Genomic DNA, 57671 nt, shown 5'->3' with positions numbered 1-57671 from the left:
TGAGGTTCTTGACCCGTATTTGTTCACTCATGCCACCGTTGGACAGTGCCTCCCCCGGCATTTTTACGTTCAGCCCGCCACTGCTGGCGGAAATCACCACCTGATCGCCCTTGCGAATCACCTCTGCCTGTTCAAGATGCACCAGGGTGATGACTTGGTCTGTTACCACTGGTCGGGTTAATTTCTGTCCGACCGCTTGGTCGAGGGAGGTCAGGTAGCCCTGGCTGATCATGCTGATGTCGCGTTCGCGCAGTACCACATCTTCGAAACCAATGATGCCGGTGCGTTTCATTGGCCGGGCAACCACCACCACATCGCGGAACAGTTTGACCTGTGCCGGCACGAACACCGTCCAGGGCGAGGCGCCGTCGCAACGCACCTTCACCGTCACGCGGCCGATGGGTTGGGCGGGGCTTTCCAGCGTGGCTGTCAATTCCTTGTCGCACATTGGCATGCGTAAACGCGGGTCCAACTGGTTGACTTGGATTTCATAACGCCCCGGCGTCTGAGTGGTTGCCAGATAATCTTCTACAGTGAACTCAAGAAAGCCTTGAGTGACGCCGATAAGTAGATCAGGCAATGTGACGTTATCGGCACGGGCCGTGGTGCCCAGGCTAACAGCAAGCAATGCCATCGCGGCGCAGAGCAATCTGCGCAATCGTCGGGCACCAGGGCGTCGGGAAACTGTCGTTTTAATATCCATAAACCAATAAATAGCAAAGCTCGTGCCGTTTAGTGTTGGGTGCGCATCGCACCCCCAAAGGTTTTAGCGTAGGAGTCAAGGCATGGCAGGAGTAATGGATTCAGTAAACCAGCGCACACAGCTGGTAGGGCAGAATCGCCTGGAGTTGTTGCTTTTTCGCCTGGATGGCAAGCAGCTGTATGGCATCAATGTGTTCAAGGTGCGGGAAGTGCTGCAGTGCCCCAAGTTGACCATCATGCCCAAGTCCAGCCCTGTGGTCTGTGGCGTCGCTAACATCCGTGGCGCGACGATTCCGATTCTTGATTTGGCCCTGGCCACCGGTTCTGCTGGGTTGCAGGACCGCGAGAACCCGTTCGTGATCATTACCGAATACAACACCAAGACCCAGGGTTTCCTGGTGCGCTCGGTGGAGCGCATCGTCAACATGAACTGGGAGGAGATCCATCCGCCGCCCAAGGGCACCGGTCGCGATCACTACCTCACGGCGGTGACGCGGGTCGATAACCAGTTGGTGGAAATCATCGACGTGGAGAAGATCCTCGCCGAAGTCGCGCCCACGTCCGAATCGATTTCCGTCGGTGTGGTGGACGCCGAAACCGCGCACAAGGCTATTTCGCTGCGGGTACTGACGGTGGACGATTCCTCGGTGGCGCGTAAACAGGTGACCCGTTGCCTGCAAACCGTCGGCGTCGAAGTGGTGGCGCTCAACGATGGTCGCCAGGCGCTGGATTACCTGCGCAAGCTGGTGGATGAAGGCAAGAAGCCGGAGGAAGAGTTCTTGATGATGATCTCTGACATCGAGATGCCGGAAATGGACGGCTACACCCTCACGGCCGAGATACGCAACGATCCGCGCATGCAAAAATTGCATATCATCCTGCATACTTCGTTGTCGGGTGTATTCAACCAGGCGATGGTCAAGAAAGTCGGTGCCGATGACTTCCTGGCCAAATTCCGTCCTGATGACCTGGCATCCCGGGTAGTCGACCGGATCAAGGCAGCAGATCATAGCTAGGGGCCTTTTCCCTGGCGGTCTTACGATTTAAGAGGCGGTATCAGTGTCTACGGGTAATTTGGATTTTGAACAGTTCCGGGTCTTCCTGGAAAAAGCCTGTGGCATATTGCTCGGTGAAAACAAGCAGTACTTGGTATCCAGCCGTCTCAACAAAATGATGGAGCAGCAGGGCATCAAGTCTTTGGGTGAGCTGGTGCAGCGCATCCAGGGGCAGCCGCGCAGTGGGCTCAAGGAGATGGTGGTCGATGCCATGACCACCAACGAGACCCTTTGGTTTCGCGATACCTATCCGTTTGAAGTGCTCAAGAGCAAAGTGCTGCCGGAAGCTATCAAGGCCAGCCCGGGCCAGCGTCTGCGCATCTGGTCTGCTGCCTGTTCCTCCGGGCAGGAACCGTACTCGATTTCGATGTCCATCGATGAGTTCGAGCGAACCAACATGGGCCAGTTAAAGGCGGGCGCGCAAATTGTGGCCACCGACCTGTCCGGCACCATGCTCACCAACTGTAAGACCGGCGAGTACGACAGCCTGGCCCTGGGCCGTGGTTTGTCCCAGGAACGCCTGCAACGTTACTTTGACTCCAAAGGGGCCGGGCGTTGGGCGGTCAAGGCGCCGATCAAGAGCCGCGTGGAGTTTCGCTCGTTCAACCTGCTCGACAGCTACGCGAGCCTGGGCAAGTTCGACATGGTGTTTTGCCGCAACGTGCTGATCTACTTCTCGGCCGAAGTGAAGAAAGACATCCTGCTGCGCATTCACGGCACGCTCAAGCGCGGCGGCTATCTGTTCCTCGGGGCTTCCGAAGCGTTGAATGGCCTGCCGGACCATTACCAGATGGTGCAGTGCAGCCCTGGGATCATCTACCAGGCCAAGTAAGACGGTCTCACTTGATCAATGTGGGAGGGGGTTTGCCCCGATGGCGGTGGTTCAGTTGATATAGCTATCACTGATACACCGTCATCGGGAGCAAGCCCCCTCCCACATTTTTTTTGCGGCAAATTTCAAGAGAGCGGCAACTCTCCATTGCCGCTTTACTGGCGCCACGCGGAAATCGCTTGCCGCTTTTCTGGCATCGTCGCCGGCAACCGCCTCGCAAGCCCCTGATATACGGGCCTCCACCAGATTGGCATGCACCTTGCTATAACCCTGTTAACGAAAAGCAGGTCAGCCTAAAGGTTTCCGCCATGAGCATCAGCTTCGATAAAGCGCTCGGTATCCACGAACAAGCCCTGGGCTTCCGCGCCCAGCGTGCTGAAGTCCTGGCCAACAACATTGCCAACGCCGATACCCCGAACTACAAGGCTCGGGACCTGGACTTCTCTGCCGTGCTCGCCGCCCAGCAGGACAAGACCAAGAACGGCACCTTCGCCTTGAACATGACCAACAGCCGTCATATTGAAGCGCAAGGCCTGAGCAGTGGTGACGAGTCGTTGCTGTATCGCACGCCGATGCAGCCGTCGATCGACCAGAACACCGTCGACGCGCAGCTGGAGCAATCGGCCTACGCCGAGAATTCGGTGAACTTCCAAGCCAGCTTCACCCTGCTTAACAGCAAATTCAAAGGGCTGATGTCAGCCCTGCGCGGAGAGTAAGCCATGTCCCTGTCCAGTGTTTTCAATATTGCCGGCAGTGGCATGAGCGCGCAGACCACGCGCTTGAACACCGTCGCCAGTAACATCGCCAACGCCGAGACCGTGTCTTCGAGCATTGACCAGACCTACCGCGCCCGTCACCCGGTGTTCGCCACCATGTTCCAGGGTGGCCAGAGTGGCGGCAGCGACTCGCTGTTCCAGGACCAAGGTGCCGCAGGCTCCGGCGTGCAGGTACTCGGTGTGGTTGAAGACCAGAGCAATCTGGAGGCCCGCTACGAGCCTAACCACCCGGCGGCCAACGAAAAAGGCTACGTGTACTACCCGAACGTCAACGTGGTCGAGGAAATGGCGGACATGATTTCCGCCAGCCGCTCGTTCCAGACCAATGCGGAAATGATGAACACCGCCAAAACCATGATGCAAAAGGTCCTGACCCTGGGTCAGTGATAAGGGGCGCCAAATAATGGCCATCGTTGATACGAGTAACAACACGGCAGTCCAGGACCTTTTCAATTCCAAGGTCAAGACTGCAACGGACAACAGCAGCGTCGGCGACGCCGCCAAGTCGGCGACGGGCAACCAGTCGCTGGGCAAGGACGCGTTCCTGCAACTGCTCGTGACCCAGCTGAAAAACCAGAACCCGCTGTCGCCCCAGGACAACGGCGCGTTCGTGGCCCAGCTTGCACAGTTCAGTAGCCTGGAAGGCATCAACACCCTGAACGATTCGGTGAATAACATCTCCAGCAACTTCAGCTCCTCGCAAGCGCTGCAGGCGTCGTCGCTGGTAGGGCGGTCGATCATCATCCAGACCGACAAGGCCATGGTCGACACCAGCAAGAGCATGAACGGTTCCGTGGCGGTGACCTCGGCGGTGGGCAACGTCTCCGTCAAGATCACCGACAAAGATGGCACTGTGGTGCGCACCCTCGACATGGGGGCCCAGAGCGCCGGTACCCAAAGCTTCATCTGGGATGGCAAGAACGAAAATGGCGAGGTCGCCCCTGCCGGCACCTACACCTTCAATGCCACTACCAAGAACGACAAGGGCGAGGCTGTCGCCCTGGCCACTTCGTTGCCTGCGACGGTAACGAGCGTGACCTTGAGCAAGACCGGCGGCGAGATGCTGCTGAACCTTGCAGGTGGCATGGGCAGCGTCAAGCTGTCGCAAATTCAGACTATCGGTACATAGAGCCGGCTAAATACGGCAGAGGGAGAGAAACATGTCTTTTAATATCGGCCTTAGCGGCCTCTATGCGGCCAACAAACAACTGGACGTGACCGGCAACAACATCGCCAACGTCGCGACCACTGGCTTCAAGTCGTCCCGCGCGGAATTCTCGGACATCTACGCCGCGTCCAAACTGGGCACCGGCCAGAACAGCATCGGCAACGGTGTAAACCTAGCGGCCGTGTCCCAGCAGTTCACCCAGGGTGACGTCAACAACAGCGGCGGCGTGCTGGACATGGCGATCCAGGGCGGTGGCTTCTTCGTTCAGAAGGGCAGCGACGGCTCGCTGGAGTACACCCGCAGCGGTGCCTTCCGTGCCGACAAAGACGGCTATATCACCAACAATACCGGCACTTCGCGCTTGCAAGGCTACGCCGCGGACGCGGACGGCAACATCGTCAAGGGCGGCTTGACCGACCTGCAACTGAACCTGTCGTACCTGCCACCCAAGGCGTCCACCAAGGTGGATTCCACCAGTAACCTGAACTCGTCGTCGCCGGTGATCGACCAGACTACCAAGCTGTTTGATCCTACTGACACGAGCACCTTCACCACCCAGAACAGCACCACTTTGTATGACGCCCAGGGTAACTCCCACGAAATGGTGCAGTACATGGTGAAGTCGAACCCCAACGAGTGGAAGGCCTACACGTTGATCGACGGCCGTAACCTGGATGGCACTAAGCCTACAACCACCGGCGCCACCGCCCCCGTGCCAGCGACCTATACCTTTGACGGTGCCGGTAAGCTTCTGGGTGTCACCGGTACAGGCGTGGTCGGCACAACCTTGACGCTCACGGGTTGGGTGCCGGGTACGGTGACCAACGGTAATTGGGCGCCAAACAACGCGACAGCGCCGAATATTGCCGTCAACCTGGGTAACGTCACCCAGTACAACTCGGCCAGCTACCGCAACCCGCCGACCACCGATGGTTACGCGACCGGGCAGATCACCGGCCTGAAAATCGACGGCAGCGGCGTATTGTTCGCCACGTTCAGCAACCAGCAGAGCAAGGCCATCGGCCAGATCTCCCTGGCCAGCTTCAACAACGAACAAGGCTTGCAGCCTTCGGGCGGCACCACCTGGAGAGAGACCTTCGCCTCGGGCCAGCCAGGTTATGACACCCCGCAAGCCGGTACCCTGGGTTCGATCGTGGCCAACTCCCTGGAAAACTCCAACGTCAACCTGACCAACGAGCTGGTGGACCTGATCAAGGCCCAGAGCAACTACCAGGCGAACGCCAAGACCATCTCCACCCAGAGCACCATCATGCAGACCATCATTCAGATGACCTGATGCATCAGTGCTCTACAAGAAGCCCCTCGTAAGAGGGGCTTTTTTTTGCGTGTAGGAATATAGCCCGCGACACCTAGGGTTACGCGCTGAATTGCCCGGTAAGGAACGCCTATTACCCGTCTTGCCACTGATCGGATCAGAGCCCAGGAGGTTCACCAATCAAGGGGAACGGAATATGTGGAGTTCAGGCGTTTTTGGGCCAGGTGCTGGGCGGGCAGTTCCTTTACCGGGTGTCGTGCGAGGGGATGCCACACCGGTCACGCCCACTGCTGAGGTAACTGCGGTCAAAAAGCTGCTCAACGAAATGTTTGAGGCGCAGCAAACAGGCAAGACGCAGACGGTTCAAGACTCGCGGGATAAATTGAACAAGCTGCGCGAGCAACTGGGTGATGAAAAATTCAAGGAGATCCTTAAGAAGCTGATCGACGACGCTGATCAGCAGTTTCTTGAGTTTCTCAAACGATTGCTGAAAGAGTTGTTCCCTGAGGAGGATGAGGGCGTTACTCCGCCCCCGTCTCCGCCATCACCCGGTGGCGGTGGTGGTGGCGGTGGCGGCGTCAGGGTTAATCCGAACGATTTCGGCGGCAGTGAGCCGATGACCAACAAGCCCTTTACCGAGGGCGCGCGCCACTTTGATTACAAGCCTGACCCTAGCAACCCAGGTAAAAAACCCGGCATGGGCAGAGAAGCTGGCAATATCTGGAGTGGTTTCAAGCAGGGGCCGGACGGTAACTGTGTCACTGTTTCAGCCATAAAGTCGGCAATGATGAAGTTTGGCCAGAAACCTACCGATGTCTTTCAGGACGTAAAGCAGGCAGGCGATGGTTATGACGTGAAGATGCGGGATGGGTTTGATCTGCATTTGTCAAAAGCTGAATTGAAGCAAGCAGCGAGTTATGCGCAATTTCAAGGTGATGATCCGGCCATGATGACTGACGCTAACTTCATGTATGCGGCGAGTGCCAAGCGCGCACAGATGGAGGGTAATGGCGTTGATGACAACCCTAATGATGCAAAGCGTAGTTTTGCCCACGCGATGCAAAGCCTGAACAATGGCGAAATGGGCTGGGAGGCGCTGGATCGGCTTGGTTTGAAGGGGCTTTACAGACAGTCATCCAGCTCTGAACTCGCAAGCGGTAAGCTAGGGGTCGTGGATTATGGCGGGCATTCAATGGCGGTGATTGGTGGTCGCATTGAATTGTGGGGCCAGAAAGGCGGCAGGCCTCAGCAGGGCAATGCTTACGCTTTCATATAGTGGAAAAGAAAAACCCCCGGTAAACCCAATACATCCAGGGTTTATCAGGGGTTTTTTCAATCCCGGGCGTTCAAGCCCAAGACCGACTCAGCTTATTGGCAGGCTTCGCAATCCGGCTCGTCAATCGCGCAGGCCTTTGGCACTGGCGCCGGGCCGGCCGGAGCAGCGAGTACCGAATCGTCACCGTGGTTGCCGCTGGAAACAGCGTTCAACTTACCGGTGTTGATGGTCGACTTCTCGGTGCTGGTGGCGGCCAGGGCACGGAGGTAGTAAGTGGTTTTCAGGCCACGGTACCAAGCCATGCGGTAGGTCACGTCCAGCTTCTTGCCCGATGCGCCGGCGATGTACAGGTTCAGCGACTGGGCCTGGTCGATCCACTTCTGACGACGGCTGGCGGCGTCAACGATCCACTTGGTGTCCACTTCGAAAGCGGTCGCGTAGAGCTCTTTGAGCTCTTGCGGGATGCGCTCGATCTGCTGCACGGAACCGTCGTAGTACTTCAGGTCGTTGATCATGACCGAGTCCCACAGGCCGCGGGCTTTCAGGTCGCGAACCAGGTACGGGTTGATCACGGTGAATTCACCCGACAGGTTCGATTTCACATACAGGTTCTGATAGGTCGGTTCGATCGACTGCGATACGCCGGTGATGTTGGCGATGGTCGCGGTCGGCGCGATGGCCATGATGTTGGAGTTACGAATACCTTTTTGTACACGGGCACGTACCGGCGCCCAGTCCAGGGATTCGTTCAGGTCAACGTCGATGTACTTCTGGCCACGTTGCTCGATCAGGATCTGTTGCGAATCCAGCGGCAGGATGCCCTTGGACCACAGTGAACCCTGGAACGTCTCGTAGGCACCGCGCTCGTCGGCCAGGTCGCAGGAAGCCTGGATCGCGTAGTAGCTGACCGCTTCCATGGACTTGTCGGCGAACTCGACCGCAGCGTCCGAACCGTAAGGAATGTGCTGCAGGTACAGCGCGTCCTGGAAGCCCATGATGCCCAAGCCGACCGGACGGTGCTTGAAGTTGGAGTTCTGCGCCTGTGGCACCGAGTAGTAGTTGATGTCGATCACGTTATCGAGCATGCGAACGGCGGTGTTGACGGTGCGTTCCAGCTTGGCGGTGTCCAGCTTGCCGTTGACGATGTGGTTCGGCAGGTTGATCGAGCCCAGGTTGCAAACGGCGATCTCGTCCTTGTTGGTGTTCAAGGTGATCTCGGTGCACAGGTTCGAGCTGTGGACCACGCCCACGTGCTGCTGCGGGCTGCGCAGGTTGCACGGGTCTTTGAAGGTCAGCCATGGGTGGCCGGTTTCAAACAGCATGGACAGCATTTTGCGCCACAGGTCTTTGGCCTGGATGGTCTTGAACAGCTTGATCTTGCCTGGGTACTGGGACAGGGCTTCATAGTACTCGTAGCGTTCTTCGAAGGCCTTGCCGGTCAGGTCGTGCAGGTCCGGCACTTCGGAAGGCGAGAACAGGGTCCACGGGCCGTCATCGAAGACGCGCTTCATGAACAGGTCAGGGATCCAGTTGGCGGTGTTCATGTCGTGGGTACGACGACGGTCATCACCGGTGTTCTTGCGCAGCTCGATGAACTCTTCAATGTCCATGTGCCAGGTTTCCAGGTAGGCACAGACAGCGCCTTTGCGCTTGCCGCCCTGGTTGACCGCAACGGCGGTGTCGTTCACGACTTTCAGGAACGGTACAACGCCCTGGGACTTGCCGTTGGTGCCCTTGATGTACGAACCCAGCGCACGCACCGGCGTCCAGTCGTTGCCCAGGCCACCGGCAAATTTGGACAGCATGGCGTTGTCGTGGATCGCGTGGTAGATGCCCGACAGGTCATCCGGCACGGTGGTCAGGTAGCAGCTGGACAGCTGTGGACGCAGGGTGCCGGCGTTGAACAGGGTCGGGGTCGACGACATGTAGTCAAAGGACGACAGCAGGTTGTAGAACTCGATGGCGCGGTCTTCTTTGTGCTTCTCTTCGATCGCCAGGCCCATGGCCACGCGCATGAAGAACACTTGCGGCAGTTCGAAGCGGATACCGTCCTTGTGGATGAAGTAACGGTCGTACAGGGTTTGCAGGCCCAGGTAAGTGAACTGCTGGTCGCGCTCGTGGTTGATTGCCTTGCCGAGTTTTTCCAGGTCGAAGGTGGCCAGGATCGGGTTCAGCAATTCGAATTCGATACCCTTGGCGATGTACGCCGGCAGGGCCTTGGCGTACAGGTCAGCCATCTCGTGGTGGGTGGCGCTGTCGGCTACGCCGAGGAAGCCCAGGCCTTCGGCACGCAGGGTGTCCATCAGCAGGCGAGCGGTCACGAACGAGTAGTTCGGCTCACGCTCGACCAGGGTACGTGCGGTCATCACCAGCGCGGTGTTGACGTCGGTCAGGGCCACGCCGTCGTACAGGTTTTTCAGGGTTTCGCGCTGGATCAGGTCACCATCGACTTCTTCCAGGCCTTCGCAGGCCTCGGTGATGATGGTGTTCAGGCGGCCCAGGTCCAGCGGCGCAAACGTGCCGTCGGCCAGGGTGATGCGGATCGACGGGTGAGCCTGTACCGCGGCTTCTTCGGCTGGCGTGCGCACGGCACGTTCCTTGGCGCGCGAGTCACGGTAGATCACGTAGTCGCGGGCAACTTTCTGCTCGCCGGCACGCATCAGGGCCAGTTCGACCTGGTCCTGGATTTCTTCGATGTGGATAGTGCCGCCCGAGGGCATGCGACGCTTGAAGGTCGCGGTGACTTGTTCGGTCAGGCGGGCAACGGTGTCATGGATGCGCGACGAAGCGGCAGCGGTGCCGCCTTCAACTGCAAGAAACGCTTTGGTGATGGCGACGGTGATCTTGTCATCGGTGTAAGGAACGACAGTCCCGTTACGCTTGATCACGCGCAGTTGGCCAGGTGCGGTGGCGGACAGATCCAGGTTCGAATCAGCGGCCTGCGGCACGGAGCCCTGCGGGTTCTCGCGAGTTGTGTCGGTTTGCATGGGGGGTTGTCTCCACGTTCTATATTTATTTGGGCACCATCACGGTGCCCACCGTTCCGTCCTGAAGCATTTACAGCAGGCCTGGGCCTGGCATAACAACTTCGGGACAGGAGGAAGGGAGCTGTTCGCGCCGCTTCCATGCCGAAGTCTTCGGTTCGGGGCTCAAAAGCCCTTGGCCGTATTCCTGGTGGGTGACAGTTGCCAGGTTCAAGCACTGCAACACCCGTACCGTTTTGCGCTGTTGGAGCGTGAAAACGGCTGCCATCCGCGTGAGCGGTTTGGGCTTTCAAAAAATGCTTTGGTTCAACCAAACGAGAGCAAGAAAGGGCTTGAGTTTCTTGTCTGATCTGTGTTTGGTTTTTTCGCTCAAAACCCTACATGTAGGGTTTTTTTTGCGCCGAGCTACAAGATAATGCGTTTTGGGGGGCTTAGCAACGCACTACCTGTGGATAACGCTGTGGGTAAAATGTGTATGAAACGTGGAACACCCGTGTAGGCCGCATTGCTGCTGGATTCGGCCGTTTGTCACCGAATATTCCAAGGTAAAAACAGCTGATTGGATTTTTGAGGGCGCGAACCCTATCACAAAAAAATGCGATCACCGAATGCATTTCCGAGCTTGTGTTCCAGGGTTGCGGCATGGCTACAATCGGTCTTTGTTATGCCTTCCCAACATTACAAATAAGGTGTGGCTGGCGCAGATCAAAATGTGAGCGCAAGCCCCTCCGACAATATATCGCATGGTCAGGACGACCTTCTTTATAACAATGAGGATCACCCGTGGAGCAAGAAGCCTGGCAGGTATTGATCGTCGAGGATGACGAGCGGCTCGCCGAATTGACCCGCGAGTACCTGGAGAGCAACGGCCTGCAGGTGTCGGTGGAGGGCGATGGGGCCTTGGCGGCAGCGCGGATCATCGCCGAACAGCCGGACTTGGTGATCCTCGACCTGATGCTGCCCGGCGAAGACGGCCTGAGCATCTGCCGCACAGTGCGCGAGCGTTATGACGGCGTGATCCTGATGCTGACCGCGCGCACCGACGACATGGACCAGGTGCTGGGCCTGGACATGGGCGCCGACGACTACGTGTGCAAACCCGTACGCCCGCGCCTGTTGCTGGCGCGGATCCAGGCCTTGCTGCGGCGCAGCGAACCGGCGGAACCGACTGCCGTGGGAAGCCAGCGCCGCCTGCAGTTCGGCCCGTTGGTGGTGGACAACGCGCTGCGCGAGGCCTGGCTGAATAATGCCGGCATCGAGCTGACCAGCGCCGAATTCGACTTGCTGTGGCTGTTGGTGGCGAATGCCGGGCGCATCCTGTCCCGCGAAGAAATCTTCATCGCCCTGCGCGGCATCGGCTACGACGGCCAGGACCGTTCCATCGATGTGCGCATCTCGCGTATTCGCCCGAAAATCGGCGACGACCCGATCCACCCGCGCCTGATCAAGACCATCCGCAGCAAAGGCTACCTGTTCGTCCCCGAAGCCGCCGCCGACATGCCGCTGTGAACTCGATCTTCCTGCGCATCTACGGCGGTATGTGCGCGGCGCTGATCCTGGTGGCGCTGCTCGGCGTGCTGGCCCTGCACCTCCTCAACGAGGTGCGCAGCGGCCAATACCGCGAGCGCCTGGCCCACGGTACCTTCGCGTTGATGGGCGATAACCTGCAGCCCATGAGCCCCATCGAGCGCCAACGCGCCCTGGCGGTGTGGGAGCGTTTGCTGGGTATCCCGCTGCAATTGCGCGCCCTCGCGGATACGCAGCTGGACTCGAGCCAGCGCAACCGCCTGCAACGTGGGCAGGTGCTGGTGGAGCAGACCGGGCCGCATGCCGCGCGGGTGCTGCGATGGGTCAGTGATCAGGATCAACTGGTGCTGGAGGGAGAGGTGCAGCAGATCAGCGAGCAACTGGCCCGCGCGACCATCTACCTGCTCGCCGACGAACTGGTGCGCTTCCCGGTGGCGGAACAACCGCAACGCCTGGCGGATATAAAAGAAGCCAAGGGTTTTGGCTTTGACATGCACCTGATGACCCTCGACCAGACTGATATGGATGAAGACCAGCGCCGCCGTGTATCGGAAGGCGACACGGTGATGGCCTTGGGCAAGGGCGGCGATTCGATCCGCGTGTTTGCCGGCATGGTCGGCACGCCGTGGGTGCTGGAAATCGGCCCGTTGTATCAGATGAGTCCTTACCCGGCGCAATGGCTGGTGCTGATTGCCTTGATCGGCCTGACGCTGATCGGTCTGATCGTCTATCTATTAGTGCGTCAGCTTGAACGCCGGCTGCGCGGCCTGGAAGCCGCTGCCACGCGCATCGCCAAGGGCAACCTGGAAGTCCGCGTGCCGGCTCGCGGCGCTGACTCGGTGGGGCGCCTGGCCGCGGCGTTCAACGGCATGGCCGAGCACTTGCAACAGTTGCTGGCGATCCAGCGCGAACTGGTGCGCGCGGTGTCCCATGAGCTGCGCACGCCGGTGGCGCGCTTGCGCTTCGGCCTGGAGATGGTCGGCGATGCCACCACCCCCGAGGCGCGGCGCAAGTACCTGGAGGGCATGGACAGCGATATCCAGGACCTTGATGGCCTGGTGGACGAAATGCTGACGTATGCACGTCTGGAGCAAGGCTCGCCGGAGCTGAATTTCCAGCGGGTCGACCTCAATGCGCTGCTCGATCAGGTGATCGGCGAATTATCGCCACTGCGCCCGCAGGTCAACGTGACCCGGGGTATTTGCCTGTCTTCGGTACATTGGGATGACGCCTGGGTGGATGCCGAGCCGCGTTATCTGCATCGAGCGCTGCAGAACCTGGTGAGCAATGCCATGCGCCATGCCCAGGGGCAGGTGTTGATCAGTTATCAGGTCGGTCAGGTGCGCTGCCGCATCGACGTGGAGGACGACGGCCCCGGCGTGCCGGAAAGTGCCTGGGAGCGCATTTTCACGCCGTTCCTGCGCCTGGATGACAGCCGCACCCGTGCTTCGGGTGGGCATGGCCTGGGGTTGTCGATTGTGCGGCGAATCATTTACTGGCACGGCGGGCGGGCGTTGATCGGCAAGAGCAATAATTTGGGTGGGGCCTGCTTCAGCCTGAGTTGGCCACGGGATCAGGATAAATCCTGATGTCGCTATCGGGAGCAAGCCCCCTCCCACAGTCGATGGCATTCCAACGTTGGAACTCGGTCGAGTGTGGGAGGGGGGCTCAGGCGCTGATGGCCACCAGGCTCAACAACTGACCTTCATGCAGCGCAAATTGTGCGCTCAGCTCTTTGCCATGGGACCACTCGGCAGACAGGTCCGTCAGCAGGCGCAGGCGCACATGGCCTGCAGCTGACCACTCCACCACCTCGGCATGCTCAAAGTAGAAGCGCTTCTGCACGATCGGGTAGAGCGCCTTGAACAGGCTCTCCTTGGCCGAAAACGTCAGCGTTACCAGCAGGGCATGCTGTTCACGCGGCAGCGAGCCCATGCGGTGCAGCTCATCCGCCGTGAGGATTTCCCCCGCCAACCGCTCCGCCCGCTCCAGGCTCAGCACATTCTCCAGGTCCATCCCCAGCCCGCGCCATTGTGCCTTGTGCGCGACGATCGCGGCGGCATGCCCGGTGCTGTGGGTGATAGAGCCGCAGATATGTGCGGGCCACACCGGCGCGCGGTCTTCACCGATCGCGGGGATGTAGTTGAGGTGATCGAGTTGTTGCAGCGCCGCGCGGGCGCACAGCCGGCCGGCCAGGAACTCGGCCTGACGCTTGGCCACTGAGCGCTGGATACTGGCCGGCGGCGGTACGGCGCTGCGCTGGAAGTCGCCTGCCGTTAATAAGGCAGGGTCGAAGCGGGTGCTGAGCAATACCGTGCCCGGCAAGGGCTCAGGCAGGGGCCAGTGGGCGTCGAGTGGGGTGCAGCAAGCGGGTAGGGGATTCATGGGCCGGTATTTTGCCGAGTTCAAACGCTTGCGGATAGCCCGCTGCGGTTCAGGTGAGGTTCAGAGCCTGTTCAGGGGGAGTTCAGGGGCGCCTGCGTAGTCTGGGCTGCAACAGCCAAACGCGTAGAGGTAACACCATGACTGCGATCAAAAAGCTGATGTTGGCGTTAACCATGCTCAGTGCCACCGCCGGGGTCCAGGCCTCGGACGGCGCCTTTGCCGCATTCGGACGTGAGAAAACCAAGAAAGCCAGCGCGCTGATCCAGCGTGTCAGCTTCGAAGACGCCGGCAGCCAACCCACGCCTTGGGGCCAATCCCTGGGCCTTGCAACCCCGCAGCCGGACTACCGCGCCGGCTATGAACACCTGACCGGCCAGTTCAATGGTATTAAACTGCGCCCGCAAGACCTGCAGGGCCGCTATGATATCCCTCTGTCGGACAGTTGATTTGCCTTGGAGAGCCTTATGAAATTGCTGGTGGTGGAAGATGAGGCGCTGCTGCGTCATCACCTGTTGACCCGCCTGACCGACAGCGGGCATGTGGTCGAGGCCGTGGCCAATGCCGAAGAGGCCCTGTACCAGACCGGCCAGTTCAACCATGACTTGGCGATCATCGACCTGGGCCTGCCCGGCATGGGCGGCCTGGACCTGATCCGCCAGTTGCGTACCCAGGCCAAGACCTTCCCGATCCTGATCCTCACCGCGCGCGGCAACTGGCAGGACAAGGTCGAAGGCCTGGCGGCCGGCGCCGACGACTACGTGGTCAAGCCGTTCCAGTTCGAAGAGCTGGAGGCGCGCATGAACGCCTTGCTGCGTCGTTCCAGTGGCTTTACCCAGTCGACCATCGTTGCCGGGCCTTTGCTGCTGGACCTCAACCGCAAGCAGGCGTCCCTTGACGAACAGCCCTTGGCGTTGACGGCCTACGAATACCGCATCCTCGAATATCTGATGCGTCATCACCAGCAAGTGGTCGCCAAGGACCGCTTGATGGAACAGCTCTACCCCGATGACGACGAGCGCGATCCGAATGTCATTGAAGTGCTGGTCGGCCGCCTGCGTCGCAAGCTGGAAGGCCCGGGTGGGTTCAAACCGATCGACACCGTGCGTGGCCTGGGCTACCTGTTCAATGAGCGCTGCCGTTGATTCGCTCGCTACGCGTGCGCTTGATGCTGGCGGCCGCCACCCTGGCCGTGTTGTTTATGCTCGGGTTGTTGCCGGCCATGCAGGGCGCGTTCAGCCTGGCGCTGCAAGACTCCATCGAGCAACGCCTGGCGTCGGATGTCACCACCCTGATCTCTGCCGCGCGGGTCGAAAACAACCGCCTGCTGATGCCGGCGCAGTTGCCGGACGAGCGCTTCAACCTGACCGATAGCCGTCTGCTGGGCTATATCTACGACCGCGAAGGTCATCTGGTATGGCGTTCGCGGGCGACCAAGGAAGAAAATATCAACTACAAGCCGCGCTACGACGGGCGCGGCAATGAATTTGCGCGGATTCGCGAGGCCAACGGCCAGGAATTTTTCGTGTATGACGTCGAGGTCAGGCTGCTCGGTGGCAAGAGCGCGGCCTTCAGCATCGTCGCCCTGCAACCGGTGCGCGAATACCAACTGACCCTCGAAGGCCTGCGCGAAAACCTCTACCTGGGCTTCGGCGCAGCGCTGCTGGTGCTGCTGACCTTGTTATGGCTGGGCCTGACCTGGGGCCTGCAAGCGCTGCGGCGGCTGAGCCAGGAACTCGACCAGATCGAAGGCGGCACGCGCGAAAGCCTCTCCGAGCAACACCCCCGCGAACTGCTGCGTCTCACCGGCTCTCTCAACCGCCTGCTGCACAGCGAGCGTGAGCAACGGACGCGTTACCGCGATTCCCTCGACGACTTGGCCCACAGCCTGAAAACCCCGCTGGCGGTCTTGCAGGGTGTGAGCGAAGACATGGCCCAGCGTCCGGAAGATCGCGATCAGGCCTGGGTGCTGCAATCGCAGATCGAGCGCATGAGCCAGCAGATCAGCTACCAATTGCAGCGGGCCAGCCTGCGCAAAAGCGGACTGGTGCGTCATCAGGTACGCCTGGCGCCGGTGCTGCAAAGCCTGTGCGATACGCTGGACAAGGTCTACCGCGATAAACGCGTCACGGTGTCTTTTGAGTTGCCGGAAGAATGTGATGTGCCGATCGAGAAGGGCGCCTTGCTGGAGTTGCTCGGCAACCTGCTGGAAAACGCCTACCGCCTGTGCCTGAGTGAGGTGCGCATCAGTCTGGTGGAAAGCCTGGAAGGCACCGAGTTGTGCATTGAGGATGATGGCCCTGGGGTACCGCCGGATCAGCGTGCGCGGATTCTGCAAAGGGGTGAACGGCTGGATCGCCAGCATCCAGGGCAGGGGATTGGCTTGGCGGTGGTCAAGGATATTATTGAAAGTTATGGCGCGCGGTTGACCTTGGGCGATTCGCCGTTGGGCGGCGCCGCGTTCAAGATTCACTTCCCCGCTTTGTGATCTTTACTGGTTTTAGAGGCCTCATCGGGGGCAAGCCCCCTCCCACCTTTGAACGTGTTCACACATTAATAATGTGGGAGGGGGCTTGCCCCCGATAGCGCCAGTCCAGGCGCTGCCTCTCTAACTCTCCTGCGCGCGATACGCCCCCGGCGTCAACCCCGTCCACTTCTTGAACGCCCGATGAAACGCCGACGGTTCGGAAAACCCCAACTGCTCGGCAATCGCCTGCAATGACAAATCCTCTCGACCCAAATGATAGATGGCGATGTCCCGCCGCAGCTCATCCTTGAGCGCCTGAAAACTGTTGCCTTCTTCGCGTAAATGCCGGCGTAGGGTCTGGGGGCTGATGTGCAAATGCTGGGCGACGGCTTCCAGGTCGGGCCAGGATGTGCGGTCGCGACTCAGCAAGCGGCGTAGCTGGCTGCTCAAGCTGTCGCCTTCATCCGGCCGGGACAGCAAATCGGCGGGTGAGCGCTCTAGGAAGTGCTTGAGTGTGCGTTCGTCCTGCAACAGCGGCAGGCTCAGGTAGCGGCTATGAAACACCAGGCTGCTGTTCGGTGCACCAAACACCTGGATACAGGGAAAGAGCAGGTCGTATTCGCTGGCGTGAGCCGGCATCGGGTAGCTGAAGGTAGCCTCATGCAGCCGGATACGCTGGCCTATCAGCCAGCTGCCCAAGCGATGCCAGATCACCAGCAGGCATTCGCTGAGAAAGTGATCCGGGTCCCACTGCGTCGAATCGTCCAGGCTCAAGCGCGCCATATCGCCTTCGCGTGTCAGCTGCCAGCGCGGTCCCTGTGGGAATAGGCTATAAAATAGTAAGCCGCGTTCCAGAGCCTTTTCCAAGGTGCGGCAGTGGATCAGCGCGTGGCACATCATGGCGAAGGTCCCACGTTTGCTCGGGCCTTCAGCGAAGCCCAGGTATTCGTCGTCCAGCGCCAGCCAGAGCATTTGCAGCAGCCGGGTAAATTGCTCCGGCGCGATGCGGGCGCGGGGTTCGGTCAACAGTTCCGGGGTAATGCCCACCTGTTGCAGCAGCCCTGAATAGTCGTAACCGGCCCGCCGCGCCCCGCCAAGGGCTGCCCGGGCGTAATGACTGGCGATGGTACGTTCACGCATGCGCAGGCCTCGTCCATGGAAGGAAGGATGGTAGCGATCACTGCAGAGGGCGCACAAGGCGGATATCCGCCAAATTGTAGGACGGGATTGGACGGGTCGGCGGAAATCCGCCACGTGTTGCGGCGCTGAGGAGGGCGTCTGCCAACCCCAAGCCCTGATGTCTAAAGGCCTGTAAGGTTTTTCAGCAAAGTGGCACGGCGTTTGCGATAAGGATGACAGCGCAGGCTGTACCTACAGACCTCGCAAACAACAAATCCCTCCAGTGCAGGAGGGTTCGCAATTCAAGTGTCGTGGGCAATGGCGGATATTTGCCACACGGGACGATTGAGGAACTTTGCAATGACGACTCGTCAGCCAATCTACAAATCCCTGTATTTCCAGGTGATCGTTGCCATCGTTATCGGTATTTTGCTCGGTCACTTCTACCCGGAGACCGGTGTGGCCCTCAAGCCACTGGGTGACGGGTTCATCAAACTGATCAAAATGGTCATCGCCCCGATCATCTTCTGCACCGTTGTCAGCGGTATCGCTGGCATGCAAAGCATGAAATCGGTCGGCAAAACCGGCGGCTACGCGCTGCTCTACTTCGAAGTCGTTTCCACCGTCGCGCTGTTGATCGGCTTGATCGTGGTCAACGTTGTGCAACCGGGCGCCGGCATGCACATCGACGTAGCGACCCTGGACGCCTCCAAAGTAGCGGCCTATGTCACTGCCGGTAAAGACCAGAGCATCGTCGGCTTTATCCTCAACGTGATCCCTAACACCATCGTCGGCGCCTTCGCCAACGGCGACATCCTGCAAGTGCTGATGTTCTCGGTGATCTTCGGTTTCGCCCTGCATCGCCTGGGTGCTTACGGCAAGCCGGTCCTGGACTTCATCGATCGCTTCGCCCACGTGATGTTCAACATCATCAACATGATCATGAAGCTCGCGCCAATCGGTGCCCTGGGCGCCATGGCGTTCACCATCGGCGCCTACGGTGTAGGTTCCCTGGTGCAACTGGGCCAGCTGATGATCTGCTTCTACATCACCTGCCTGCTGTTCGTACTGGTGGTGCTGGGCGGTATCTGCCGCGCCCACGGTTTCAGCGTGATCAAGCTGATCCGCTACATCCGTGAAGAGCTGCTGATCGTTCTGGGTACTTCGTCTTCCGAATCCGCATTGCCACGCATGCTGATCAAGATGGAGCGTCTGGGCGCTAAGAAATCCGTCGTTGGCCTGGTGATCCCGACTGGCTACTCGTTCAACCTCGACGGTACGTCGATCTACCTGACCATGGCTGCCGTGTTCATCGCCCAGGCGACTGACACCCACATGGACATCACCCACCAGATCACCCTGCTGCTGGTGCTGCTGCTGTCCTCCAAAGGCGCTGCAGGCGTGACCGGTTCGGGCTTCATCGTACTGGCAGCGACCCTGTCGGCCGTAGGCCACCTGCCGGTTGCCGGCCTGGCGCTGATCCTGGGTATCGACCGCTTCATGTCCGAAGCCCGTGCGCTGACTAACCTGGTGGGTAACGCCGTTGCCACCATCGTTGTGGCCAAGTGGGTCAAGGAACTGGACACCGACAAGCTGCAAAGCGAGCTGGCGTCTGGCGGTACCGGTATCTCGGAAACCCGCGAAATCGATGACCTGGGCGTGGCCGAAGGCCCTGCACCCGTGGTCAAGTAAATCGCTGATGGCGTGAACTAACGCCGACCGCAACGCACAAACGCCCCGACTGGTTCGGGGCGTTTGCGTTTCTGGCGCGTCACTTTGGGTCTTTTGTTTTACAGTAAGTAAATCGCTTTTAACGCTTGCAGGAGGTTTTGTGGACAGTGTGGATTTGAATGTCCTGCGCAGCGTGCTCGAGTGGCGCCGCGCCGGGCAGCAAGTCGTGTTGTACAGCGTCGTTCAGACGTGGGGCAGTGCACCGCGTCCACCGGGCGCCATGCTGGCGCTGAGGGGCGATGGTGTGGTGATCGGCTCGGTGTCGGGCGGCTGCATCGAGGACGACTTGATTGCGCGCCTGCAGGACGGTCGCTTGCCTGCCGATGGACCGCCGGTCCAGTTAGTGACCTATGGCGTTACCCGTGATGAGGCCGCGCGTTTTGGCCTGCCGTGTGGCGGCACCTTGCGCCTGACCGAAGAGCGTGTGGGCGACTGGGCGTGGGTGTCGGAGCTTTTGGCGCGGTGTGAAGATCATCAGATCGTCGCGCGTGAGCTTGACCTGGCCAGCGGTGACGTGACCTTGAGCAGCGCAAGCAAGACTGATGCAGTCACCTTCGACGGCGAGCGTCTGCGGGCCATTTATGGTCCGCGCTGGCGCTTGCTGCTGATCGGCGCCGGGCAGCTGTCCCGCTATGTGGCAGAGATGGCGCGCTTGCTGGATTTCGAAGTGCTCATCTGCGACCCGCGCGACGAGTTCGTCTACGGTTGGGAAGAACAGCACGGCCGGTTCGTACCGGGCATGCCTGATGAGGCCGTGCTGAATATCCAAACGGATGAACGCACTGCCATCGTCTGCCTCACCCATGATCCGCGCCTGGACGATATGGCGTTGCTGACGGCGTTGAATTCCTCGGCGTTCTACATTGGCGCGCTGGGTTCACGGGTCAACAGCCAGAAACGTCGGGAAAACCTCGCCGCGCTGGGGTTGTCTGCCGAGGCCATCGCACGTTTGCATGGGCCGATTGGTTTGCATATCGGCAGTCACACCCCGTCGGAGATCGCGTTGTCGCTGATGGCGGAAATTGTCGCGATCAAGAATGGCGTGGCGCCGATGCAGAAAAAGCCGTTGCCGGTGGTGGCGCAGTGACAGTCACTGCGATAGTGCTCGCGGCGGGGCAGGGCAGCCGTTTCCGCGCTGTGGCAGGGGCTGGCCAGGATAAGTTGCTGGCCGATTGTGTGGGCTTGGATGGTGTGGCGCGGCCGGTGATCGAGCAGGTGCTGGTGAATTTGCCGGGCAATGTGGTTGAGCGCTGGGTGGTGACTTCACCGGATCGGCTTGAAGTGATTCGTCTGGCAGAGGCCTACGGTTGCAAGGTATTGCTGCTGCACTCGGCCGGCCTGGGTGACAGCCTTGCGGCGGCGGTTGCGGCCAGCGGTGAGTCGGAAGGCTGGTTGGTGGTGCTGGGGGATATGCCGTTTATTCGGGCATCGAGCATTGAACAGGTGATTGATGGGCTGGAGGAAGGGTGTATCAGTGTGCCGGTACAGGATGGGCAATATGGGCATCCTGTCGCGTTCAGCCAGGCATTTCGGCCGGGGCTGACGGCGCTGACCGGTGATCGCGGGGCCAAGCCGTTGTTTGCGCAGGCGACGTTGCTTGAAGTACCTGTTGATGATCCGGGCGTGCTCTGGGACGTCGACCTGCCGCAGTCGTTGAGTTTCTCCCCACGCTAGCTGTCGGCGCTGGCTGTATTCCAGGCCGGAAACTCAGTGTCTGGCACTCAATAAAAAGCCCCGCCTGATCACTCAGGCGGGGCTTTTTAATTGCTGACGGAATCAGACGAGAGGTTTGCTCTCGTGCTCTGCTTCCTGTGCTGCGGCAGCCGCTGCAGCGGCTTCAGCTTCCTTGCGACGACGGCGCACTTCACGTGGGTCGTTCGGGGCACGGCCGTTTTCGGTCAGGGCACTGACCGGTGCTGCTTCAACCACTGGGGCGGCAACTTCGGCAACCACCGGCGCTTCAACCACGGGTGCAGGTTCAACGACCGGAGCAGGCTCAACCACGGGGGCTGGCTCGGCAACCACGACTTCGGCAACCGGTGCCGGCGCGTCTTCTACCACTGGGGCAGGTTCTGGCGCTTCAACCGGCGCGGCAGGCTCGGCAGTCCATTGGAAGGCGGTCTGTTCTTCACGAACTTCACGAACTTCTGGAGCCGCCTCGACAACCGGTGCTTCAACGACTGTTTCAGTCACTGGCTGAGGTTCAACCGCCGGTGCTTGTTCAACCGCTGCCACTTCAACGTCTGGCTGGGCTTCTTGAACCGGAGCAACTTCCACTTCCGGAACAACCGGCGCTTCGATTGGGGTGGTGGCTTCGACAGCCGGCGCTTCTACAACGGGCGCTTCAGCAACCGATGCTTCAACAGCAGGTGCTTCAACGACTGGCGTCTCGGCAACAGGTGTTTCTGCGATGACGGTCTCTTCGACAGCAGCAGTAGCGCGCTCAGCCTGCTCGTGGGCCTGGGCTTCAGCAGGTGCGCTGATGACCGAGCTGGCAACGGCAGCGGTAACAGCCAGGCCGGCAGCCAGTTCGGCGCCCGTCGGTTCGCTGGTAGCGGCTTCTGCGTTTTCGCCGGTCTCTTCCGAGCCTTCGATCACGTTGCCGTTGGCATCACGCTGACGCTCACGACGGTTGCTGCGACGACGCTGGCCACGGGAGCGGCGGCGTGGACGATCGCCTTCGGCGCCTTCCTGACCGTCTTCCTGCGGTTGCTCTTCGCCGGTCAGTACTTCTTCTTCGCTGGCGGCAGCAGCTTGCTCGGCACGTGGTTGACGCTCTTCACGCGGAGCGCGAGGTTGGCGTTCTTCACGTGGCGCGCGTTCTTCACGCGGCTGGCGAGCCGGGCGTTCTTCGCTGACGGCTTCGGCGGCGACGGCCGGAGCGGCATCCAGCGGCTCGCGCAGTTCACGCACACGTTCTTCACGCTCGCCACGTGGCTTGCGATCTTCACGCGGAGCACGTGGGGTGCGTGGTGCGCGCTCTTCACGCGGTGCGCGTTCTTCACGGGCTACGGTCGGGGTTTCTTCACGGGCTTCGCGAGGCGCACGCTCTTCACGTGGCGCGCGTTCTTCACGCGGTGCACGTTCTTCGCGAGGCTTGCGTTCTTCGTCACGGCGACCGTTACGGTTACGGCTCTGCTGGCGACCGTTGCGACGCTCTTCGTTGCGCGCCGGGCGTTCGGTGGCAGGTTTTTCAACCACAACCGGAGCAACGGGCTCTTCCTTGGTCGCGAACAGGCTGACCAGCGACTTCACCAGGCCCTTGAACAGGCTTGGCTCAGGCAGGGCGGCCGGTGCGGCAACCGGTGCAGCCACTTCAGTCGGCACGGGTGCGTTGGCGCGGGCCGGGGCGGTCTTCACGGCGGCTTCCTGGCGAACCAGGGTGCGGGTCGCAGCGGCCGGCTGGACTTCTTCCACTTCGGCGGCGGCAGCGGCGATTTCGTAGCTGGACTGGCCGCTGTGGGCTTCCGGGCTGTCATCACGCAGGCGCTGCACTTCGAAGTGCGGCGTCTCGAGGTGATCGTTCGGCAGGATCACGATACGGGCACGGGTGCGCAGTTCGATCTTGGTGATCGAGTTGCGTTTTTCGTTGAGCAGGAACGCGGCGACCGGGATCGGCACTTGTGCGCGGACTTCGGCGGTGCGGTCTTTCAGGGCTTCTTCTTCGATCAGGCGCAGGATCGCCAGGGACAGCGACTCGACGTCACGGATGATGCCGGTGCCGTTGCAACGCGGGCAGACGATGCCGCTGCTTTCGCCCAGGGACGGACGCAGGCGCTGACGGGACATTTCCAGCAGGCCGAAGCGCGAGATGCGGCCAACCTGTACGCGGGCACGGTCAGCTTCCAGGCATTCGCGGACTTTTTCTTCCACGGCGCGCTGGTTCTTGGCGGGGGTCATGTCGATGAAGTCGATCACGATCAGGCCGCCGATGTCGCGCAGGCGCAGCTGGCGGGCGATTTCTTCAGCCGCTTCCAGGTTGGTCTGCAGGGCGGTTTCTTCGATGTCGCTACCTTTAGTGGCGCGCGCCGAGTTGATGTCGATGGACACCAGGGCTTCGGTCGGGTCGATCACAATGGAGCCACCGGAAGGCAGTTCGACCACGCGCTGGAAGGCGGTCTCGATCTGGCTTTCGATCTGGAAACGGTTGAACAGCGGAACGCTGTCTTCGTACAGCTTGATCTTGCTGGCGTACTGCGGCATCACCTGGCGGATGAAGGTCAGGGCTTCGTCCTGTGCTTCAACGCTGTCGATCAGCACTTCGCCGATGTCCTGGCGCAGGTAATCGCGGATGGCGCGGATGATCACGTTGCTTTCCTGGTAGATCAGGAACGGCGCGGAACGATCCAGGGACGCTTCTTTGATGGCGGTCCATAGTTGCAGCAGGTAGTCGAGGTCCCACTGCATTTCTTCGCTGCTGCGGCCCAGGCCGGCAGTGCGAACGATCAGGCCCATGTCGGCCGGTGCGATCAGGCCGTTCAGCGCTTCACGCAGTTCGTTGCGCTCTTCGCCTTCGATGCGACGGGAAATACCGCCGGCACGTGGGTTGTTCGGCATCAGGACCAGGTAACGGCCTGCCAGGCTGATGAAGGTGGTCAGGGCGGCGCCCTTGTTGCCACGTTCTTCTTTTTCGACCTGAACGATGACTTCCTGGCCTTCGCTCAGGACGTCCTTGATGTTCACGCGGCCTTCAGGCGCTTTCTTGAAGTATTCGCGGGAGATTTCTTTGAGGGGCAGGAAGCCGTGGCGCTCGGAGCCGAAATCGACAAAGGCAGCCTCAAGGCTTGGTTCGATGCGAGTAATACGGCCTTTATAGATATTGGCCTTCTTCTGCTCGCGTGCACCGGATTCGATGTCCAGGTCGTAGAGGCGTTGGCCATCTACCAGTGCAACACGCAACTCTTCGGGTTGAGTTGCGTTAATCAGCATTCTTTTCATGTTGTACCGTCGGTTTCCGGGCTGCCGGAAACGGCGTTCGGCACACACGACTTCTCACGGTCGGTGTCAGGTGCGTCAAGAGTGGTTGGCCACTCCAGTGTCCAGCAATAACAGGCCAATTGGGCCGGTATCGCGACGGACGCGTCCTGCTTGTTAGCGGTGGTGACAAAGGCACCACTTCAACAAAAGCTAAGGTCAGGAGGAGGAATCAACCGGCGACTGTGGACGAGATGAAGCGTCTAAATATAAGCCTAGTGCTACACGGTCCGACGGTTGTGCATCTCCACCCTACACGTATCCCTGATAATTCGGGTGCTGCCGCGCGCAGAATCCGCAGCGGGTTGGCATTTACCGTGTACTCCAATGGGGAGTCCACGCTCATGGCTAAACAAGACTAGGTGTGGGCGATCGCGCTCTCACTCAGCTCTTAACAGGCGTTGTTTCCGAAGCATTCGCCATGGTGTGGCTCAAGACTGACTGCACTTTGTGAACTGGCCGTAAATATCGGCGCAAAACGCGAGTAATCACTCTGCGTACTGCACTCGCTTCAGGCCTCATGTCACCTGCGCTTGTTACAATCCCGAGCCTTCCAAGGTGGCGAAAGCCCCGTAGGACGGCCTCGCGTCCTGATGAATTGCGATGGTCAGGGCCGGCAGTTTGCCGCAAGTCCTCTGTCCAGGCCGCTTTTGGCGGCGTTCGCGACTATAGCAGCAATGATTAAGTGCTTCAATTCCATAAAAAATTGTTATCATCGCCGCCATGACGACTACCGCCCCCCAGACCCCCAGCGTCCAGCTGCTCGAGGTCTCGCCGGAATATGCCGGCCAACGCATCGATAATTTTCTCCTGGCCAGGCTCAAAGGCGTGCCCAAGACCTTGATCTACCGCATCTTGCGTAAAGGTGAAGTGCGGGTGAACAAGGGCCGGATCAAGCCCGAGTACAAGTTGCAGGCGGGCGATATCGTCCGTGTGCCGCCGGTGCGCGTGCCTGAGCGTGATGAGCCTGTCCCGCTGGCCCAAGGCCTGTTGCAGCGCCTTGAAGCGTCGATTGTCTTTGAAGACAACAAGCTGATCGTGATCAACAAGCCCTGCGGTATTGCGGTTCACGGCGGCAGCGGCCTGAATTTCGGTGTGATCGAAGCCTTTCGTCAGTTGCGTCCGGACGCCAAGGAGCTGGAATTGGTCCACCGCCTGGACCGTGACACCTCCGGCCTGCTGATGATCGCCAAGAAACGCAGCATGTTGCGTCATTTGCATACCGCCCTGCGTGGCGATGGCGTAGACAAGCGCTACATGGCGCTGGTGCGCGGCAACTGGGCCAGCTCGATCAAAAGCGTTCGCGCGCCGTTGCAGAAGAGCAACCTGCGCTCCGGCGAGCGCATGGTCGAGGTGGACGAGGAGGGTAAAGAAGCCCTGACCCTGTTCAAGGTGCTGCGTCGCTTCGGTGACTTCGCCACCATGGTCGAGGCCAAGCCGGTAACCGGCCGTACCCACCAGATTCGCGTACACACCTTGCATGCGGGTCATTGCATCGCCGGTGATACCAAATACGGCGACGAGGGTTTCTCCAAAGAAATCCGTGATTTAGGCGGCAAGCGCCTGTTCCTGCACGCCTACATGCTCACCGTGCCGCTGCCCGATGGTGGCGAATTGAAGCTGCAGGCGCCGGTCGATGAGATGTGGGCCAAGACCGTGGAGCGTTTGAGTGTCGCACCTTGATTACAAGCTGCTGATCTTCGATTGGGACGGCACCCTGTGTAATTCCATTGGTCGGATCGTCGAATCGATGCACACGGCGTCGACCCGTTCGGGGTTCGTGCTGTGCACTGACCACGCGGTCAAGGGCATTATCGGGCTCGGCTTGCCTGAGGCTATTCGCACCTTGTACCCCGAGATCAGCGACGCTGAGCTGGTTGCCTTCCGAGATCACTACGCCGATCACTACATCGCGCTGGAGGCCACGCCTTCGCCGTTGTTCGAGGGTGTGGTGCAGTCGCTGGATGCGTTCCGCGCCGAGGGTTATCACCTGGCGGTCGCTACCGGCAAGGCCCGTCGCGGGCTGGACCGGGTGCTCAAGGCCCACGGCTGGGAAGATTATTTCGATATCACCCGCGCCGCCGATGAAACTGCCAGTAAGCCTCATCCTCTGATGCTGGAGCAGATCCTGGCGCACTGCGGTGTATCGCCACGCCAGGCGTTGATGGTGGGGGATGCCTCCTTCGACCTGATGATGGCGCGCAATGCTGGCATGGACAGTGTGGCGGTCAGTTATGGCGCCCAGGCGGCCGAGGCCTTGCAGCACTATGAGCCCAGGCTGACGATTGATCATTTTTCCGAATTGCAGGCCTGGCTCAGCCGGGCCCAATAAGTCTTTGCTGGGGTTGATGGCATGAGTGACGAGTGGAAAGCGCCCGAAAAGGCTGAAAACGGTGATGACAAAAGCTGGAAGCTGCTGGAGAAAACCCTCCTGGCAAGCGTCCAGGAACAGCGTCGTGCGCGGCGTTGGGGGATTTTCTTCAAGCTGCTGACATTTGTCTGGCTGATTGCCATGCTGGCGTTGTTCAGCCCGCTCATGGACATGGAAAAAAGCGCGACCCGTGGCGCCCACTACACCGCCCTGATCGAAGTGCGCGGGGTGATTGCCGACAAGGAATCCGCCAGCGCCGACAACATCGTCAGCAGCCTGCGTGCCGCGTTCGAGGACCCCAAGGTCAAGGGCGTGATCCTGCGCATCAACAGTCCGGGCGGCAGCCCGGTGCAGTCGGGTTATGTGTATGACGAGATTCGCCGTCTGCGTGGCCTGCATCCGGATATCAAACTGTACGCGGTGATTTCCGACCTGGGTGCTTCGGGTGCCTATTACATTGCCAGCGCCGCTGACCAGATCTATGCCGACAAGGCCAGCCTGGTGGGCTCCATCGGTGTAACGGCGGCCGGTTATGGGTTTGTCGGCACCATGGAGAAGCTGGGGGTGGAGCGCCGCACCTACACGTCGGGTGAGCACAAATCGTTCCTTGACCCGTTCCAGCCGCAAAAAGCTGATGAAACCCAGTTCTGGCAGGGCGTGCTCGACACCACCCATCGCCAGTTCATCGCCAGCGTGAAGCAAGGGCGTGGCGATCGCCTGAAAGATAAAGACCATCCGGAGCTGTTCTCCGGGCTCGTGTGGTCCGGCGAGCAGGCGTTGCCGCTGGGCTTGATCGACGGCCTGGGCAGTGCCAGTTCGGTGGCGCGGGATGTGATTGGCGAGAAGGAGTTGGTGGATTTCACGGTTGAGGAATCGCCGTTTGATCGGTTCTCCAAGAAACTCGGTTCGAGTGTGGCTGAGAAGCTGGCGCTGTACATGGGCTTCCAAGGCCCGACGCTACGCTGAAGTCTCAAACCTGGTGTAGTTCCAAATGTGGGAGGGGGGAAGCCCCCTCCCACATTTGGTTGTGTGCTGTTCTTAGGGGATTTGCACGCCCTCTGCCAACAGCATGTCTACCAGGCGAATCAGCGGTAAGCCGACAAGGCTGGTGGCGTCCGGCCCTTCGGTGCCCTGGAACAGGCTCACACCCAGCCCCTCTGCCTTGAAGCTGCCCGCGCAGTCATACGGCTGCTCGATGCGCAGGTAGCGCTCGATACGCTTAGCGTCCAGCTCGCGCATGTGCACTGTAAAAGCTACGCAGTCGACTTGGCAGTGCCCTGTCTCGCTGTTCAGCAGTGCCAGCCCGGTGAGGAAACTCACGCGTTTGCCGCTGGCAGCCAGTAACTGTTCGCGAGCATTTTCGAAAGTGTGCGGTTTGCCGATGATCCGACCTTCCAGCGCGGCGACTTGGTCCGAGCCGATAATCAAATGCCCCGGATGACTGGCGGCCAGGGCGCGGGCTTTTTGTTCGGCCAGGCGCTTGACCAGCTCGACGGCGGATTCATTTTTACGGTGGCTTTCGTCGATATCCGGCGAGCTGCAGATGAACGGTAGGTGCAGGCGGCTCAGCAATTCCCGGCGATAAACCGAGCTGGATGCGAGTAATAAAGGCAGCATAGGCGTCTCCTCAGGGCGGCAGCGGATTCTAGCGGCGTGACCGGCTGACGCACAGGGCTGAATTTCCTTTGACATGGCTGGGTGCATCCCTATAATGCTGCGCCTATGTTGAATGACCCGATTCCACCTCACGTTGACCCGCGCAAATTGGCTGATCGTGGCACTTCCCTTCAAGGTGAGTTGCTGTTGGCCGATTTGGATAGACTCTGCGACCCGCTTTCCGACACCGTCGGTACGGTCCAGGCTAAATTCGTTTTTGAACGAGATGAACGTAAATCTGTGGTAATTCACAGCTTTATCGACACCGAAGTCAAAATGGTTTGCCAGCGTTGTCTTGAGCTGGTCACCCTGCCGATCCACAGCGAGTGCAGTTATGCCGTGGTGAAGGAGGGTGCGAATACCCAGTCGTTGCCGAAAGGTTATGACGTGCTGGAACTGGGCGAAGATCCATTGGATCTGCATGCACTGATCGAGGAGGAGCTTCTGCTCGCCTTGCCCATTGTGCCTGCTCATCATCCGGAAGAATGCCAGCAGCCGGAGGGGCTCGATGACGAGTCCGAACCGAGCGAGGACGAGGTAACGCGGTCCAACCCGTTCAGTGTATTGGCGCAGTTAAAGCGTGACCCAAACGTTTAGGAGTTAATCAATTATGGCTGTTCAGCAGAACAAAAAATCCCGCTCCGCCCGTGACATGCGTCGTTCGCACGACGCTCTCGAGGCTAGCACCCTGTCCGTAGAAAAGACCACCGGTGAAGTTCACCTGCGTCACCACGTATCGCCAGAAGGTGTATACCGTGGCCGTAAAGTGATCGACAAGGGCGCTGACGAGTAATCACTTGTCTGCTCTAGTCATCGCGATAGACGCAATGGGCGGGGACTTCGGTCCCCGCAGCATTGTTCAGGCCTGCATTGCCAGCCTGTCAGCCACACCCTCGCTGCACCTGACCCTCGTCGGTCAACCCTCCTTACTTGAAGAACTGATTGCCAGCCATCCGGCGGTGGATCGCGCGCGCCTGACGGTTACAGCGGCCAGCGAAACCATCGGTATGGATGAAAAGCCGGCGGCGGCCCTGCGTGGCAAGCCCGACTCGTCAATGCGGGTGGCCCTTGAGTTGCTGCGCGACGGCAAGGTGCAGGCCTGTGTCAGCGCCGGTAACACCGGTGCGTTGATGGCATTGTCGCGTTATGTGCTCAAGACGTTGCCCGGCATCGACCGGCCAGCGATGGTGGCGGCGATTCCGACACAGAAAGGTTATTGCCAACTGCTGGACTTGGGCGCCAACGTCGATTGCAGTGCCGAGCACCTGTTCCAGTTTGCCGTGATGGGCTCGGTGGCCGCCGAAGCGCTGGGCGTAGCCCGCCCGCGGGTGGCCTTGCTGAATATCGGCACCGAAGACATCAAGGGCAACCAGCAGGTCAAGCTGGCGGCCACCTTGTTGCAAGGCGCGCGGGGTCTGAACTACGTCGGTTTTATCGAAGGTGATGGTTTGTACCGTGGCGAAGCGGACGTGGTGGTGTGCGACGGTTTTGTCGGCAATATCCTGCTCAAATCCAGCGAAGGCCTGGCGACCATGATCGCCACGCGTATCGAAGCGTTGTTCAGGCAGAACCTGGTGTCACGCATGGTGGGCGCCCTGGCGCTGCCGTTGATGCGCCGCCTGCAGGCTGACCTGGCCCCGGCGCGGCATAATGGCGCGAGTTTCCTGGGGTTGCAGGGCATCGTGGTGAAAAGTCATGGCTCGGCAGGCGTCGAGGGCTTTCAAAGCGCGATTGCGCGGGCCTTGATCGAGATCCAGGAGAACCTGCCGCAACGCTTGCACGGGCGTCTTGAGGATCTGTTGCCTTAGGCGAATCGGCCCGGGAGTGCTTAAATGTGACCGGCCAGTTCAATTGACCATCCAATCTGTCAGTTTCGTGCGCTCCCACCGTAGGAGTGCGCATTTTTGACGACCAGATCATTAGGGGCTTGTTACATGTCTACATCCCTCGCATTCGTCTTTCCAGGGCAGGGTTCGCAGTCCCTCGGCATGTTGGCCGAGCTGGGCGCGCAATACCCATTGATCCTGGACACCTTCAAGGAAGCTTCCGACACCCTGGGTTACGACCTGTGGGTACTGACCCAGCAGGGGCCGGAAGAACAACTCAATCAAACCGATAAAACCCAACCAGCCATCCTGACCGCTTCGATCGCCTTGTGGCGCTTGTGGCTGGCGGAAGGCGGCGCGCGCCCGGCATTCGTCGCCGGTCACAGCCTGGGCGAATACAGCGCCCTGGTGGCGGCGGGCAGCCTGACCCTCGGTGAAGCGGTCAAGCTGGTCGAGCGTCGTGGTCAACTGATGCAGGAAGCCGTTCCGGCCGGGCAGGGCGGCATGGCCGCTATCCTGGGCCTGGACGATGCCGTGGTGATCGAAGCCTGCGCCGAAGCGGCCCAAGGCGAGGTCGTCAGCGCGGTGAACTTCAACTCCCCTGGCCAGGTGGTGATCGCCGGTGCCAAGGCTGCCGTTGAGCGTGCCATCGAAGGCTGCAAGGCGCGTGGCGCCAAGCGCGCATTGCCGTTGCCGGTGAGCGTGCCATCGCACTGCGAGCTGATGCGCCCGGCGGCCGAGCGTTTTGCCGAGTCCATCGCCGCCATCAACTGGCAGGCGCCGCAGATCCCGCTGGTGCAGAACGTCAGCGCGGCAGTGGCCGTCGACCTCGAGACCCTCAAGCGCGACCTGCTGGAACAGCTCTACAAGCCCGTACGCTGGGTTGAGTCGGTCCAGACCCTGGCCGCCAATGGCGCCACCGAGCTGGTCGAGTGCGGCCCGGGCAAAGTCCTGGCCGGCCTGAACAAACGCTGCGCCGACGGTGTGTCGACCGCTAACCTGAATACCCCGGATGCCTTCGCTGCCGCTCGCGCGGCACTGGCCTGAACCCTGATCCCGAACTTAGGAGAAGCCTGCATGAGTCTGCAAGGTAAAGTTGCACTGGTCACCGGCGCTAGCCGTGGCATTGGCCAGGCGATCGCCCTGGAGCTGGGCCGTCAGGGTGCCGTTGTGATCGGCACCGCCACTTCCGCCTCGGGCGCCGAGCGTATCGCCGCGACCCTGAAGGAAAACGGCGTGCAAGGCACCGGTCTTGAACTGAACGTGACCAGCGATGAGTCCGTGGCTGCAGTATTGGCCGAGATCACTGCACAGTTCGGCGCACCGGCTATTCTGGTGAATAACGCCGGTATCACCCGCGATAACCTGATGATGCGCATGAAAGACGACGAGTGGTACGACGTGGTCGACACCAACTTGAACAGTCTGTTTCGCCTGTCCAAGGGCGTTTTGCGTGGCATGACCAAGGCGCGTTGGGGCCGAATTATCAATATTGGCTCCGTAGTGGGTGCCATGGGCAACGCAGGCCAAGTAAACTATGCAGCCGCCAAGGCCGGTCTGGAAGGTTTCAGTCGTGCATTGGCGCGTGAAGTCGGCTCGCGGTCGATTACGGTCAACTCGGTGGCCCCAGGGTTCATCGACACCGATATGACCCGCGAACTGCCGGAAGCACAGCGTGAAGCCTTGCTGACGCAGATTCCGCTGGGCCGTCTGGGCCAGGCTCAAGAGATCGCGAATGTGGTCACTTTCCTGGCATCTGACGGTGCGGCATACGTGACTGGGGCTACAATCCCGGTGAACGGCGGGATGTACATGAGTTAAATTGTGACGGATCGCTTCAAAAAAATGTCATACGAGCTGTCTAAAATCCGTTATAAAGCTGCAACTTAATTTATAGGCAGGTGGCCGACCGGGTACAGGGTGAAGCTTTCAGTTGAAAAGCTGAAATGGCTTTCTATACACTTACCCACTGGCCAGCTGCCTGAATTTGTCCATTAGGAGTTAAACAAGGTATGAGCACCATCGAAGAGCGCGTCAAGAAAATCGTCGCCGAGCAACTGGGCGTTAAAGAAGAAGAAGTGGTCAACACTGCTTCCTTCGTAGAAGACCTGGGTGCCGATTCCCTTGACACCGTTGAGCTGGTGATGGCTCTGGAAGAGGAATTCGAGACCGAAATCCCGGACGAAGAAGCTGAAAAAATCACTACTGTTCAAGCTGCTATCGACTACGTTACTAGCCACCAGGCGTAATAGTTTGTAGTCGTCGCTTGCTGTCAGGGAAAAACCGCACTGCTGTAACGGCGTGCGGTTTTTTCTTTAAGCGCTGATGAAAAGTCGGTTCTGATGCAAAGTGTCGTCATCAAGAAAAAGGAGAGTGCTGTGTCGCGTAGACGCGTCGTAGTCACCGGTATGGGTATGTTGTCGCCACTGGGCACGGATGTGCCGAGCAGTTGGCAGGGCATTCTGGCTGGCCGCAGTGGTATTGGTCTGATCGAACACACGGACCTTTCTGCCTATTCCACCCGTTTTGGCGGCTCGGTAAAGGGTTTTAATGTCGAGGAATATCTCTCGATAAAAGAGTCCCGCAAACTCGACCTGTTCATTCAATACGGCCTGGCAGCCGGTTTTCAGGCAGTGCGTAACGCCGGCCTGGAAGTCACCGACGCCAACCGTGACCGCATCGGCGTGGCCATGGGTTCGGGTATTGGCGGTTTGACCAATATCGAAGAAACCAGCCGCACCTTGCACGATTCCGGCCCCCGTCGAATTTCACCGTTCTTCGTGCCGGGTTCGATCATCAATATGATTTCCGGTTTCCTGTCCATCCACTTGGGCGCACAGGGACCTAACTACGCCATTGCCACCGCCTGCACCACCGGTACGCATTGCATCGGCATGGCGGCGCGCAACATCGCTTATGACGAAGCCGACGTGATGATCGCCGGCGGCGCCGAAATGGCGGCCTGCGGCCTGGGCATGGGCGGCTTCGGCGCGTCCCGTGCGCTGTCTACCCGCAACGATGAGCCGACCCGTGCCAGCCGTCCGTGGGACAAGGGCCGTGATGGCTTCGTATTGTCCGACGGTGCCGGTGCGCTGGTGCTGGAAGAGTTGGAACACGCCAAGGCACGTGGCGCCACCATTTACGCCGAGCTGATCGGCTTTGGCATGAGCGGTGACGCCTACCACATGACCTCGCCACCGTCCGACGGTGCCGGTGCTGCGCGTTGCATCACCAACGCCCTGCGCGATGCGAAGGTCAACCCGGACCAGGTGCAGTACATCAATGCCCACGGCACCTCGACCCCGACGGGCGACCTGGCGGAAGCCGAAGCCATCAAGTCGGTGTTCGGTGAGCACGCGTACAAGCTGGCGGTCAGCTCCACCAAGTCCATGACGGGCCACTTGCTGGGCGCGGCGGGCGCGGTTGAAGCGATCTTCAGTGTCATGGCCATCAAGGATCAGGTCGCTCCGCCGACCATCAACCTGGATGAGCCGGACGAAGGTTGCGACCTGAACTTCGTGCCTCACGAAGCGCAGCCCATGCCGATCGACGTGACAATCTCCAACTCGTTCGGGTTTGGCGGTACCAACGGGTCCCTGGTGTTCCGCCGGTTCGCCGAGTGATGCACAGCTGGGTCGACGGTCAGCCAGCGGACAGCGTGCCTCTGAAAGATCGTGGCCTGGCGTATGGCGATGGGCTGTTCGAGACCCTCGCCGTCAAGGCCGGGCAGCCTGTGCTGCTCGACCGCCACCTGCAACGTCTCGAAGAGGGGTGCAGGCGCCTCGCTTTGGTTGCGGATCAGGTGCTGATCCGTAGCGAAGTGCTGGCCTTTGCCGCCGCCCTCGGCGATGGCGTTCTCAAATTGATCCTCACCCGTGGCGACAGCCTGCGCGGTTATGGAATCACCCCTGGCGCCCCGGCGCGCCGTATCTTGCAGGGCAGTCCGCCCGCTACCTATCCCAATGCCCATGCAGCCGACGGCATCCGCCTGTTTGCCTGTGCTACCCGCTTGGCTGAGCAGCCGTTACTGGCCGGCCTCAAGCACCTCAATCGCCTGGAGCAGGTGATCGCCCGCGCTGAGTGGCAGGATGCCGAGCATGCCGAAGGCTTGATGCTGGATGTGTCCGGGCGCGTCATCGAGGGCGTATTCAGCAACCTGTTCCTGGTGCGCAACGGCTTGTTACTAACCGCCGATCTGAATCGTTGTGGGGTTGCCGGCGTGATGCGCGCCGAGATTCTGGCCCAGGCGCAAACCCTGGGCGTCCCGGTGGCCGTGGCCGACATCAGCCTTGAGCAGTTACAGCAGGCCGATGAAGTCTTTGTGTGTAACAGCGTTTATGGCATTTGGCCGGTGCGTGGGTGCGCTGCGATGAGCTGGCCGGTTGGGCCGCTCACCCGTAAACTGCAGGGCATTGTTCGCGCACTATTGGATATTTGAGTTGATACGAAAACTGGTTGTACTGCTGCTGATCGCCTTGTTCTCGGCGGCGTTGCTGTTGGGCTATTCGGCCTGGAAGTTCGATTCTGCCTTGAAGCAGCCCTTGAACCTGACTCAGGAGCAATTGCTCGATGTACCGGCGGGGGCGACCCCTACCGGCACCTTCAATCGCCTGGAAGCCGAGGGCGTGCTTGAAGGCGCTTTCTGGTTGCGCCTGTACTGGCGCTTCAACCTCGACGGCCAGCCACTGCACAGCGGCGAATACCGCATGACACCCGGTATGACGGCGCAGGGCTTGATCGGCCTGTGGCAGCGCGGTGAAGTGGTGCAATACAGCCTTACACTGGTGGAAGGCTGGAACTTCCGCCAGGTGCGCTCGGCCCTGGCCAAGCATGAAAAGATCGTGCAAACCCTCTCGGGCCTGACTGACAGCGAAGTGATGGACAAGCTCGGTCACCCCGGCGTGTTTCCCGAAGGGCGGTTCTTCCCGGATACCTATCGCTTTGTGCGGGGCATGACCGACGTCGAATTCCTGAAAAAAGCCTATAACCGCCTGGACGATGTCCTCGCCCAGGAGTGGAGCAAGCGCGCCACCGATGCGCCCTACACCGACCCTTATCAAGCGCTGATCATGGCCTCGCTGGTGGAGAAAGAGACCGGCGTGCCTGAAGAGCGTGGGCAGATCGCCGGGGTGTTTGTGCGTCGCCTGAAGATCGGCATGCTGCTGCAGACCGATCCGACGGTCATCTACGGCCTGGGCGAGCGCTACAACGGCAAGCTGACCCGCGCTCATCTCAAGGAAGCCAACCCCTATAACACCTACATGGTCGCCGGCCTGCCGCCGACGCCCATCGCCATGGTCGGTCGCGAGGCGATCCATGCCGCGCTGAACCCGGTGCCGGGCAGCAGCTTGTATTTTGTCGCAAGGGGTGACGGCAGCCATATTTTCTCCGATGACCTGGATGCGCATAATGCCGCCGTGCGTGAGTTCCAGCTCAAGCGCCGCGCCGATTACCGCTCCAGCCCGGCGCCGGTGGTGAAGCCTGCGGAAGATGCAGCGCCATCGGCCGATGCGCCCGCCGAAACGCCGGCGGCTCCTGTGCCGGACGCCGCCGCACCGCAAAGCCCGCAATGACTCTGACTAAGGACTGCCTGTGACTGGCTTGTTTATTACCCTGGAAGGCCCCGAAGGCGCCGGCAAAAGTACCAACCGCGATTACCTGGCCGAGCGTTTGCGCAGCGAAGGCATCGAGGTGGTGTTGACCCGCGAACCGGGTGGTACGCCACTGGCGGAGCGCATCCGCGAAGTGCTGCTGGCGCCGGGTGAAGAACAGATGAACCCGGACACCGAGCTGCTGCTGGTGTTTGCCGCGCGCGCCCAGCACCTGGCCGAAGTGATTCGTCCGGCCCTGGCCCGTGGTGCCGTGGTGATTTGCGACCGGTTTACCGATTCCACCTACGCCTACCAAGGCGGTGGCCGCGGCTTGTCCCTGGCGCGCATCGCCACCCTGGAAACCTTCGTCCAAGGCGATTTGCGCCCTGACCTGACGCTGGTGTTCGACCTGCCGGTGGAAGTCGGCTTGGCCCGTGCCAGTGCCCGTGGCCGTCTGGACCGTTTCGAGCTGGAAGGCCAGGCTTTCTTCGACGCAGTCCGTACCGCGTTCCTCACACGCGCCGCCGCCGAGCCTGAGCGTTATTACCTGCTGGACGCTGCCCAGCCGCTGGCCCACGTGCAGCAAGCCATCGATGCGTTGTTGCCGACCCTGCTGGAGCGCGCCCGTGGCTGAAGCCTACCCGTGGCAGGACAGCCTGTGGCAACAACTGGCCGGCCGCGCCCAGCACGCGCACGCCTACCTGTTGCATGGGCCGGTGGGTATCGGCAAGCGTGACCTGGCCGAGCGGCTCATGGCCAGCTTGCTGTGCCAGCGTCCGGTCAACCTGGAAGCCTGCGGTGAGTGCAAGTCGTGCCTGTTGCTCAAGGCCGGCAGCCACCCGGATAACTACGTGCTGGAACCCGAGGAAGCCGACAAAGCAATCAAGGTCGACCAGGTGCGTGACCTCGTCAGCTTCGTGGTGCAAACCGCGCAGATGGGCGGGCGCAAGGTGGTGCTGATCGAGCCGGTGGAGGCGATGAACATCAACGCCGCCAACGCGTTGCTCAAAAGCCTGGAGGAGCCGTCCGGCGACACCGTGTTGTTGCTGGTGAGTCACCAGTCCAGCCGCCTGTTGCCGACTATCCGCAGCCGGTGCGTGCAGCAGGCGTGTCCGCTGCCGAGCGAGGCCATGAGCCTTGAGTGGCTGGGGAAGGCGTTGCCGGACTGCACCGAGGACGAGCGCGTCGAGTTGCTGACACTGGCTGCCGGCTCGCCGTTGGCGGCGGTGAAGCTGCAAGCCCAGGGCGTGCGTGAGCAGCGCGCGCTGGTGGTGGATGGCGTGAAGAAACTGATCAAGCAGGAAATGTCCGCCACCCAATTGGCAGAAACTGCCTGGAAGGACATTCCCTTGCTGTTGCTGTTCGACTGGTTCTGCGACTGGTCGAGCCTGATTCTGCGTTACCAGCTGACCCAGGATGAAAACGGCCTGGGTCTGCCGGACATGCGCAAGGTGGTGCAGTACCTGGCGCAGAAAAGCGCCCAGGACAAAGTCCTGACTATCCAGGACTGGATCCTCGCGCAGCGCCAGAAAGTGCTCGGCAAGGCCAACCTGAACCGCGTGCTGCTGCTCGAAGCGCTGCTGGTGCAGTGGGTCGGTTTGCTCGGCCGCCGTTAATTTCCGTGGCCGGCGGGTGTATCGTCGGCCAGACACTTTTCGTGACTGAAGTTGTAGATACCTATGCTCGTAGATTCCCATTGCCACCTTGACCGCCTCGACTTGGCCCAGCACGGCGGCTCCCTTGATGCCGCGCTCGACGCCGCACGCCAGCGCGGGGTAGGGCACTTCCTGTGCATCGGCGTCAGCGCCGAAAACGCCGCCGACGTTAAAGCCCTGGCCGAGCGTTATGCCGATGTGGATTGCTCGGTGGGTATCCATCCGCTGGACCTCAAGCCCGGCGAAGCCCCGGCCCTCGACTGGTTGCTGGGCGAACTGAACCACCCGCGCGTGGTGGCCATCGGCGAAACCGGCCTGGATTACCACTACGAACCCGAAGCCGCCGACTTGCAGCAGGCGTCCTTCCGCCTGCACCTGCAAGCCGCCCAGCAGACCGGCAAACCGGTGATCGTCCACACCCGTGGCGCCCGTGCCGACACCCTGACCTTGCTGCGCGAAGCCGCGCTGCCGCAGGCCGGTGTGTTGCATTGTTTTACCGAAGACTGGGACATGGCCAAGGCAGCCCTGGACCTGGGGTTCTACATTTCGCTGTCGGGCATTGTCACCTTCCGCAACGCCGACGCCCTGCGCGACGTCGCACGCCAAGTGCCGGCCGACCGTCTGCTGGTGGAAACCGATTCGCCGTACCTGGCGCCGATCCCCCATCGCGGCAAGCCGAACCTGCCGGAGTATGTGCGCGATGTGGCGGATTACCTGGCGATGCTGCGCGGTGAGTCCTACGAGCGCTTTGCCGAACAGACCACTGCAAACTTCAAGCGTCTGTTCCCGCTGGCTCACGTCGCCGGCTGACGCACAACGTTCAAAAGCTGACAAGCTCGCTCACTACAGCATTGTGTAGATAACTAAATCGCAGGCAAAAAAAACCCGGGTTCTGGGGGGGGCGAATCCGGGCTAAGACCATTAGGAGTAAAACAAGGGCACGCGGTCCGTTGGTACCCAGGTCAGCGCTTCACTTGGGGGAGATGTCACGCCGACAGTTGAAGTATTGATCAGTATCCGATTCAGTCCAGTCGCGACTGGTCGTTTTTTAAACAGATTTGGAATACGCGCGCTTCGCTTGAGTTCTCATCAGGCCGGTGCACGGGTGCGGTTTTTGCGTGTTATTTCTGACTGATATCAATGAAAACGTTGGCGTGCTGAAAGTAAAGTGCATTCCGGGTTCACATAGACATTGCCCAACGACCGTTCAGTCGGGATAATCCCTCGCATCGGGTAAATCGTATCGTCACGTATCCGTGGCCTTGCGTAACCCTCCCTCTATCGACCTCTGCAGACCTCTTACTCATGCACAAAGAACCCCGTAAGGTCCGTGAGTTTCGCCGCCGTGAGCAGGAAATTCTCGACACCGCACTCAAGCTGTTCCTCGAACAAGGTGAAGACAGCGTCACCGTCGAGATGATTGCGGATGCCGTGGGTATCGGCAAAGGCACGATCTACAAGCACTTCAAGTCCAAGGCCGAGATTTACCTGCGGCTGATGCTCGACTACGAGCGCGACTTGAACGAACTGCTGCATTCGGCCGACGTCGACAAGGACAAGGAAGCCCTGTCCCGCGCCTACTTCGAGTTCCGCATGCGCGACCCGCAGCGCTACCGCCTGTTCGACCGCCTGGAAGAGAAGGTGGTCAAGGGCCACCAGGTGCCGGAAATGGTCGAGGAACTGCACAAGATCCGCGCCTCGAACTTCGAACGCCTGACGCTGCTGATCAAAGGCCGCATCAGCGAAGGCAAGCTGGAAGACGTGCCGCCGTATTTCCACTACTGCGCCGCGTGGGCCTTGGTGCACGGCGCCGTGGCGCTGTACCACTCGCCGTTCTGGAGCAATGTGCTCGAAGACCAGGAAGGTTTCTTCCAGTTCCTGATGGACATCGGCGTGCGCATGGGCAACAAGCGCAAACACAGTTCCGAGCAGCCACCGCTGGAATCGCCGTCCACGTAATGATTTGCTGCCACGCGTAGTACCCCAGGAATATACTCAGGCATGGACCCTTGCTAAAAGCTGATTTATCAGTCAGCTTTTAGTGCGCCCGAATCATCCTCTGCCGGAGTGATCCATGATCGTTGATCGTCAAGGCAGGCGTTTTCGCAATTTGCGGATCAGCCTGACCTCAGCCTGTAATTACGCGTGTACCTACTGCGTGCCGAATGGCAAGCGGCTGGTGGCTGCCCAGGACGAACTCTCGGCCGAGGCCATGGCCCGTGGCGTGGAATACCTTATTGAAGCGGCCGGCATCGACCGCCTGCGCATCACCGGCGGTGAGCCGTTGGTCAGCCCCAAGCTGGAAGCCTTCATGGGCGCAGTCGGGCAGATGGGCCTCAGTGACATCAGCTTGACCACCAACGGCCAACTGCTGGCGCGCAAGCTGCCATTGCTGGTGGAGGCCGGGATCAAGCGCATCAACGTCTCCCTCGACACCCTGGACCCCGACGCCTTCCGCAGCATCGCCCGTGGCGGCGACCTGGCCACCGTGCTTGATGGCATGGACCAGGCCCGTGCCGCCGGGATCAAGATCAAGGTCAACATGGTGCCGTTGCGCGGCCAGAACCTCGACCAAGTCATGCCGCTGCTCGACTACTGCCTGGAGCGTGGCTACGAGCTGCGTTTTATCGAGCTGATGCGCATGGGCCACCTGGCCAAGGATTCCAACGCGTTCCTGCAGCAATTTGTCAGCCTGCAGCAACTGTTGAGCCTGATCGGCGAGCAGTATGAATACCTGCAAGCCAACGCTCCCGTGGACGCCACCGCGGTGCGCTACGAAGTGCCGGGCAAGGGGTTCTTTGGTGTGATCGCTAACGAAAGCGTGCCGTTCTGCCGTACCTGTTCACGGTTGCGGTTGTCGTCCACCGGTTGGCTGCACGGGTGCCTGTCGTCCAGCAACCGTCACTATGTCGGCGACTTGCTGGACAAGCCGCGCCATCAAGCACTGCCGGCGCTGCAAGGTCTGTTGATGAAGGCTTTGGGTGACAAGCAGGAAGTAGCGTTCTCGGGCGGCGCCACGATCATGAAAATTATCGGCGGCTGACCCACCCCCAAGACAACACACAAACCAGTGTGGGAGGAGGCCCCTCTCACATTTGTCATATGTTGCTACCAAATGGCGCAAAACCTGCATCTCACGCCCATTCGCCGGTTTTCCGTCACCGGCTTCTGGAGGATTAGGATGCGTAGTCTGGTTTTGTTGCTGGTGTCGTTGACGCTGAGTGGTTGCATGACCGTCAGCGATATGGCCGAAGGCACCCGTTATCAGATGAGTGACGCCGGCTTGCTGGACCACAGCGATACCCGTCGCACCGCCTCGATTCGCGTGCAGCCGGACTCCTTTATCTTTATCGCCCAGGGCGCCTTCGTACCACCGGGCAGCGCCTATCCGCGCCCGAACGTGGTGGCCGAGGAAGCCTTCAACGGTTTTGTCGAATATTTCCCCATGGTGCGCCGTGCCCGCCAGCCGGAAGGCTTGGAACAGGCGATGGCCGAAGCCCGTGCGGCGGGCGCTCACTACCTGCTGTACTGCCGCTTCGCCAAGGCCGATGACCGCATCGGTAACGCGGATGAGTGGTCCGATCAGGAAGCCCTCGACCGTGTTGGCCTGGACAGCGGCGTCATCCAGATCATGTTGATCGAGACCAGCACCCAGTATTTGATTGATACTGCACGTATTCGCAGTCGTGGCGGTTTACTGACGTTCCACGACAACAAGCCAGAAGATCTGATTGCCCGTCCGCTGGCGCAGTACGCCCGAGGCCTGCTGGGGATGAGCAATCAATAAGCACTAGGAGAGCACCATGACCGATTCCGCCAAGGCCAACGACTTGCTGGCCCAACTGCCCAAAGGCAAAGGACCGGCGCCGGTGCACCTGTGGAACCCGGACTTCTGCGGCAATATCGACATGCGTATCGCCCGTGATGGCACCTGGTTCTACCAGGGCACGCCGATCGGGCGTAAGCCGATGGTCAAGTTGTTCTCCAACATCATTCGCCGCGATGGCGATGATTACTTTCTGGTCACTCCCGTAGAAAAAGTCGGTATCACCGTCGATGACGCGCCGTTTGTCGCCGTTACTCTGGAGGTTGAAGGGCAGGGCGAAGGTCAGTTGCTGCGTTTCACCACCAACGTGGACGACCAGATCGAGGCTGGCCTGGAACACCCGCTGCGGGTCGTGATTGACCCCGTTACCCAGGAGCCTGCCCCTTACCTGCGGGTGCGCACCAACCTTGAAGCCCTGGTGCATCGCAATGCGTTCTACCAGTTGGTGGAGCTGGCGGTGAGCCGTCCGATCAACGGTCAGAACTGGCTTGGCGTCTGGAGCGGCGGGACGTTTTTCCCCATCGGCCTGGAGCCCTGAAGCCGGTTTTTTCTCCTTCCTGAAATAATTTGCTTGCTGCCAACGGGCGCTTTCGGTTATCAATTTGTACATGATTAGACATGTTCGATTTGATAAGAAAAAACGCGTCGTCGACGAGCTCATCCGCCGTATCGAGGGTGGGGTGATGGCCGACGGTGTCCTGCTGCCGGGCGAGCACCAATTGGCCGAAGAGTTCGCGGTCAGCCGCGGTACCCTGCGCGAAGCCCTCGCCGAGCTCAAGCGGCGCAATTACATCGCGACCCAAAGCGGCGTCGGCTCCATCGTCACCTTTGACGGCATGGTGCTCGACCAACGCAGCGGCTGGGCTCAGGCCCTGGCCGACACCGGCGCGCGGGTGAACACCGACATCCTGCGCCTGGAAGCGGTGACCCGCCCGGACCTGTTCAGCCGTTTCGGCAGCGACCAATTCATTGCGCTCGACCGCCGGCGACGTACCACTGATGGTACGGCCGTGTCCCTGGAGCGCTCGCTGATGCCGGCTTCCGGTGGCCTGGAAAGCCTGCCTCGGGTTGGCCTGATCGACGATTCCCTGACCATCACCCTGGCCGCCTACGGCTACGTTGGCGCCGAAGGTGACCAGTGGATCGGCGCCGAACCGCTCAGCGACGAAGACGCCGAGTTGCTTGGCCGCCCTGCAGGCACGGTGTTCCTCAAGGCCTCGCGTACGACTTACGACCGTCGCGAGCGTTTCATGGAATACGTCGAAAGCTTGCTCGACCCGCTGCACTTTCGCCTGCACCTCCAGTTTGGACACTCGAAATGACCCCGCATAATCGCGCCCTCGGCGCTTTCTACGGCTTGGCGTTGGGCGATGCCCTGGGCATGCCGACCCAGTCCCTGAGCCGCGAACAAGTCCGAGCGCGTTTCGGTGCCATCACCGGCCTTGAAGATGCCGACGCCGACCAGCCTATCGCGCCCAACATGCCGGCGGGCTCCATCACCGATGACACCGAGCAGGCGATCCTGGTCGGCGAATTGCTGGTGGAAGGCCAAGGCAAAATCGAACCCACCGTGCTCGCCCAGCGCCTGATCGACTGGGAAGCGGTCATGCGCGCCAAGGGCTCCCAGGACTTGCTCGGCCCCTCCACCAAGCGTGCGATCGACATGATCCTCGCCGGGCACACACCGGAAGAATCCGGTCGCTACGGCACTACCAACGGCGCAGCGATGCGTATCACCCCAGTGGGTATTGCCGCCGATGTCAGCGACCCGGTGCAGTTTATCCAGGCGGTGATCCAGGCGTGCCAGGTCACCCACAACACCACATTGGGCATCTCCAGCGCTGCTGCGGTGGCGGCGGTGGTCTCGGCCGGTATCAACGGCGTGGACCTGGGCGAAGCGCTGAACATCGGCACGCACGTCGCGCAGCAGGCGGAAGGCCACGGTCATTGGATCGCCGGTGGGCGGATTTCCACCCGCATCAGTTGGGCACGGACCTTGAGCGTCGGCAGCGGCGACAAGGCCCTGTTCGCCGACCTGCTGTACGAACTGATTGGCACCTCCGTGGCTTCCCAGGAGTCGGTGGTGGTGTCGTTTGCCCTGGCCCAGCAAGTGGCGGTGGGCGAGATGAATGCGTTCGAAGCACTGTGCCTGGCGGCCAGTCTTGGCGGTGACACCGATACCATCGCCGCGATTCTTGGCGCCATGCTCGGTGCGTGCCTGGGCATGCAGTGCTGGCCTGAGGCGATGATCCAACAGGTCAAGCAAGTCAATGGCCTAGATGTGCAGCCGTTGGTTCAAGCGTTGCTCAAATTGCGATAAGCGCCGCAGGCAAACATGTGGGAGCGAGCAAGCCCACACATTCGATAGCGTCGAGTTATGGAGGCCGAATAGACATTTCGCTTTGATTCTCTGCCACAACCACAACAATACAGGCACCAGGAGCACCCATCATGAGCAGCACCTCTTCCGGCCAAAGCGCCGGGCAATTGGAAACGCGCGGCATCGAACCGGTCCCTGAGGCCGAGTGCAACGGTCACCCGTTGCAATTGTTCTGGGTGTGGTTCGCGGCCAACATCAGCATCCTCGGCTTGCCGCTTGGCGCAACCCTGGTCGCGTTTCGTGGCCTGGCCATCTGGCAGGCCGTCATCGTCGCGATCCTTGGCGCCGCTGGTTCTTTTGCGGTGGTGGGCATCATCTCCATCGCCGGCCGTCGCGGCCGTGCCCCGAGCCTGACGCTGTCCCGCGCCATCTTCGGTGTGCGTGGCAATATCGGCCCGACGTTGGTGTCGCTGATGTCACGGCTGGGCTGGGAAACGGTCAACACCACCACCGCCGCATTCGTGCTGCTGTCGTTGTGTTCGATCCTGTTCGGTTCACCGGTAGAGGCGAAAAGCGCGCCGGTCCTCACGCTGATCTTCATCGCCATCTTTGTGTTGCTGACCCTGTCCGTTTCCGGCCTGGGCCACGCGACCTTGCTGGTGATCCAGAAGTGGGCCACCTACGTGTTCGGCGCCTTGAACATCCTGGTCGGCGGTTTCCTCTGCGCCACCATCGATTGGAGCGCAGTGTTCAACGCTACCCCGGCACCGCTCAGTGCGATGATCGTCGGCGTCGGCACCATGGCCGCCGGTACGGGTATTGGCTGGGCCAACGCCGGTGCCGACATGTCGCGTTACCAGCACCGCAGCGTCAAGGCGGTGCGCCTGGTGGCGTCGGCCGCGTTTGGTGCGGGCATTCCGCTGGTGTTGCTGATCACCCTCGGCGGCCTGCTGTCGGTGGGCAACAATGACTTGGCCTCGGCCACCGACCCGATCATCGCGATCCGCGACATGCTGCCGACCTGGATGGCGGTGCCGTACCTGATCACCGCGTTCGGCGGGCTGCTGCTGTCCAACAACCTGTCGGTGTACTCGGCCGGCCTCACCACGCTGACCCTCGGCTTGAAGGTCAAGCGCGTGCATGCGGTGATCGTCGACATCGTGGCGATCTTCGCCGGCTCGATCTACTTCATGCTGATCGCCGACAGTTTCTACGGCCCCTTCATCACCTTCATCTCGCTGCTGGCGGTGCCGATTACCGCGTGGGTCGGTATCTTCGTGGTCGACCTGATCCACCGTCACTACTACAGCCCCAAGGACCTGCTGGACGTCAGCCCCAGCAGCGCCTATTGGTATCGCGGCGGCGTGGAGTGGCGTGCGTTCGGTGCCTGGGCCGTGGCGATCGTGTTGGGTTTCAGCTTCACCACCATCGGCACCACCGCCGAAAATATCTGGTTCGCCGGGCCGTTGTCGGACTCCTGGCTGGGCCACAACGGGCTGGGCTGGATCGTCACCTTCCTGGTGGCCGGCGGGATTTATGCGGTACTGGGCGGTGCGTCTGACCGTCGCCCGGCTTTAGTCGAGAGCGCTAATGTCTAGATTGCTGCACACCGGCCAGGTCATCGTCGACCTGGTCATGGCCCTCGATACCTTGCCCGCCACCGGCGGCGACGTGCTCGCGCAATCGGCCAGTTTCGAGGCCGGCGGTGGCTTTAACGTAATGGCCGCCGCGCGGCGTAATGGGTTGCCGGTGGTCTACCTGGGGCGTCATGGCAACGGGCGCTTCGGCGACCTGGCGCGAGCGGCGATGCAGGCCGAGGGCGTGGAGATGGCCCAGGCGCCCAGCACGGATAAAGACACCGGCTTGTGTGTGTCGCTGACCGAGGCCACCACTGAGCGCACGTTCATTTCCCATATCGGCGCCGAAGGTGATTTGAGCGCCGAGGACTTGGCGGGCGTGCTGCCGCAATCGGACGATTATGTGTACGTCAGCGGCTACAGCTTATTGCTGGAAGGCAAGGCACAGGCGTTGCTCGATTGGCTCTTGGCGCTACCGCGTGAGATCACTGTGGTGTTCGACCCGGGGCCGCTGGTCAAGGCACCGGATTCGGGGCTGATGGTGGCGTTGTTGCCGCGTATTGATATCTGGACCAGCAACGGTCCGGAAGCGCAGGCGTTTACCGGTGCGGGTACGGTGGCGCAGGCGCTGGTCGATCTCAATCGTCGCCTGCCCGCAAACGCTTTGCTGGTGGTGCGTGATGGGCCGAACGGTTGCTGGGTCAGCCGCGAGGGCCAGGCGGAACATGTACCGGGCTTTAAGGTGAGGGCGGTAGACAGCAACGGCGCAGGGGATGCCCATGCTGGTGTGTTTATAGCAGGGTTGGCCAATGGCCTGGCACCCGCTCAAGCGGCACAGCGGGCGAATGCGGCGGCGGCACTGGCCGTGACGCGTTGGGGCCCGGCCACGTCCCCTGGCACCGCCGAAGTCGATGCCCTACTCGAGCAGTAAATACAGTCGAGAAATGTGGGAGGGGGCAAGCCCCCTCCCACATTTAGCTCATTAGAAAGGCTACTGGCTGGTTTCAGACTCCAGCTTGCGCGCCTCATCCACACCCGACGCAGTCAGCTTGATCGGCAAATTCAACGCGTATTCACCCGCGTCGTCGGTGGTCACATGCCCATCCTTGATCAACCCGCGGTCTTGCAGAAATGCCAAGGCACTGGCGACCACTTTCTCTCCGCGGTAGTTATCCAGCACCTCCTTGCCCAACCCATGGGGGTGAGCGTGCAGCAGGCGGGTGAGGACTTCTTTTTCAAGGTCTTTGTCGACGTTCATGCGTACCTCTTCACTGGGAAATGATCGGGTGTTCGTCTTGCAGTCGGTGGATCAAGGCGCAGGTTGTTTTGGCGCACCTGGGACGTTGGAATCATCGCCCTTGTTGATGTTCGGCTGATTGATCGCAGGGCCCATCTTGCCGTTGCCGACGGCGGCAGGCGCCTGGCGCTGGGTGTCATTGCCCTGGGTGCGAGGATCGGCGCCCGGCTGGATGATCGCACCACCATTGGTGTCGAGGCCCGTGCCCATGGATTTCTGCGATTCGGTGGTGGCATCCGGCGTTGGATCGGTCGGTCCGGTGGTCGAGCTGGCGGCAAAGGCGCTCAGCGACGCAGCAGACAACAGGCCGGTGAGGGCGAGGGCAGCAAACTTGGAATTTTTCATGAGGGTGTCTCCATATGATTAATGTCCTTACCTACTATTGGTCAGCCCTGGTTTCGTGTTCGTGCCTTGATGGCGACGAACGGTCTTGTGTCACCTGTAAGATTTTGTGTGCCGGTGACCACGAAATTGCGCTGCAACTCGTCATGAAAGCGCCTTAGTATGTGTGCTTTGAAATTGCCAAGGCTCGCCCATGACCATCCAGATTCGCCCCGCCGTGCCCAGCGATGCTGCGCAGATCCTGACGTTCATCACTGAGCTGGCCGAGTACGAGAAGGCCCGGCACGAAGTGATCGCCAGTGTGGTGGACATTGAGCGCAGCCTGTTCAGCGAGGGCGCCACCGCCCATGGCCTGATCTGCTCGCGCGATGACGTGCCGATTGGTTTTGCGGTGTTCTTTTTCAGCTATTCCACGTGGCTGGGCAGTAATTGCCTGTACCTGGAAGACCTCTACATCAACCCGGAACAGCGCGGCGGCGGGGCGGGCAAGAAGCTGTTGCGCCACCTGGCGAAGATCGCCTTCGATAACGGCTGCGGCCGCTTTGAGTGGAGCGTGCTGGACTGGAACGAGCCGGCGATTGCCTTCTACAAATCCATCGGCGCCCAGCCGCAGGAGGAGTGGGTGCGCTATCGCATGGAGGGTGATGCGCTGCGCGACTTTGCACTGGGCTAACCCCCTGTCTTCAAACACTGAAGATCAACTGTGGGAAGGGGCTTGCCCCTCCCACATTTTTTTTGCTTTTGCTCATAATATGGGATGCAAATTTATATATTGAGATATTTCAAATGATGGGTTTATAGTCGGCTGCATCAGCACTCACTACCAAAAATAAAACAGGTGAAGCGATGCAGGCACAACCGTTGTCACTTCCCGCCGTGCCCGAGCCAACCTACGGCGAGCGCCTCAAAGGCAAAGTGGTGATCATCACCGGCGCCGCCCAAGGCATTGGCGAGGCCATCGTCGCGTGTTTTCAGGCCCAACAGGCTCAGTTGGTAATCGCGGATATCCAAGGCGACAAAGTCGCACAAGTCGCCGCCCACTGGCGCGAACGCGGTGCCGATATCTACGCGCAAGCCGTCGATATCACCTCCAAAGAGCAATGGCAGTCGCTGGTGAACCTCGCCATCGAGCGCTTCGGCCGCGTGGACGTGCTGGTCAACTGCGCCGGCGTCAACGTGTTCCGCGACCCGCTGGAAATGACTGACGAGGACTGGCACCGCTGCTTCGCCATCGACCTCGACGGCGCCTGGTACGGTTGCCGCACGGTGCTGCCGCACATGATCGAGCAGGGCATCGGCAACATCATCAATATTGCCTCCACCCATTCCAGTCACATCATTCCCGGCTGCTTTCCATATCCCGTCGCCAAGCACGGCCTGCTCGGCCTCACGCGTGCCCTCGGCATTGAATACGCGCCCAAGGGCATTCGCGTGAATGCCATCGCGCCGGGCTACATCGAAACCCAGCTCAACGTCGACTACTGGAACGCTTTCCCCGACCCCCAGGCCGAGCGCCAGCGCGCGTTCGACCTGCACCCGCCCAAGCGCATCGGCCAGCCGATTGAAGTGGCGATGACTGCGCTGTTCCTGGCGACCGACGAGGCGCCCTTTATCAATGCCACCTGCCTGATGATCGATGGCGGGCGGTCGGTGATGTACCACGACTAAATCGTTTTCCAATAACAAGAATGAGGTGGTTCATGTTCAAGAAGACCCTAGGCGCCCTGGCGCTTGCGATGGCGTTCAGCGGCGTTGCGTTCGCCGAAGAAGTGAAGATCGGTTTCCTGGTCAAACAGGCCGAAGAACCCTGGTTCCAGACGGAGTGGGCCTTCGCCGAAAAAGCCGGCAAGGAACATGGTTTTACCGTGATCAAGATCGCCGTACCGGATGGTGAGAAGACCCTCTCGGCCATCGACAGCCTGGCCGCCAATGGCGCGAAAGGCTTTGTGATCTGCCCGCCTGACGTGTCCCTCGGCCCGGCCATCGTTGCCAAAGCCAAGGTCAATGGCCTCAAGGTAATGGCGGTGGATGACCGCTTTGTCGATGCCAAAGGCAACTTCATGGAAGACGTGCCCTACCTGGGCATGGCCGCGTTCGAAGTGGGCCAGAAGCAGGGCGCGGCCATGGCCGCCGAAGCGAAAAAGCGTGGCTGGGACTGGAAAGACACCTACGCCGTGATCAACACCTATAACGAACTCGACACCGGCAAAAAACGCACCGACGGTTCGATCAAATCCCTTGAAGAGGCGGGGATTCCCAAGGACCACATCCTGACCGCCGCCCTCAAGACCCTGGATGTTCCCGGCAGCATGGACGCCACCAACTCGGCCCTGGTCAAGCTGCCCAGCGGCGCGAAAAACCTGATCATCGGCGGCATGAATGACAACACCGTGCTTGGCGGCGTGCGCGCCACCGAAAGCGCCGGCTTCAAAGCCGCCAACGTGATCGGTATCGGCATCAATGGCACCGACGCCATCGGCGAATTGAAGAAAGCCGACAGCGGTTTCTTCGGCTCGATGCTGCCTAGTCCGCATATCGAGGGTTACAACACGGCGCTGGCGATGTACGAGTGGGTCACCACCGGTAAAGAGCCCGCCAAGTACACCGCGATGGACGAGGTGACTCTGATTACCCGCGCCAACTTCCAGGAAGAACTGACCAAAATCGGGCTGTGGAAATGACCGGCGCGGCCTTGCGCTTCAATGGCATCGGCAAGGAATTTCCCGGTGTGAAAGCGCTGGCGCAGATCAGCTTTGAAGCGCGGCCGCGTGAGGTGCACGCGTTGATGGGCGAAAACGGCGCAGGCAAGTCGACCCTGCTGAAAATCCTTGGCGGCGCCTACACCCCCAGCAGTGGCACGCTGCAGATCGGCGAGCAGACCATGGCCNNNTTCAAAAACGCCGCCGACAGCATTNGCCAGCGGCGTGGCGGTGATCCACCAGGAACTGCACCTGGTGCCGGAAATGACCGTGGCCGAGAACCTGTTCCTCGGGCATTTACCGTCGCGTTTCGGTGTGGTCAATCGCAGCCTGTTGCGTAAGCAGGCGCTGGCCTGCCTCAAGGGATTGGCGGATGAAATTGATCCGGAGGAAAAGCTCGGCCGCCTGTCCCTGGGTCAGCGTCAACTCGTGGAAATCGCCAAGGCGTTGTCCCGTGGTGCCCATGTGATTGCCTTTGACGAACCCACCAGCAGCCTCTCGGCGCGCGAGATCGACCGCCTGATGGCAATCATCACGCGCCTGCGCGACGAGGGCAAAGTGGTGCTCTACGTGTCGCACCGTATGGAAGAAGTGTTCCGCATCTGCAACGCCGTCACGGTGTTCAAGGACGGCCGCTACGTGCGCACGTTCGACGACATGAGCGCGCTGACCCATGACCAGTTGGTGACGTGCATGGTCGGTCGCGATATCCAGGACATCTACGACTACCGGCCGCGTGAACGGGGCGAAGTGGCGCTCAAGGTCGACGGTTTACTTGGCCCAGGGCTGCGTGAGCCGGTCAGCCTGCAGGTGCACAAAAGCGAGATTCTTGGCCTGTTCGGCTTGGTCGGGGCGGGGCGCACGGAGCTGTTTCGGCTGCTGAGTGGTTTGACCCGCAGCACCGCAGGAAGCCTTGAGCTTTGTGGGCAAAAACTGCCGCTGCATTCACCCCGCGATGCCATCGCTGCTGGCGTGCTGCTGTGCCCGGAAGACCGCAAGAAGGAAGGCATCATTCCGTTGTCCAGCGTGGCCGAGAACATCAATATCAGTGCGCGCGGTGCCCATTCCACGTTCGGCTGGCTGCTGCGTGACGGGTGGGAAAAGCGCAACGCCGACCAGCAAATCCAGGCGATGAAAGTCAAAACACCGAATGCCGAACAGAAAATCATGTACCTGTCCGGCGGCAACCAGCAGAAGGCCATTCTTGGCCGCTGGCTGTCGATGCCGATGAAAGTGCTGCTGTTGGACGAGCCGACCCGTGGCATCGATATCGGCGCCAAATCGGAGATCTACCAGATCATCCATAACCTGGCGGCCAGTGGTATTGCGGTGATCGTAGTGTCCAGCGACCTGATGGAAGTGATGGGCATCTCCGACCGCATCCTGGTGATGAGCGAAGGTGCCCTCACGGGTGAATTGACCCGCGATCAAGCGGATGAGGCTCGGCTGTTGCAACTGGCTCTCCCGCGTTCGCGGGCTTGATGAATTCGAGGTGAATGATGTCTGAGGTAAAAACTGCAAAGGGCTTCTGGCCGGGGTTCAATCAGCGCAAGTTTCTCGATGATTGGGTGATGCTGCTCGCCGCGCTGGGTATCTTTTTGCTCAGTGCGTTGTTTATCGACAACTTCCTTTCACCGCTGAACATGCGTGGCTTGGGCCTGGCGATTTCAACGGTGGGCATTGCCGCCTGCACCATGCTGTTCTGCCTGGCATCGGGGCACTTCGATCTGTCGGTGGGCTCGGTGATTGCCTGTGCCGGCGTGGTGGCGGGCATTGTGATTCGCGACACCGACAGCGTGGCTCTCGGCGTGTCGGCGGCACTGGCCATGGGGCTGGTGGTGGGGCTGATCAATGGCATCGTCATCGCCAAGCTGCGCATCAATGCGTTGATCGCCACGTTGGCGACCATGCAGATCGTGCGCGGCCTGGCCTATATCTTCTCCAACGGCAAGGCCGTCGGCGTGATGGATGAAGGTTTCTTCGTGTTCGGCAACGGCCAACTGCTGGGTGTGCCCGTGCCGATCATCATCACCGTGCTGTGTTTTGTGTTCTTCGGCTGGCTGTTGAACTACACCACCTACGGGCGCAACACCATGGCGATTGGCGGCAACCAGGAAGCTGCACTGCTGGCCGGGGTGAACGTCGATCGCACCAAGATCATCATCTTCGCCGTACACGGTTTGGTTGGCGCCTTGGCTGGGGTCATCCTCGCGTCGCGCATGACCTCCGGCCAGCCGATGATCGGCCAGGGCTTTGAGCTGACAGTGATCTCCGCCTGCGTGCTGGGCGGGGTATCGCTGAGCGGCGGCATCGGCATGATCCGGCATGTGATTGCCGGGGTGCTGATCCTGGCAATCATTGAGAACGCGATGAACCTGAAGAACATCGATACCTTTTACCAGTATGTGATCAGGGGTTCGATCCTGTTGCTTGCGGTCATCATCGACCGCATGAAGCAACGCTGATCCCGAGCCCTATGAAGATCCAAATGTGGGAGGGGGCAAGCCCCCTCCCACATTTGGATCGCCACTGTATTGAGGGTCGGTATTTGCCATAATGCCCCCGCTTTCACACTAATAGGCCCGATATGCAGGAAAACGCCCACACCCCCGTCAAAGAAGCCGCCCCCACCGGCACCCAGACCCTGCTGCGAGGCCTGGGCGTGGTGCAGGCGGTGGCGGCCGGTGCGCGGGATCTGAAAGAGATCGCCCGGCGTATCGGCACCACCCGCAGCACCACGCACCGACTGGCCAGTTGCCTGGTGGAGGAACGTTACCTGCGCGTGGTGCCGCAAGTCGGTTACCTGCTGGGGCCGAAGTTGATCGAGCTGGGTTTTCAGGCGCGCGAGGAGCTGCCATTGGTGACCTTGGCCATCCCGTACCTGGATGAGCTGTCGGCACTGACCGGCGACACCATCCACCTGGCCATCCGCGAGTACGACGACGTGCTGTACCTGCACAAGAACCCCGGTCGCAACGGCCCGGAAATGCGCTCACGGGTGGGCCACCGCATGCCGTTGGCGCGTACGGGCGTGGGCAAGGCGATGCTGCTGGATGACGCTGTCGAGGAGTGGCAGCGTTTGTATGAGACCAGCCTGCCGGCGGGTGGGAAAAACCTGCAATGGCCACAGCACCCGGAGCAATCCTGGGCACAGTTCGAGCAGCGCATGCGTGAATACGTGGTGGGCGGTTATGCGTTCGATCTGGAAGACAACGAACCGTCGATTCGCTGCGTGGCGGCACCGGTGCGCGATGCCAGCCGGCGAATCGTCGCCGGCATCAGCATCGCCAGTACCGTGCCCTACATGCCGCTGGAGAAGATGGCCGAGCTGATCCCTGTGATCAAACAGGTGGCAGCGCGGCTGTCAGCGGAGTTGGGCGCTAAAGGCTGATCAGACCTTCAAGGTCGCCATGTCGATGACAAAGCGGTACTTCACATCGCCGGCGATCATGCGGCTGTAGGCTTCGTTGATGTTGCGGATGTCGAGCATTTCGATGTCGCAGCTGATGCCGTGCTCGGCGCAGAAATCCAAGACTTCCTGGGTTTCGGCAATGCCACCGATCAAGGAACCGGCCAGGACTTTGCGGCCCATGATCAGCTTGGCGGCGTTGACCGGTGGGTCGACCGGTTCGATCAGGCCGACCAGGATGTGCACGCCGTCAAAGCGCAGCACGTCGAGGTAGGGGTTCAGGTCGTGCTGCACCGGGATGGTGTCCAGCAGGAAGTCGAAGTGCCCGGCGGCCGCTTTCATCTGCTCGGCGTCGGTGGACACGATCACGTGATCGGCACCCTGGCGACGGCCTTCTTCAGCCTTGCTCGCGGAGCGGGTGAACAAGGTCACTTCTGCGCCAATCGCCTTGGCCAGCTTGATGCCCATATGGCCCAGGCCGCCCATGCCCAATACGCCGACCTTGTCGCCGGCCTTGATGCCGTAGTGCTTGATCGGCGAGTACATGGTGACACCGGCGCACAGGATCGGCGCGGCGCTGGCCAGGTCGAGCTTGGCTGGGATCTTCACCACGAAGTGTTCGCTGACCACGATGCTGTCGGAGTAACCGCCCATGGTGTTGCTGCCGTCTACGCGGTCCGGGGTGGCGTAGGTCATGGTCGGGCCTTCGAGGCAATATTGCTCCAGGTCCGCTTTGCACGCGTCGCAGTGACGGCACGAATCAACCATACAGCCCACGCCCACCAGGTCGCCGACTTTATGCGCGGTGACGTTGGCGCCGACGGCGGTGACCTTGCCGACGATCTCGTGGCCCGGCATCAGTGGGTACACGGCGATGCCCCATTCGTTGCGCGCCTGGTGGATGTCGGAGTGGCACACGCCGCAGTAGAGGATCTCGATGGCCACGTCATCCACGCGCGGGCTGCGGCGCTGGAAGGACATGGGGGCGAGGGGAGTGGTGGCCGACTGAGCGGCATAGCCGATGGCGGTGTACATGATGGAACCTCGCAAAAGCGTTGGAAAGTGAGGCGGGCCATTTTCCGCGCCGGTCCCGGATGCGGCCATGGTGATTGCTCCGAGTCTCATGCCTATTCGTCCGGGAGTGCCCTGTGTTTGGGTTTTTGTGTCGCCGGACCTGCGATGATGCTCTCATCCCTTTTCAGCGAAGTTTTTTACCATGTTGTTGACCCGCCATCTTGATGCCAACGCCCCGCTGGTTGCCCTGATTGAGGGGCTGACGCCCCGTGACGGTTTCTCGCCGACACACTTGCCCGGTGTGCAGGTATTGCGTGCCAGTTGCGACGTGGCACGCGGGCCGCAGATCTATGAGCCGAGCCTGATGTTTGTCGCCCAAGGCAGCAAAGTCGCCTACCTGGGGCCGCGTACGCTGGAGTATGGCGCCGGGCACTACCTGATCCAGGCGATGCCGGTGCCGTTCGAGTGCGAGACGTTTGCCATGGCGCCGGATGCGCCGCTGCTGGGCGTGACGGTGGGCATTGATCGCGTGGTGCTGGGCGAGTTGGTGATGGCCATGGGCATTCAGGCCGGGCCGCCGCCGACGGCGCAGACGCTGGAGTCGATGAGCTCGGTGGTGCTCGATGATGCGATGCGCGGGTGTGTCGAGCGGTTGTTGCAGTGCCTGCACGATCCGCTGGAAAGCCGGATCATGGGCCCGGCACGCGTACGGGAATTACTCTTCACCGCATTGCGTGGGCCACAGGCGGATGTGTTGCGGGCGTTGGTGGAACAGCAGGGGCAGTTTTCGCGGATTGCGACGGCGTTGAATCACCTGCATGCCCATTATGCCGAGCCGCTGAATATCGAGACGCTGGCGGGGTATGCGCACATGAGTGCGTCGACTTTTCATGAGCACTTCAAGCGCTGCACGCTGTTGTCGCCGGTGCAATATCTGAAGCGTCTGCGGTTGCTCAAAGCCCAGCAGTTGCTGTTGGTGGAAGGCATGGGGGTGGCGCAGGCGGCGCATAACGTGGGGTATCAGAGTACGTCGCAATTCAGTCGCGAGTACAAGCGCTACTTCGAGCGCAACCCCGGCGAAGAGCGGGCTGCATAGTCATTCCAGGCAAAACACATATCCAAATGTGGGAGGGGGCTTGCTCCCGATGGCGGTGTATCCGTCAGCAAATCTGTAGCTGACCCACCGCTATCGGGAGCAAGCCCCCTCCCACATTTGACCGGGTTTCACCCGTAAAAAGGCTTACATATTCGGGTAAGTCGGCCCACCCGCACCTTCCGGCGTGACCCAGGTGATGTTCTGCGAAGGGTCCTTGATGTCACAGGTCTTGCAGTGCACGCAGTTCTGGGCGTTGATCTGGAAGCGCTTCTCGCCATCTTCTTTCGTGATCACTTCATACACGCCGGCCGGGCAGTAGCGCTGCGCCGGTTCATCGTAGAGCGGCAGGTTGGTGCCGATCGGGATGCTCGCGTCTTTGAGCTTCAAGTGGCACGGTTGTTCTTCTTCGTGGTTGGTACCGGAGATGAACACCGAGCTCAGCTTGTCGAAGCTCAGCTTGCCGTCGGGTTTGGGGTAGTCGATCTTCTTGCTGTCTTTGGCCAGCTTGAGGCAGGCGTAGTCCGGCTTGGTGTCGTGCAGGGTGAACGGCATCTTGCCGCCCAGGATGTTCTGGTCGAACCAGTTGAAGCCGGCGCCGATGATCGGGCCGAACTTGTGCATCGCCGGGCCGAAGTTGCGGCTGGCGAACAGTTCTTCGTAGAGCCAGCTGGACTTGAAGCTGTCGACGTAAGCGGTCAGTTCATCACCGCCTTCGGACTCGGCAAACAGGCGGTCGGCCACGGCGTCGGCGGCGAGCATGCCGGACTTCATCGCGGTGTGGCTGCCTTTGATCTTGGCGAAGTTCAGCGTGCCCAGATCGCAACCGATCAGCGCGCCACCCTTGAAGACCATCTTCGGCAGCGAGTTCAGGCCGCCTTTGCAGATGGCACGGGCGCCGTAGCTGATGCGCTTGCCGCCTTCGAGGTACTGGGCCAACACCGGGTGGTGCTTGAGGCGCTGGAACTCATCGAAAGGCGAGAGGAAGGTGTTGCTGTAGGACAGGTCGACGATCAGGCCGACAACCACTTGGTTGTTTTCCAGGTGATACAGGAACGAGCCGCCGGTGTTCTCGGCGCTCATGATGTCCAGCGGCCAACCGGCGGTGTGCACCACCAGGCCTGGCTGATGCTTGGCCGGGTCGATTTCCCAGATTTCCTTCAAGCCGATGCCGTAATGCTGGGCGTCGGCGTCGCTGTCCAGGTTGAAGCGCTGGATCAGTTGCTTGCCGATGTGGCCACGGCAACCTTCGGCGAACAGCGTGTACTTGCCACGCAGTTCCATGCCTGGGGTGTAGACGCCTTCTTTGGGGTTGCCTTCACGGTCGACGCCGAGGTCACCGGTGATGATCCCACGGACCACGCCGTTTTCGTCGAACAGCGCTTCCTGGGCGGCGAAGCCTGGGTAGACTTCCACGCCGAGGTTCTCGGCCTGCTGGGCGAGCCAGCGGCACAGGTTGCCCAGGGAGATAATGTAGTTGCCTTCGTTGTGCATGGTCTTGGGCACAAAGAAGTCGGGAACCTTGGTGGAGGCTTCAGGGCTGCGCAGCACATAGATGTCATCGCGCACCACGGGGGTGTTGAGCGGGGCGCCGAGTGCTTTCCAGTCCGGGAACAGTTCGTTCAGGGCACGTGGTTCGAACACGGCACCGGACAGGATATGTGCGCCGACTTCGGAGCCTTTCTCGACCACGCAGACGCTGATTTCCTTACCGGCTTCGGCGGCCTTCTGCTTCAGTCGGCAGGCGGCAGACAGGCCCGCCGGGCCAGCGCCGACGATGACCACGTCGAATTCCATGTATTCGCGTTCCACAGGCTATCTCCTACTCAAGGCTCAACAGGCTTTTTTTCTAATGGGTGGAGGTTCGGTGTCGTGTCCGTCATCACTGCGCCAAATGGCAGGGGATGACCCACCTTTCTCTCTAGGTGGCGCATTATATCTACACCACTGCCAGCGTCCAATACAAACGTTTGTTTGAATTGCCCGCAGGCTAGGTAAATCAAAGAGGCGCGGCTTATGACTGGCTATTTTGCCGTATTGACCAGAATAGGCGTTCCGGTCAATATACGGTCGGTTTTGCGCTTACCGTAGGCAGACAGCAGGTTTCAAGAGCACGTCCAAAAGCACGACAGGTGACGCGCGCCCAAACGATGGCGCGCAGTTTACACGCTGCGATAAAGAATGACCTCTCAGTCACCACTGACGAACGGTCATCATTTCCCGTGAGCAAGGTCATCCGCCGACGTTTTTGGAGGTGCCCTTGTGTGCCGATGAGCATCAACCGCCAGGTTCGCCTAGGCGACTTTCTTTTCACCGGAGAGTAACGAGGAATCCATGAAGGTTCTTGTAGCTGTCAAACGCGTTGTCGATTACAACGTGAAAGTTCGCGTCAAGGCGGACAATTCCGGCGTCGACCTCGCTAACGTCAAGATGTCGATGAACCCTTTCTGCGAAATCGCCGTGGAAGAAGCCGTACGCCTGAAAGAGAAAGGCGTGGCGACTGAAATCGTCGTGGTTTCCATCGGCCCGACCACTGCTCAAGAGCAGCTGCGTACCGCCCTGGCGCTGGGCGCCGACCGCGCTGTCCTGGTCGAGTCCGCTGAAGAGCTGACCTCCCTGGCCGTGGCCAAGCTGCTCAAAGCTGTTGTCGACAAGGAACAGCCTCAACTGGTGATCCTCGGCAAACAAGCCATCGACAGCGACAACAACCAGACGGGCCAGATGCT

The 57671-nt window shown here is 60.6% G+C and carries 55 protein-coding genes and 1 pseudogene (1 of these 56 running past the window's edge); 46 read left to right on the top strand and 10 right to left on the bottom strand.

The genetic code is table 11. The annotated features are described in order from the left end of the window. A protein-coding gene (flgA, locus tag AO064_RS26395; protein ID WP_046035644.1) for a flagellar basal body P-ring formation chaperone FlgA crosses the window boundary here: on the bottom strand, positions 1-703 show its 5' portion. It extends 62 nt beyond the left edge of the window; only the first 703 of its 765 coding nucleotides appear in the window; the start codon lies at positions 701-703; its stop codon lies off the left edge, out of view. A gap of 82 nt (positions 704-785) precedes the next feature. Here flgA and AO064_RS26390 point away from each other — a divergent pair, with 82 nt between their 5' ends. The 7 genes from AO064_RS26390 (at position 786) to AO064_RS26360 (ending at position 7085) form a co-directional block, all read left to right on the top strand. Beyond that, entirely contained in the window at positions 786-1718 is a 933-nt protein-coding gene (locus AO064_RS26390) for a chemotaxis protein CheV (RefSeq protein WP_015885458.1), read from the top strand. Between the two features lie 43 nt (positions 1719-1761). Beyond that, the gene (gene cheR, locus AO064_RS26385; protein ID WP_064055091.1) at positions 1762-2589 is read left to right on the top strand and encodes a protein-glutamate O-methyltransferase CheR; all 828 of its coding nucleotides are present in this window, start codon (positions 1762-1764) and stop codon (positions 2587-2589) included. Positions 2590-2897: 308 nt separating this feature from the next. Further along, entirely contained in the window at positions 2898-3305 is a 408-nt protein-coding gene (gene flgB, locus AO064_RS26380; protein ID WP_003175633.1) for a flagellar basal body rod protein FlgB, read from the top strand. Between the two features lie 3 nt (positions 3306-3308). Next, positions 3309-3752, top strand: a complete 444-nt coding sequence (gene flgC, locus AO064_RS26375; RefSeq protein ID WP_015885456.1) for a flagellar basal body rod protein FlgC — start codon at positions 3309-3311, stop codon at positions 3750-3752. Positions 3753-3768: 16 nt separating this feature from the next. Then, complete coding sequence (flgD, locus tag AO064_RS26370) at positions 3769-4494, top strand: flagellar hook assembly protein FlgD (RefSeq protein ID WP_015885455.1); 726 nt, start codon at positions 3769-3771, stop codon at positions 4492-4494. A gap of 31 nt (positions 4495-4525) precedes the next feature. Beyond that, positions 4526-5830, top strand: a complete 1305-nt coding sequence (gene flgE / locus AO064_RS26365) for a flagellar hook protein FlgE (protein ID WP_064055090.1) — start codon at positions 4526-4528, stop codon at positions 5828-5830. Positions 5831-6134: 304 nt separating this feature from the next. Beyond that, entirely contained in the window at positions 6135-7085 is a 951-nt protein-coding gene (locus AO064_RS26360; RefSeq protein WP_064055102.1) for a hypothetical protein, read from the top strand. 92 nt (positions 7086-7177) lie between these two features. Here AO064_RS26360 and AO064_RS26355 read toward each other — a convergent pair whose 3' ends face one another. After that, entirely contained in the window at positions 7178-10072 is a 2895-nt protein-coding gene (locus tag AO064_RS26355; RefSeq protein WP_015885452.1) for a ribonucleoside-diphosphate reductase subunit alpha, read from the bottom strand. 780 nt (positions 10073-10852) lie between these two features. Here AO064_RS26355 and AO064_RS26350 point away from each other — a divergent pair. Both AO064_RS26350 and AO064_RS26345 read left to right on the top strand, forming a co-directional pair. Beyond that, positions 10853-11578 carry a response regulator gene (locus AO064_RS26350; protein ID WP_015885450.1) on the top strand — a complete coding sequence of 242 codons (726 nt, stop codon included), beginning with the start codon at positions 10853-10855 and terminating at the stop codon, positions 11576-11578. Continuing rightward, the gene (locus AO064_RS26345) at positions 11575-13185 is read left to right on the top strand and encodes an ATP-binding protein (RefSeq protein WP_064055089.1); all 1611 of its coding nucleotides are present in this window, start codon (positions 11575-11577) and stop codon (positions 13183-13185) included. The genes AO064_RS26350 and AO064_RS26345 overlap by 4 nt, the downstream gene beginning before the upstream one ends. 79 nt (positions 13186-13264) lie before the next feature. On the opposite strand, the gene AO064_RS26340 is transcribed toward AO064_RS26345, so the two are convergent. Next, positions 13265-13981 (bottom strand): 4'-phosphopantetheinyl transferase family protein, encoded by a 717-nt coding sequence (locus AO064_RS26340; RefSeq protein WP_064055088.1) that lies wholly within the window; start codon positions 13979-13981, stop codon positions 13265-13267. A 137-nt stretch (positions 13982-14118) separates the two neighbouring features. On the opposite strand from AO064_RS26340, the gene AO064_RS26335 reads away from it, so the two are divergent. Genes AO064_RS26335 through AO064_RS26325 form a run of 3 tightly spaced genes read left to right on the top strand, consistent with a single transcriptional unit; the run spans position 14119 to position 16466 of the window. Next, positions 14119-14427 carry a hypothetical protein gene (locus AO064_RS26335; protein WP_043205769.1) on the top strand — a complete coding sequence of 103 codons (309 nt, stop codon included), beginning with the start codon at positions 14119-14121 and terminating at the stop codon, positions 14425-14427. An 18-nt stretch (positions 14428-14445) separates the two neighbouring features. Further along, entirely contained in the window at positions 14446-15123 is a 678-nt protein-coding gene (locus AO064_RS26330) for a response regulator transcription factor (protein ID WP_015885446.1), read from the top strand. Continuing rightward, a complete protein-coding gene (locus AO064_RS26325) occupies positions 15120-16466 on the top strand; it encodes an ATP-binding protein (RefSeq protein ID WP_046035648.1) in 1347 nt (448 codons plus the stop codon). Before AO064_RS26330 ends, AO064_RS26325 begins: the two co-directional genes overlap by 4 nt. Positions 16467-16586: 120 nt before the next feature. On the opposite strand, the gene AO064_RS26320 is transcribed toward AO064_RS26325, so the two are convergent. After that, the gene (locus tag AO064_RS26320; RefSeq protein WP_064055087.1) at positions 16587-17585 is read right to left on the bottom strand and encodes an AraC family transcriptional regulator; all 999 of its coding nucleotides are present in this window, start codon (positions 17583-17585) and stop codon (positions 16587-16589) included. 339 nt (positions 17586-17924) lie between these two features. Between AO064_RS26320 and AO064_RS26315 the strand changes: the two genes are divergently transcribed. The 3 genes from AO064_RS26315 to AO064_RS26305 all read left to right on the top strand — a co-directional run bounded on the left by AO064_RS26315 (position 17925) and on the right by AO064_RS26305 (position 20969). Continuing rightward, positions 17925-19256, top strand: coding sequence for a dicarboxylate/amino acid:cation symporter (locus AO064_RS26315; protein WP_064055086.1), 1332 nt, complete (start codon positions 17925-17927; stop codon positions 19254-19256). A gap of 139 nt (positions 19257-19395) precedes the next feature. After that, positions 19396-20382 (top strand): XdhC family protein, encoded by a 987-nt coding sequence (locus tag AO064_RS26310; RefSeq protein WP_046035649.1) that lies wholly within the window; start codon positions 19396-19398, stop codon positions 20380-20382. After that, the gene (locus AO064_RS26305) at positions 20379-20969 is read left to right on the top strand and encodes a nucleotidyltransferase family protein (protein ID WP_064055085.1); all 591 of its coding nucleotides are present in this window, start codon (positions 20379-20381) and stop codon (positions 20967-20969) included. Before AO064_RS26310 ends, AO064_RS26305 begins: the two co-directional genes overlap by 4 nt. 102 nt (positions 20970-21071) lie before the next feature. Here the strand turns inward: AO064_RS26305 and rne are convergent, their stop codons facing one another. Then, positions 21072-24233, bottom strand: coding sequence for a ribonuclease E (gene rne / locus AO064_RS26300; protein ID WP_183143938.1), 3162 nt, complete (start codon positions 24231-24233; stop codon positions 21072-21074). A 759-nt stretch (positions 24234-24992) separates the two neighbouring features. On the opposite strand from rne, the gene rluC reads away from it, so the two are divergent. Genes rluC through AO064_RS26285 form a run of 3 tightly spaced genes read left to right on the top strand, consistent with a single transcriptional unit; the run spans position 24993 to position 27606 of the window. Then, positions 24993-25952, top strand: a complete 960-nt coding sequence (gene rluC / locus AO064_RS26295; protein WP_015885439.1) for a 23S rRNA pseudouridine(955/2504/2580) synthase RluC — start codon at positions 24993-24995, stop codon at positions 25950-25952. Then, positions 25939-26601, top strand: coding sequence for an HAD-IA family hydrolase (locus AO064_RS26290; RefSeq protein WP_064055083.1), 663 nt, complete (start codon positions 25939-25941; stop codon positions 26599-26601). Before rluC ends, AO064_RS26290 begins: the two co-directional genes overlap by 14 nt. A gap of 21 nt (positions 26602-26622) precedes the next feature. Beyond that, on the top strand, positions 26623-27606 hold the full coding sequence (locus AO064_RS26285; RefSeq protein WP_015885437.1) for a S49 family peptidase: 984 nt from the start codon (positions 26623-26625) through the stop codon (positions 27604-27606). Positions 27607-27678: 72 nt separating this feature from the next. Here AO064_RS26285 and AO064_RS26280 read toward each other — a convergent pair whose 3' ends face one another. Continuing rightward, a complete protein-coding gene (locus AO064_RS26280; RefSeq protein ID WP_064055082.1) occupies positions 27679-28257 on the bottom strand; it encodes a Maf family protein in 579 nt (192 codons plus the stop codon). Positions 28258-28362: 105 nt separating this feature from the next. Here AO064_RS26280 and AO064_RS26275 point away from each other — a divergent pair, with 105 nt between their 5' ends. From AO064_RS26275 to AO064_RS26180, 20 genes are all read left to right on the top strand, one after another. Next, positions 28363-28893, top strand: coding sequence for a YceD family protein (locus tag AO064_RS26275; protein WP_064055081.1), 531 nt, complete (start codon positions 28363-28365; stop codon positions 28891-28893). Between the two features lie 13 nt (positions 28894-28906). Next, a complete protein-coding gene (gene rpmF / locus AO064_RS26270; RefSeq protein WP_003179396.1) occupies positions 28907-29089 on the top strand; it encodes a 50S ribosomal protein L32 in 183 nt (60 codons plus the stop codon). Positions 29090-29093: 4 nt separating this feature from the next. Continuing rightward, positions 29094-30104: a phosphate acyltransferase PlsX gene (plsX, locus tag AO064_RS26265; protein ID WP_015885434.1), complete on the top strand. Its 1011-nt coding sequence runs from the start codon at positions 29094-29096 to the stop codon at positions 30102-30104. 126 nt (positions 30105-30230) lie between these two features. After that, complete coding sequence (gene fabD, locus AO064_RS26260; protein ID WP_064055080.1) at positions 30231-31169, top strand: ACP S-malonyltransferase; 939 nt, start codon at positions 30231-30233, stop codon at positions 31167-31169. A gap of 30 nt (positions 31170-31199) precedes the next feature. Beyond that, positions 31200-31943 carry a 3-oxoacyl-ACP reductase FabG gene (gene fabG, locus AO064_RS26255; RefSeq protein WP_015885432.1) on the top strand — a complete coding sequence of 248 codons (744 nt, stop codon included), beginning with the start codon at positions 31200-31202 and terminating at the stop codon, positions 31941-31943. 191 nt (positions 31944-32134) lie between these two features. Beyond that, positions 32135-32371 (top strand): acyl carrier protein, encoded by a 237-nt coding sequence (acpP, locus tag AO064_RS26250; protein ID WP_003175607.1) that lies wholly within the window; start codon positions 32135-32137, stop codon positions 32369-32371. A gap of 129 nt (positions 32372-32500) precedes the next feature. Beyond that, positions 32501-33745, top strand: coding sequence for a beta-ketoacyl-ACP synthase II (fabF, locus tag AO064_RS26245; protein ID WP_015885431.1), 1245 nt, complete (start codon positions 32501-32503; stop codon positions 33743-33745). After that, positions 33745-34560: an aminodeoxychorismate lyase gene (gene pabC / locus AO064_RS26240; RefSeq protein WP_064055079.1), complete on the top strand. Its 816-nt coding sequence runs from the start codon at positions 33745-33747 to the stop codon at positions 34558-34560. Before fabF ends, pabC begins: the two co-directional genes overlap by 1 nt. 1 nt (position 34561) lies before the next feature. Continuing rightward, positions 34562-35695: an endolytic transglycosylase MltG gene (gene mltG, locus AO064_RS26235; RefSeq protein ID WP_064055078.1), complete on the top strand. Its 1134-nt coding sequence runs from the start codon at positions 34562-34564 to the stop codon at positions 35693-35695. Positions 35696-35714: 19 nt separating this feature from the next. Continuing rightward, the gene (gene tmk / locus AO064_RS26230) at positions 35715-36347 is read left to right on the top strand and encodes a dTMP kinase (protein ID WP_015885428.1); all 633 of its coding nucleotides are present in this window, start codon (positions 35715-35717) and stop codon (positions 36345-36347) included. Then, positions 36340-37329, top strand: a complete 990-nt coding sequence (locus tag AO064_RS26225; RefSeq protein ID WP_015885427.1) for a DNA polymerase III subunit delta' — start codon at positions 36340-36342, stop codon at positions 37327-37329. The genes tmk and AO064_RS26225 overlap by 8 nt, the downstream gene beginning before the upstream one ends. Positions 37330-37392: 63 nt before the next feature. Further along, the gene (locus AO064_RS26220; RefSeq protein ID WP_064055077.1) at positions 37393-38178 is read left to right on the top strand and encodes a TatD family hydrolase; all 786 of its coding nucleotides are present in this window, start codon (positions 37393-37395) and stop codon (positions 38176-38178) included. A 495-nt stretch (positions 38179-38673) separates the two neighbouring features. Next, positions 38674-39327 (top strand): TetR/AcrR family transcriptional regulator, encoded by a 654-nt coding sequence (locus AO064_RS26215; protein ID WP_015885425.1) that lies wholly within the window; start codon positions 38674-38676, stop codon positions 39325-39327. A 115-nt stretch (positions 39328-39442) separates the two neighbouring features. Further along, positions 39443-40411 carry a GTP 3',8-cyclase MoaA gene (locus AO064_RS26210; RefSeq protein ID WP_015885424.1) on the top strand — a complete coding sequence of 323 codons (969 nt, stop codon included), beginning with the start codon at positions 39443-39445 and terminating at the stop codon, positions 40409-40411. 138 nt (positions 40412-40549) lie between these two features. Beyond that, a complete protein-coding gene (locus AO064_RS26205; protein WP_064055076.1) occupies positions 40550-41155 on the top strand; it encodes a DUF4823 domain-containing protein in 606 nt (201 codons plus the stop codon). A 16-nt stretch (positions 41156-41171) separates the two neighbouring features. Then, entirely contained in the window at positions 41172-41732 is a 561-nt protein-coding gene (locus AO064_RS26200) for a DUF1285 domain-containing protein (protein ID WP_064055075.1), read from the top strand. A 70-nt stretch (positions 41733-41802) separates the two neighbouring features. After that, positions 41803-42516 carry a GntR family transcriptional regulator gene (locus AO064_RS26195; protein WP_046035657.1) on the top strand — a complete coding sequence of 238 codons (714 nt, stop codon included), beginning with the start codon at positions 41803-41805 and terminating at the stop codon, positions 42514-42516. Next, the gene (locus AO064_RS26190) at positions 42513-43514 is read left to right on the top strand and encodes an ADP-ribosylglycohydrolase family protein (RefSeq protein WP_064055074.1); all 1002 of its coding nucleotides are present in this window, start codon (positions 42513-42515) and stop codon (positions 43512-43514) included. The genes AO064_RS26195 and AO064_RS26190 overlap by 4 nt, the downstream gene beginning before the upstream one ends. 131 nt (positions 43515-43645) lie before the next feature. Continuing rightward, complete coding sequence (locus AO064_RS26185; protein ID WP_064055073.1) at positions 43646-45112, top strand: purine-cytosine permease family protein; 1467 nt, start codon at positions 43646-43648, stop codon at positions 45110-45112. Beyond that, positions 45105-46022, top strand: a complete 918-nt coding sequence (locus tag AO064_RS26180; protein ID WP_064055072.1) for a PfkB family carbohydrate kinase — start codon at positions 45105-45107, stop codon at positions 46020-46022. The genes AO064_RS26185 and AO064_RS26180 overlap by 8 nt, the downstream gene beginning before the upstream one ends. Before the next feature lie 60 nt (positions 46023-46082). Here the strand turns inward: AO064_RS26180 and AO064_RS26175 are convergent, their stop codons facing one another. Next, positions 46083-46349 (bottom strand): hypothetical protein, encoded by a 267-nt coding sequence (locus AO064_RS26175; protein ID WP_015885417.1) that lies wholly within the window; start codon positions 46347-46349, stop codon positions 46083-46085. Positions 46350-46400: 51 nt separating this feature from the next. After that, positions 46401-46733 carry a hypothetical protein gene (locus tag AO064_RS26170; RefSeq protein ID WP_015885416.1) on the bottom strand — a complete coding sequence of 111 codons (333 nt, stop codon included), beginning with the start codon at positions 46731-46733 and terminating at the stop codon, positions 46401-46403. A gap of 190 nt (positions 46734-46923) precedes the next feature. Here AO064_RS26170 and AO064_RS26165 point away from each other — a divergent pair, with 190 nt between their 5' ends. From AO064_RS26165 to AO064_RS26140, 6 genes and pseudogenes are all read left to right on the top strand, one after another. After that, entirely contained in the window at positions 46924-47403 is a 480-nt protein-coding gene (locus AO064_RS26165) for a GNAT family N-acetyltransferase (protein WP_015885414.1), read from the top strand. A gap of 173 nt (positions 47404-47576) precedes the next feature. Continuing rightward, positions 47577-48398, top strand: a complete 822-nt coding sequence (locus AO064_RS26160) for an SDR family oxidoreductase (RefSeq protein WP_064055071.1) — start codon at positions 47577-47579, stop codon at positions 48396-48398. Between the two features lie 32 nt (positions 48399-48430). Continuing rightward, on the top strand, positions 48431-49411 hold the full coding sequence (locus tag AO064_RS26155; protein ID WP_043205762.1) for a substrate-binding domain-containing protein: 981 nt from the start codon (positions 48431-48433) through the stop codon (positions 49409-49411). After that, positions 49408-50911, top strand: a pseudogene (araG, locus tag AO064_RS26150) (L-arabinose ABC transporter ATP-binding protein AraG). The gene AO064_RS26155 and the pseudogene araG overlap by 4 nt, the downstream one beginning before the upstream one ends. 17 nt (positions 50912-50928) lie before the next feature. Continuing rightward, positions 50929-51894 carry an L-arabinose ABC transporter permease AraH gene (gene araH, locus AO064_RS26145; RefSeq protein WP_046035678.1) on the top strand — a complete coding sequence of 322 codons (966 nt, stop codon included), beginning with the start codon at positions 50929-50931 and terminating at the stop codon, positions 51892-51894. Positions 51895-52016: 122 nt separating this feature from the next. Continuing rightward, positions 52017-52820 carry an IclR family transcriptional regulator gene (locus tag AO064_RS26140; protein ID WP_015885409.1) on the top strand — a complete coding sequence of 268 codons (804 nt, stop codon included), beginning with the start codon at positions 52017-52019 and terminating at the stop codon, positions 52818-52820. On the opposite strand, the gene AO064_RS26135 is transcribed toward AO064_RS26140, so the two are convergent. Continuing rightward, positions 52821-53873: an NAD(P)-dependent alcohol dehydrogenase gene (locus AO064_RS26135; protein WP_015885408.1), complete on the bottom strand. Its 1053-nt coding sequence runs from the start codon at positions 53871-53873 to the stop codon at positions 52821-52823. A 181-nt stretch (positions 53874-54054) separates the two neighbouring features. Here AO064_RS26135 and AO064_RS26130 point away from each other — a divergent pair, with 181 nt between their 5' ends. Next, complete coding sequence (locus tag AO064_RS26130; protein WP_015885407.1) at positions 54055-54948, top strand: AraC family transcriptional regulator; 894 nt, start codon at positions 54055-54057, stop codon at positions 54946-54948. Positions 54949-55092: 144 nt separating this feature from the next. On the opposite strand, the gene AO064_RS26125 is transcribed toward AO064_RS26130, so the two are convergent. After that, entirely contained in the window at positions 55093-56757 is a 1665-nt protein-coding gene (locus tag AO064_RS26125) for an electron transfer flavoprotein-ubiquinone oxidoreductase (RefSeq protein WP_015885406.1), read from the bottom strand. Between the two features lie 522 nt (positions 56758-57279). Here AO064_RS26125 and AO064_RS26120 point away from each other — a divergent pair. After that, positions 57280-57671, top strand: a 392-nt coding sequence (locus tag AO064_RS26120; protein ID WP_082893986.1) for an electron transfer flavoprotein subunit beta/FixA family protein, incomplete at its 3' end; no start/stop codon positions are given.

Source organism: Pseudomonas marginalis (assembly GCF_001645105.1).
In the GTDB taxonomy this organism is placed as follows: domain Bacteria; phylum Pseudomonadota; class Gammaproteobacteria; order Pseudomonadales; family Pseudomonadaceae; genus Aquipseudomonas; species Aquipseudomonas petroselini.
The sequence above is the reverse complement of the archived record's forward strand: the minus strand, read 5'-3'. Positions and strand labels throughout refer to the sequence as shown.

Bases quoted from the DNA above. Each gene is read 5' to 3' on its own strand.
- AO064_RS26390 (WP_015885458.1), top strand. From the start codon at position 786: ATGGCAGGAGTAATGGATTCAGTAAACCAGCGCACACAGCTGGTAGGG.
- flgB (WP_003175633.1), top strand. From the start codon at position 2,898: ATGAGCATCAGCTTCGATAAAGCGCTCGGTATCCACGAACAAGCCCTG.
- flgC (WP_015885456.1), top strand. From the start codon at position 3,309: ATGTCCCTGTCCAGTGTTTTCAATATTGCCGGCAGTGGCATGAGCGCG.
- flgD (WP_015885455.1), top strand. From the start codon at position 3,769: ATGGCCATCGTTGATACGAGTAACAACACGGCAGTCCAGGACCTTTTC.
- flgE (WP_064055090.1), top strand. From the start codon at position 4,526: ATGTCTTTTAATATCGGCCTTAGCGGCCTCTATGCGGCCAACAAACAA.
- AO064_RS26360 (WP_064055102.1), top strand. From the start codon at position 6,135: ATGTTTGAGGCGCAGCAAACAGGCAAGACGCAGACGGTTCAAGACTCG.
- AO064_RS26355 (WP_015885452.1), bottom strand. From the start codon at position 10,072: ATGCAAACCGACACAACTCGCGAGAACCCGCAGGGCTCCGTGCCGCAG.
- AO064_RS26340 (WP_064055088.1), bottom strand. From the start codon at position 13,981: ATGAATCCCCTACCCGCTTGCTGCACCCCACTCGACGCCCACTGGCCC.
- AO064_RS26335 (WP_043205769.1), top strand. From the start codon at position 14,119: ATGACTGCGATCAAAAAGCTGATGTTGGCGTTAACCATGCTCAGTGCC.
- AO064_RS26330 (WP_015885446.1), top strand. From the start codon at position 14,446: ATGAAATTGCTGGTGGTGGAAGATGAGGCGCTGCTGCGTCATCACCTG.
- AO064_RS26320 (WP_064055087.1), bottom strand. From the start codon at position 17,585: ATGCGTGAACGTACCATCGCCAGTCATTACGCCCGGGCAGCCCTTGGC.
- AO064_RS26315 (WP_064055086.1), top strand. From the start codon at position 17,925: ATGACGACTCGTCAGCCAATCTACAAATCCCTGTATTTCCAGGTGATC.
- rne (WP_183143938.1), bottom strand. From the start codon at position 24,233: ATGAAAAGAATGCTGATTAACGCAACTCAACCCGAAGAGTTGCGTGTT.
- rluC (WP_015885439.1), top strand. From the start codon at position 24,993: ATGACGACTACCGCCCCCCAGACCCCCAGCGTCCAGCTGCTCGAGGTC.
- AO064_RS26285 (WP_015885437.1), top strand. From the start codon at position 26,623: ATGAGTGACGAGTGGAAAGCGCCCGAAAAGGCTGAAAACGGTGATGAC.
- AO064_RS26280 (WP_064055082.1), bottom strand. From the start codon at position 28,257: ATGCTGCCTTTATTACTCGCATCCAGCTCGGTTTATCGCCGGGAATTG.
- AO064_RS26275 (WP_064055081.1), top strand. From the start codon at position 28,363: ATGTTGAATGACCCGATTCCACCTCACGTTGACCCGCGCAAATTGGCT.
- rpmF (WP_003179396.1), top strand. From the start codon at position 28,907: ATGGCTGTTCAGCAGAACAAAAAATCCCGCTCCGCCCGTGACATGCGT.
- fabD (WP_064055080.1), top strand. From the start codon at position 30,231: ATGTCTACATCCCTCGCATTCGTCTTTCCAGGGCAGGGTTCGCAGTCC.
- fabG (WP_015885432.1), top strand. From the start codon at position 31,200: ATGAGTCTGCAAGGTAAAGTTGCACTGGTCACCGGCGCTAGCCGTGGC.
- acpP (WP_003175607.1), top strand. From the start codon at position 32,135: ATGAGCACCATCGAAGAGCGCGTCAAGAAAATCGTCGCCGAGCAACTG.
- pabC (WP_064055079.1), top strand. From the start codon at position 33,745: ATGCACAGCTGGGTCGACGGTCAGCCAGCGGACAGCGTGCCTCTGAAA.
- AO064_RS26220 (WP_064055077.1), top strand. From the start codon at position 37,393: ATGCTCGTAGATTCCCATTGCCACCTTGACCGCCTCGACTTGGCCCAG.
- AO064_RS26215 (WP_015885425.1), top strand. From the start codon at position 38,674: ATGCACAAAGAACCCCGTAAGGTCCGTGAGTTTCGCCGCCGTGAGCAG.
- AO064_RS26210 (WP_015885424.1), top strand. From the start codon at position 39,443: ATGATCGTTGATCGTCAAGGCAGGCGTTTTCGCAATTTGCGGATCAGC.
- AO064_RS26205 (WP_064055076.1), top strand. From the start codon at position 40,550: ATGCGTAGTCTGGTTTTGTTGCTGGTGTCGTTGACGCTGAGTGGTTGC.
- AO064_RS26200 (WP_064055075.1), top strand. From the start codon at position 41,172: ATGACCGATTCCGCCAAGGCCAACGACTTGCTGGCCCAACTGCCCAAA.
- AO064_RS26195 (WP_046035657.1), top strand. From the start codon at position 41,803: ATGATTAGACATGTTCGATTTGATAAGAAAAAACGCGTCGTCGACGAG.
- AO064_RS26190 (WP_064055074.1), top strand. From the start codon at position 42,513: ATGACCCCGCATAATCGCGCCCTCGGCGCTTTCTACGGCTTGGCGTTG.
- AO064_RS26185 (WP_064055073.1), top strand. From the start codon at position 43,646: ATGAGCAGCACCTCTTCCGGCCAAAGCGCCGGGCAATTGGAAACGCGC.
- AO064_RS26180 (WP_064055072.1), top strand. From the start codon at position 45,105: ATGTCTAGATTGCTGCACACCGGCCAGGTCATCGTCGACCTGGTCATG.
- AO064_RS26175 (WP_015885417.1), bottom strand. From the start codon at position 46,349: ATGAACGTCGACAAAGACCTTGAAAAAGAAGTCCTCACCCGCCTGCTG.
- AO064_RS26170 (WP_015885416.1), bottom strand. From the start codon at position 46,733: ATGAAAAATTCCAAGTTTGCTGCCCTCGCCCTCACCGGCCTGTTGTCT.
- AO064_RS26165 (WP_015885414.1), top strand. From the start codon at position 46,924: ATGACCATCCAGATTCGCCCCGCCGTGCCCAGCGATGCTGCGCAGATC.
- AO064_RS26160 (WP_064055071.1), top strand. From the start codon at position 47,577: ATGCAGGCACAACCGTTGTCACTTCCCGCCGTGCCCGAGCCAACCTAC.
- AO064_RS26155 (WP_043205762.1), top strand. From the start codon at position 48,431: ATGTTCAAGAAGACCCTAGGCGCCCTGGCGCTTGCGATGGCGTTCAGC.
- araH (WP_046035678.1), top strand. From the start codon at position 50,929: ATGTCTGAGGTAAAAACTGCAAAGGGCTTCTGGCCGGGGTTCAATCAG.
- AO064_RS26140 (WP_015885409.1), top strand. From the start codon at position 52,017: ATGCAGGAAAACGCCCACACCCCCGTCAAAGAAGCCGCCCCCACCGGC.
- AO064_RS26135 (WP_015885408.1), bottom strand. From the start codon at position 53,873: ATGTACACCGCCATCGGCTATGCCGCTCAGTCGGCCACCACTCCCCTC.
- AO064_RS26130 (WP_015885407.1), top strand. From the start codon at position 54,055: ATGTTGTTGACCCGCCATCTTGATGCCAACGCCCCGCTGGTTGCCCTG.